Here is a 56,355-nt window from a genome sequence, read left to right as displayed (position 1 = left end):
TCGACGATCGCCGCTTCCTCGATTTCGATGGGCAGATCGCGCATGAAAGTGGTCAGAACCCAGACCGTGAAGGGCAGGGTGAAGATCATGTAGGAGAAGATCAGCGCGAACGGCGTGTTGAAGATGCCAATCCAGCGGATGAGCTCGAACAGGCCGGCCAGCACCGCGATCTGCGGGAACATCGAGACCGACAGGATCGTCAGCATCAGCAGCGCCCGGCCGCGGAAATGTACGCGGGCGAGAGCATAGGATGCGGTAACGGCGAGCAGCAGCGAGGCGGCGACGACGCAGACGGCGACCAGCAGCGAATTGCCGAGGCTGTGGATGAAACTGCCCGTGGTCAGCACGTTTGTGTAGTTCGCAAACGAGATCGAGGTCGGCCAGTATTCGATTGCGAACAGCGCCGTGCCGGATTTGAAGCTGGTCAGGATCGCGTAGTAGAAGGGGAAGACCGCGATGATGACGATGACGCCGACGAGGAGATAGAAGAGGGTGTTCTTGGTGGCTGTGAGAAGCATCAGCGTTCACTCCCGCCGAGGTTGACGCGGCCGAGCCACATGTAGAGCACGGTGACGGTGGCGATGAGCAGGAAGAGGACGGTCGAGGCGGTTGCGCCATAGGCGAACTTGTCGAAGTCGAAGAGGTTTTCTCTTGCCATGACCGACATGGTCTTGGTCTGCGCATTGTTCGGCGTCAGCACGTAGATCAGGTCGAAGATGCGCATGGCGTCGAGCATGCGGAAGATGACCGCCACCATGATCGCGGGACGGATCAGCGGCAGCGTCAGGCGCCAGAAGACCTTGATCGGGTTGATCCCGTCGATCTTGGCGGCCTCGTAGATATCGCCCGGCACCATTTGCAGGCCGGCAAGGATAAGGAGCGCCATGAAGGGCGTGGTCTTCCAGACGTCGACGATCAGGACGGCGATCATCGCGGTTTCAGGATTGGCGGTCCAGGCGATCTTCTGGCTGATCAGGCCGAGCGCCATGAAGAGGTCGTTCAGGATGCCGAACTGGTCGTTGAGCATCCAGGCCCACATCTTGGCCGAGACGATGGTCGGGATCGCCCAGGGGATGAGGATTGCGGCGCGCACGATGCCGCGGCCGACGAACTGAGCGTTCAGCACGAGCGCGACGATGAGGCCGAGGGCGGTTTCGATCAGCACGGAAAGCACGGTGAATTTCATCGTGTTCCACACCGCGTTCCACCAGGCGGGATCGGCGAGCAGGCCCTTGTAGACGGTGCGGCCGCTCTTCAGCGTGATCCAGGTGAGGTAATTGTCGAAGCCGACGAACTTGGCGTCGCCGAGACTGGTGAGCGAGGCGTTGGTGAAGCTGAAATAGATAGTGCGAAACAGCGGCCAGCCGGCGACGACGGCGAGGATGAACAGCGTCGGCGCCAGGAACATCCAGGCGGAGCGGACGCGGTCGGCCTTCAGGTCCGACGAGGTGGCCCTGGCGCGCGTCTGCGCTTTCAGGCTTTCAGAAACTGCAACTTCACTCATGAGATACCCGCTTCCTGAGACGATTGACGGTGGCGTCCTTCGGAGCGCCGGCAGCGGATAGCCCGCCGCCGGCGCATCGATGGATTACCAGTTGTCGCCCTTGAGCGACGTCAGGTCGGCTTCGAGAAGCTCGAGGTTTTCAGCGGCGGTGCCATTGCCCGACAGCGTGTTGTGGACGGCGGTCCAGAACTTGGCGGAGACCTCGTTGTACTTGACCTTGGCCGAGGCCGAGGGACGCGGAACGGCGCTTTCGAAGATCGGCTTCCAGGCCGGCATGAAGGGAGCCGCGGCAGCGATGTCCTTGTCGTCGTAAAGCGCGGACAGCGTCGGCAGGTTGGAGAGCTCTATGGCGCGCTGTTTCTGGCTTTCCTTTGAGGTCAGGAACTTCACGAGTTCGATCGCGACCTCGGGGTTCTGCGAATATTTGGAAACGGCGAGGTTCCAGCCGCCGAGCGCGGACGAGGGCTTGTCACCTTCGGTGGCTGCCGGGAGCGGTACAACGTCGAACTTGCCCTTGACGGCGCTGTCAGGGCCGTTGCCGAGCGCATAGGCGTAAGGCCAGTTGCGCATGAAGACGGCATTGCCGGTCTGCCAGACACCGCGCGATTCTTCTTCCTGGTAGGCGAGAACGCCGCCCGGAGAGATCGTGCCGACCCAGCCCTTGGCGCGTTCGATGGCGGCTGCGGCCTTCTCGTTGTTGATCGAGATGGTGCCGTCGGTCTCGATGATCTGGCCGCCGCCGGAGGATTTGATCCATTCCAGCGCGTTGCAGGTCAGGCCTTCATAGGCGTTGCCCTGGAAGACATAGCCCCAGAGGTCCTTCTGGCCGGCTTCGCGCTCCTTGTCCTGGATTTCCTTGGCGGTCGCCGCCATCTCGTCCCAGGTCTTCGGCGGCTGCTTGCCGTATTTGTCGAGCAGGTCCTTGCGGTAGAAGAGGGCGGGTGCGTCGGTGTAGAGCGGCATGGCGACGAGGCGGCCGTTGACGGTCTGCGACTGGATGATCGAGGGGAAGAAATCGCCCACGACGTCCTTGGCGGCATCCTTCAGATCGAGGAACTGGTCGGCCAGCTGGGGCGCCCAGATCACGTCGGTCTGGTAGACGTCGACGTCCTTGTTGCCGGCGGCAAGCCACAGGCGATACTGCGAGAACTGCTCGGTGGACGAGGACGGCATGGTGACGATGCTGACCTTGTTGCCGGTCGCCTTTTCGAAGGCGTCGAGCTGCTTGCGGAACAGGTCGAGGTTTTTACCGGTGGAGCTTGCAGAGATGCTGATGTTGGCGGCGTAGGCCGGCATGGCCACGCCGATGAGCGCGGCCGCGATGACGGCCGTCGTGAAACGAAACTTCATGATCTTCCTCCCAAAAAGAACCATTGCGTCCTCAAATTTGAAAACGATTTGGTTGGAAAAAATTGTCAGAAGCGCGATATCAAGTCAAGCGGGTAGTTTAGTGGTGGCTTTAAGTTGCCGAGAGTGACGATTTTCCCTGTGAAAACAATGGAATGTGACGTTGCGCGCATGTGGAGAACATCGGGCGCGACACATCGATTGTGATTGAACATTGAAATCGGTTTGGCTGATGTGCGGTTTTTGTGCCAAATATCGACGGATTGGCTTATAGGGTGTGTGAAGGGTCCAATAGCGGGCGATGAAAGACGTGTCGGTGCATGAAGCTTAGAGAGTTCGCAAAACAGCTCGGATTGTCGCCGACGACGGTCAGCCGCGCGCTGAGCGGCTATCCGGAAGTGAGCGAAGTGACCCGCGCGCGCGTGGCGGAGGAGGCCGTTCGGCTCGGCTATCGGCCGAACGTCAACGCCGTCAGATTGAAGACCGGGCGTGCCGGCGCGATCGGTGTGGTGATGGGGCGGGCAGGCGAGTTTCACTTCGCCGAGTTCATGGCGGGGATGGCCGAGAGGCTGCTGACCGAGGACACCGACATTCTCGTCATTCCGATGGCCGATCCCGATCATAACGACGAGATGCAGCTCTACCGGCGTCTGGTGGAAAGCCAACGGGTCGATGCGATCATCGTGCATTCGCCGCGCCCCAACGACGAGCGTATCGCGCTGCTCCACAAGCTCGGCATGCCGTTTCTGGTCCACGTCCGCTCGGATATCGACGTGCCGCATGCCTGGCTCGACATCGACAACGAGGGTGCGGTGCGTCGCGCCACCTCGCATCTCATCGATCTCGGCCATACCAGGATCGCCATGATTAACGGCCGCCCGGGGGCGACCTACGCGCTGCATCGTGACAAGGGCTACCGCGAGGCGCTGCAGAGCCGGGGCATCGAACTCGATCCCCAGTTGATCGCCAGCGGCAATTTCACCGACGAGCTCGGCTTCCGCTTCGCCCGCTCGCTGCTGGAACAGTCCAATCCGCCGACCGCGATCGTCGCCGGCTCGATGATGACGGCGCTTGGTGTCTATCGTGCGGTTCGCTCGCTCGGGTTGCAGGTTGGTCGCGAGGTTTCCGTCATCGCCCATGACGACGTGTTTCCCTATCTGACCGCAGACAACATGGCGCCTTCGCTATCGGCGACGCGCTCTTCGATGCGCGCGGCGGGCACGCGGTGCGCGGATCTGGTGCTGCAGCTGGTATCCGGCCGCTCGCCGCTGGAGATCCACGAGCTGTGGCCGGTCGAGCTCATCCTGCGCGAATCAACGGCGCCGGTGCAGCGCTGATCTGGTGTGTGACGCGGCTCGCCGAGCGCCCGTTTTCTGGTTGCAACCTGAAAGTGGTAAATTATCCCTCGTTTCCGGGTGGATCTGGAAATTTGATTTACGTCCCTCGATAAATTCAGCCGGCAATTGATTGAATTTTTACGATAGGGGGCTAATATTACCTATAGTTGCTTATGCAGTCGGCCGGCCCGCTGGTCGATGACGCAACTGTTCCCCTCTGGAGGTTTTGAAGACCTTCATGACTACGGCCACCGTCACGAGCGGTGGCTTTTTTTTGGCCGGGCGATGGCGCTGGCCGTTCGCGGAACTTTGTCCGATGGCCGCCGTTCTCTCCTCAGATGTGCAAAGGAGACAATTCATGCAGGTCATCGGCACGCAGGTCATTCCAGAGCAGGGCGGGAGACGAGGATTCACGGTCGAGTTCGTCGGCAGGGGCGGCGAGGTCGTGTCCGTGCTGTTGCGCAAGGACATGGATCGGACGCTGACGTCGAACAATGCGATCGATCGCGCCAAGGCCGTGATGGGCGAGTTGGCGTCGTTCGATGAGACCGCCGCGCTTTCGAGCGTGGAAACCGGCGCGGCGCAGCCGAGCGCCCGGGCAGCCGGCGATGTGGACGAGATGGAAGATCAGCTGGCGCAGGGGCTGGAAGACAGCTTTCCGGCAAGCGATCCTGTATCGGTCACTTCATCCGCCATTCCGACGGGCAAGGTGCGCAAGCACTAGACCGCTCTCTCCACGCCCGGGATCGCGCAGGCCTCACCACCGCCGAACATGCGCGAGCGGGTGAGGAAGCGCTTTTCCCGGCCGTTATCCAGCGAAAACATTCCGCCGCGACCGGCGACCACGTCGATGATCAGTTGGGTGTGCTTCCAGGCTTCGAACTGGCTGGCGCTGATGTAGACGGGTACGCCTGATATTTCGCCAAGCTTCACGTCATGGTCCCCGACGATGAAATCATCGGCCGGGTAGCACATGGGCGAAGAACCGTCGCAGCAGCCGCCGGACTGATGGAAGAGGATGTCGGGATAATCGCGCCTGATCTCGTCGATCAGGGCGACTGCGGCGTCTGTTGCGAGAACGCGGGGTTCTCCGTTGACTGTGGTGTCCATTGTTTCCTCCCAAATGGTCCCGCTCCCACATGATATCGTTCCCTCAAACGAAAATCCCCTCCCTTTTCAGGGAGGGGTTTGGGAGGGGTGTTGCGGATGCCCTCCCTGCTGTCGAAAAGGCTCAGAAGAAACCGAGCTTCTTTTCGCTGTAGCTGACCAGCATGTTCTTGGTCTGCTGATAGTGGTCGAGCATCATCTTGTGGGTCTCGCGGCCGATGCCGGATTGCTTGTAGCCGCCGAAGGCCGCGTGGGCCGGGTAGGCGTGGTAGCAATTGGTCCAGACGCGGCCGGCCTGGATTTCACGGCCGAAGCGATAGGCGCGGTTGCCGTTGCGGGTCCAGACGCCGGCGCCGAGACCATAGAGCGTGTCGTTGGCGATCGACAGCGCTTCGGCTTCGTCCTTGAAGGTGGTGACTGAGACGACCGGGCCGAAGATCTCTTCCTGGAACACGCGCATCTTGTTTTGGCCGGCAAAGATCGTCGGCTTGATGTAATAGCCGCTTGCCAGTTCGCCGCCGAGGTCGTTGCGCGAACCGCCGGTCAGCACTTTTGCGCCTTCCTGCTTGCCGATGTCGAGATAGGCGAGGATCTTCTCCATCTGCTCGTTGGAGGCCTGGGCGCCGATCATCGTAGCACTATCGAGCGGGTTGCCCTGGACGATGGCTTCCACGCGCTTGACGGCGCGTTCCATGAAGCGGTCGTAGATCTTTTCATGCACCAGTGCGCGGCTCGGGCATGTGCAGACTTCGCCCTGGTTCAGCGCGAACATCGCAAAGCCTTCCAGCGCCTTGTCGAAGAAGTCGTCATCCTCGTCGGCCACGTCGGCGAAGAAGATGTTGGGCGACTTGCCGCCGAGTTCGAGCGTGACGGGGATGAGGTTCTGGCTGGCATATTGCATGATCAGCCGGCCCGTCGTGGTTTCGCCGGTAAAGGCGATCTTGGCGATGCGCGGGCTGGATGCCAGCGGCTTGCCTGCTTCGAGGCCGAAACCGTTGACGATGTTGAGAACGCCTGGTGGTAGCAGGTCGCCGATGATCTCGGCCCAGACGAGCAGCGAGGCGGGGGTCTGTTCAGCCGGCTTGATGACGACGCAGTTGCCGGCGGCAAGAGCGGGCGCCAGCTTCCAGGCGGCCATCAGGATCGGGAAGTTCCAGGGAATGATCTGGCCGACGACGCCGAGCGGTTCATGGAAGTGATAGGCGACGGTGTCGTTGTCGATTTCGCCAATCGAGCCTTCCTGGGCGCGTACGCAGGAGGCGAAGTAACGAAAGTGGTCGATGGCGAGCGGAATGTCGGCGGCCATGGTTTCGCGGATCGGCTTGCCGTTGTCCCAGGTCTCGGCCTGCGCCAGAACTTCCAGCTTATCCTCCATCCGCTGGGCGATCTTCATCAGGATATTGGCGCGTTCGGTAACCGAGGTGCGGGCCCACTTGTCCTTGGCGGCATGGGCGGCATCGAGCGCTGCGTTGATGTCCTTTTCGCTGGAGCGGGGAATTTCGCAGAGCTTGCCGCCGGTGACGGGGGTGATGTTGTCGAAATACTTGCCTTCGATCGGCTCGCGCCATTCGCCGCCGATATAGTTCCCGTATTTCAGCTTGAACGGCGACTCGACGATTTTCTGATGCAGCATGTCATCCTCCCTTGAGATGAGCCAGGTTCGGACGTGAACCCGTGGGAGGAAATCTGCGCGTCTTTTGTGTCGAGATACAGCGGCACCGAGCGATACCGCAGCGCACAGTGTCGCATCGCTGCTACATCAGTGCCGGCTACAACAGGGTCAATGCAGATTGAGCTTCTTCATCTTGCGATGCAGCGTCGCGCGGCTCATGCCGAGCGCGATCGCGGCCTGTGAAACGTTGCCGCTGGAGCGGGTCAGCGCCCTCAGCAGTGCCGCGCGTTCGGCCTCGATCAGGTCCTCGTCGTCGGACATGCGGGTCTCGTGCAGGGCATCGGCGGCCGGGATCCCTGCGGCGATGCTGCGGTCGTCGAGCTTCAGCGCCAGGCGCGCGGCGCGGGTGGCGCCGAGCACGAGATCGTGGCGATCGACGGCAAGAAGGGCGGCCGCCGGGTTGGCGCCTGCGGGCACCATCACGAAGCGGGCGCCGGCATAGGCGCTGCGGAAGAGGTTGATCTCGATGCGCATCGCGGCATCGCGCACCATCTGGGCGAGAATACCCAGCGTCATCTCGTTGACGTCGTCGCGGCAGGTGGAGATGTCGAGCGCGGCCGCGAGTTGCCCGCGATGATCGCGGATCGGCGATGTCGTACAGCTAAGCTTGATGTTGGAGCAGAAGAAGTGCTGGTCGCGAAAGATCGAAACCGAGCGCTCGTCGGCCAACGCCGTGCCGATGCCGTTGGTGCCGATGCTGGCTTCGGTCCAGACCGAGCCGGTCCAGAGGCCGAGATCGTGAAACTCCTTGTCGTCACCGATCGCGCCGCGGCGTTCGAGCGCGATGCCGTCGCGGTCGGTCAAAAGCAGGCAGCAGCCGGCTTTTCCAGCGGTGGTGAAAAGGCGGTCGAGCTCGTCGGTGGCGTTGGCGATCAGCTGTTCGGATTGTTCGCGCGCCCGCTTGAATTCCTGGTCCATAAGGCGAAGCGGCGTGCGTCGCTCTTCCGGCGCCAGCTGGTGCATGGCGATGCAGCGGCGCCAGGAGGCGACCACCGAAGAACTTGCCGCGGCTGAATCGCGCTGCGTGCACGTATAGACATGCTCCGCATGGGCAGAGTGTTCGTGCATCGGGGTTCCTCCCATCAAAGAGCTGCAGCTCCTACCACCACAGATCATCGACAGGAGTGTGACGAAAACTAATGTTCTTGGCAACTCGCAGCAATGTGAGCGTTTGCTTGGACTTTACGGCGCTCATCGGACCTGTCTCAGATTTGCGACAGTTGGACATATCACGGATGCACGGAACTTTCCGGCTACTGCGTTGTTTCTGCTTCAATCGGCAAGGGAGGCAGGTTTCGATGACGCATGTTCGCAAGACCGAGCAGAAACGCAGCCATTTCGATGCGCGCGACAGGCTGATCATCGCGCTCTACGCCCAGCTGAAAGCCGAGCGCGAGACCCGCGAGACGCTGGAGTGGGTGATCCGCCATGGCGCGCTGTCGAGCGAGGTGCTCGAGGCGATCGCTGGCGATCCTGTGCCTGTCGTCACCAGCGACGATATTGCTTCGGTGGAGAAGATCGTGGCGCTTGATCAGCGCCGGCGGCGCAACAAGGGGCGGGAGGAATAGAAATGGCAGCGCGGGCTAGCTGGAAGGGGCATCTGAAGGTGGGCGATCTCGTCTGCGCGGTGGGGCTCTACACCGCGGTATCGGTTGCCGACCGTATCTCCTTCAACATCATCAATCGCAAGACCGGCCATCGCGTCGAGAGGCAGTTCATCGACAGTGAGACGGGAAAGCCGGTGGAGCGCGACGATCAGGTGAAGGGCTACCGGCTGGATAGCGGCGATTACGTCATGATTGAGGGCGAGGAGCTTGCGGCGTTCGCGCCCGAGAGCGACAAGCTTCTGACGGTGCAGGGCTTCGTTCCCTATGACGAGATCAACAAGCTCTATTTCGACCGGCCCTATTATCTGGCGCCGGTCAGCGAGGACGACGAAGAGGCGCTGGCGCTGATCGCGCGGGCGATGCGCGACCAGAAGGTGGCTGCACTCGGCGAAGCCGTTCTGTTCCGCAAGACGCGGACGGTGCTCATCAGGCCGCAGGACGATTGCATCGTCGCGACCACGCTGAACTATGATTACGAAGTGCGCAACGCCGAGACGGTGTTCAAGGATATTCCCGATATCAAGTTCGACAAGGAAATGATCGAGCTCGCCGGCCATATCATCGGCACCAAGAAGGGCAGCTTCAATCCCCGGGATTACGAGGATCGCTACGAGGCAGCACTTGCCGAACTCGTGCAGGCAAAGATCGAGGGCAGGGCGCTGCCCAAGCGCAAGGCCGAGCCGAAGGGCAAGGTGATCGACCTGATGGAAGCGCTGCGTGAAAGCGCGAAGATGAGCGGGAAAGCGGCGGGCAAGACCGCCGCCAAGAGTGCCGCGCGCGGTAACAGCGGATCGAAGAAGGCGAGCTGACGATGGCGCTCGAGACCTATCACGCCAAGCGCGATTTCAAGCGGACGCCGGAGCCGCGGGGCGGAAAGCGGGCCAGTGCTGCGCGCGACAGCAATGCGCTGAGCTTCGTGATCCAGAAACACGACGCGACGCGGCTGCATTACGACTTCCGGCTGGAAATGGGCGGGGTCCTGAAGAGCTGGGCGGTGACGCGCGGGCCGAGCCTCAACCCCGACGACAAACGGCTGGCCGTGCATGTGGAAGACCACCCGCTCGACTATGGCGACTTCGAGGGCATCATTCCGAAAGGCGAATATGGCGGCGGCACCGTCATCGTCTGGGATCGCGGGACATGGGCGCCGCATGGTGACATGCACAAGGCCTACAAGAAGGGCCATATGGAATTCGACCTCGATGGCGACAAGCTGAAGGGGCGCTGGCATCTGGTGCGGATGCACGGCAAGCCCGGCGAAACCAGGGAGAACTGGCTACTGATCAAGGCCGAGGACGAGGAGGCGCGCGCCAAGGGCGATATCCTGAAGCTGCGGCCTGAATCGGCAAAGACCGGCCGGAAGATCGAGGAGGTGGCCAAGAACCCGGATGCCGCGTGGCACTCGCGGCCGAAGGGTGCGGCTAGCGCGAATGGTGCCAAGGCGTCCGCTCCCCGACCGAAGGCCGCGAAGGCCAAGGCGGCTTCTCGTCAATGGCCGGATGGCGCGGTCAAGGCTGATTTGCCCGAATTCATAGAGCCGGCGCTTGCCAAGCTGAAGCCGAGACCGCCTGCGGGTGAGGATTGGGTCCACGAGATCAAGTTCGACGGCTACAGGCTGCAGATCAGGATCGACCACGGCAAGGTGACGATGCTGACCCGCACGGGCCTGGACTGGACGGAGCGGTTCGGCGGGACCCTTGCCAAGGCGTTTTCGGACCTGCCGGTGCAATCGGCCCTGATCGATGGCGAAGTGGTGGTCGAGCGCGACAATGGCGCTTCGGATTTTTCCGCGCTGCAGAGCGATCTCAGCGAGGGCCGCAAGGATCGCTTCGTGTTCTACGCCTTCGACCTGCTGCATCTCGATGGGCATGACATGCGCGAGGTGTCGCTGCTTTCGCGCAAGGCGTTGCTGGAAACGCTTCTTTCGCACGATTATCCGATGCTGCGCTACAGCAGTCATTTCACGGAAAAGGGGTCTCTGGTGCTCGACCACGCCTGCGGGCTCGGGCTGGAGGGCGTGATCTCCAAGCGCGGCGACAGCTCTTATAGCTCGGGGCGCACGGGCGAGTGGATCAAGTCCAAATGCTCGAAGCGGCAGGAGTTCGTGATCGGCGGCTTCGTGCCCTCGACAGCGACGAAGGATGCCATCGGTTCGCTGGCCATGGGCTACTACAAGGGCGGCAAGTTGCAGTATGTCGGGCGTGTCGGCACCGGATTTTCGGTCGCGACGGCCAAGATGCTGCACGATCGTCTCTCGGAGGACCGGCAGACGAAAACCGCCTTCGACGATGCGCTTTCGGCCGAGGCGCGGCGCGGGCTTGTCCACGTCAAGCCGAAGCTTGTGGCGGATGTGGAGTTTCAGGCATGGTCGGCCGACGGCAATCTGCGGCATGCCGCATTTCGCGGGCTGCGCGAGGACAAGGCGGCGGGGGATGTGATGCGCGAGACCGAGAAAAGCAAGGCCGAGCCGGCGCCGCAATCGAGCGTCGCGCTCACCCATCCCGATCGCATCTACTGGCCGGACGAGGGCGTCACCAAGCAGGGACTTGCGGACTATTACGCGCAGGTCTGGCGCTTCATGGAGCCCTTCGTGATCAACCGCCCGCTGGCGCTGCTGCGGTGCCCTGACGGTATTGCCGGGCACCAGCGCTTCTTCCAGAAGCATGCCTGGAAGGGGATGAACGCCCATATCGAGGAGATCGCGGACCCGAAAGACAGGGGTGGCGAAAAGCTGCTGCGCATCGGCGATTTCGACGGGCTGGTCGCTTTGGTGCAATCGGCCGTCCTGGAGATCCACCCCTGGGGGGCGACGACCGCGAGCTTCGAGAAGCCGGACATGATCACCATGGATCTCGATCCGGCCGACGATGTCGCCTGGCCCGAGGTGATCGAGGCGGCCGAAGAGCTTAAACAGCGGCTCGAGGCGGCGGGGCTGGCGGCCTTCGTCAAGACCTCCGGCGGCAAAGGTCTCCATGTGGTGACGCCGCTGAAACCGAAGGCGGGGTGGGTCCAGGTCAAGGCCTTCGCCAAAGAGCTGGCGGACGCAATGACGAAAGATCAGCCGGAAAAGTATCTGGCGACCGCCACCAAGGCGAAACGCAACGGCAAGATCTTCATCGATTACCTCCGCAACGGTCGCGGCAACACCGCCGTCGCCGCCTATTCGACCCGCGCGCGGCCGGGCGGCGCCGTATCGATGCCGCTCGATTGGAATGAGCTTACGGAGGAGATCGGCCCCGCCTATTTCACGGTCGCCAACACGCCGTCGCGGATGAATTCGCTGGCAAGCGATCCCTGGGCGGATTTCTTCAAGGCCGCCGCGCCGCTTGAAAAGCGCAAGTAAAGATTGCCAGAGGTTGGCCGAGAGCTAGTGCTTCGGCCGTCCGCCATCCTTGGCGATGCTCTTCTTCAGCGCGTCCATGATATTGACGACGTTACCGGTGGATTTGACCGGCGTGCGCTTTGATGCCTCCACGGGCTTCGGCAGGCTCTTCTGCTTGGCGCGGATCATCGCCCGGATACGCTTCTGCACGGGATCGGTGACCATCGAGGGTTTCCATTCCTCGGTGCGGTCCTTCACCAGCTTGCTCATCAGCGCCAGCACCTTCTGATCCGCTTTGGCGGCAAGATCGACCGTCCCGGCAGGCTCGCGGACCTCGTCGCCGAAATGCAGCGTCCAGAGCACGATGCCCTTGCCCTGCGGCTCAAGCAGCACGGCACGTTCGCGGCGGTAGAGCACGAGGCGCGCTATGCCGACGACATCGTTTGCCTTCATCGCCTCGCGGATGACGCAGAAGGCCTCGACGCCGACCTTGTCTTCCGGCGCCAGGAAATGCGGCTTGTCGTACCAGATCCAATCGATCGAGCCGCGCGGCACGAAGCTCGATATATCGATGGTGCGGGTGCTCTCCAGCCCGACCTCGCTGATCTCGTCATCCTCTAGAATAACATAGTCGTCTTCGCCGCGCGGATAGCCCTTGACCTGATCCTTGTCCGAGATCGGCTTGTGTGTGACGCTGTCGACGTAGCGGCTTTCGACGCGATTTTTGGTCTTGCGGTTCAACACATGAAACCGCAGCTGGTTACTGTCCGTGGTCGCTGGCGTCAGTGATACCGACGCGGTCACGAGCGACAGCTTGAGATAACCCTTCCAATAGGTCTGACGCGCCATCCGATGCCGGCGCCTTGGCGCCCCTCCAAGCCGCAATGCGGCGATGCCGCTTCAACGGTCGCTGAGATTAAATCCAGCGAAAGGTCGCGTTGCCGCGCTTATCTACCTTGCTGAGCTCGATGGAGACCCATCGTCCATTTGATGTGTCGGAGAGGCGGACGCTCGGCTTTCCGAAAATCATTCCGAGAAAGCGCGGACAGCCGCGAATTTTGCCGCCGCCGTCATCGGCTGTAAAGATGCACTGACGGGACATGGATGTCCCGGATACTGCTATTATTCCAGTCTTAGGCATGTGTGGTTCCCGTCACTATCATGCTATCACAGGGGATAGTTGCGCGGCTTTCCCTCCATGGCAAGCCTAAAGTTCACCGTTTCGTGATATTCAGAAGCTTCGTATGAAAGCAAACGTTAACCTTCATCTATGTTCAAGGACATAGCCGGCGGCCGCTAACAATACACCCGATTGGATGATGCGGTGCAGCATCAGTGGGAGAAAATGCTGCGCCTGCGGGTTGAGGTGATTTGCGCCAACAGCTATCTGGTGCCTGCATGTGCGGATGATCCGCAGACAAGAGGGCGCCGCTACATGATTCCTGAATTTCTCGTCACGCATTCCGGTGGCTTCCACGCCGACGAACTGCTCTCCACCGTCGTTCTGACCCGGCTTTTTCCCGAGGCGCGCATCGTGCGCAGCCGTGCGCCGGAATGGATCACGCCCGGTCCCAACAGGATTATCTATGATGTCGGCGGCGCCTATGATGCTGATGCTGGTATCTTCGACCATCACCAGCGCGGCGCGCCGCTGCGTGACGACGGCCAGCCCTATAGCTCGTTCGGCCTGATCTGGAAGCATTTCGGCCGCGACTATCTCGCCGCATCGGGTGTTCCGGAGGCTGACATCGAGGACATCCACGCCTCCTTCGACGGCAGCTTCGTCCTGCCGATCGATCTCACCGATAATGGTGCGCTGAGCCCCTCCGGACCGTTGGCCGGGCTGACGCTGCCGGCACTTCTGGAAACGCTGAAGCCCGTCTTCGACGAGACCGATCCCGGCGCCGACGACCGTGCATTTCATGCCGCACTCGCCATTGCCCGCAGCTTCGTCGAGGCGCGGATCGGCAAGAGTGCTGCGAAGCGCAGGGCCGAGGCGCTGGTGCACAAGGCGATCGTCGCTGCCGGCGAGAACCGCGTGCTGGAACTGCCGATGGGCATGCCCTTCCGCCCCGCCATCGTCAAGGCCGGCGCCGATCACCTGCTCTTCGTCGTCCACCCGCGCGACAAGGATTGGTGCGTGACCGGCATTCGCCGCGAGGAAGAAGGCTTTGCGCTGCGCGCCGACCTGCCGGCCGCCTGGGCTGGCCTCACCAACGGCGACCTCGAAGCCGCCTCCGGCGTTGAAGGCGCCAGCTTCTGCCACAACGGCCGCTTCATCGCCGCCGCCAAGAGCCGCGAAGCGGCGCTGAAGATGGCGGAGATTGCGGTGGCGGAGATGGTGAAGGAGGCGTAGGGGCGTTGTGAGCCAAGTGCTTTTCAATCGTCTCCCACCGTGCGCGGCACGACTGCGACAAGGCGCTATTGTTCTCCGCTAATTAGCTGATCTCGGTGTGCCGACCACACCTGATAGCGACGCCGGTCTGCAAATAGCTGTAGCGGATCGGCGACACTAGGCGTGCGCTATCTCCGGATCCAGGATTTTGAAATCAAGAACGCGCTTGCAAGAGCCGGAAGTGCGAGAGCAACATAGTACGTGACCGCGATCCGGCAGGTATCGGCGACAGGCACTGTCATCCCAGGTGCTCCCTCCAACTTGAAACTTGCGCTGGTGAAAAGAGCAGCGCACGCGGCATAGATTGCTGCCATGGCATTGGTGTAGAGGGTCGCGCTCTCCAATTCTTTGCCTTTCATGCTGTATCCAGCGCTAACCGCCCAAACAAGCGCTGAAAATATTGCCATATAGGCAGCGCCCTGAGTTGCGAAATGCGTCAATGGCACGTCTGCACCTGCGGGAGTAGAGTGCATCAAGGTTGGAAAAAAACCTATAAAAATGCCGATAACTCCAAGAACGTGTGTGATACAGGGCGGGCGGGTAGTCATCTCGTTACTCCTTAAACGTGAAACATGCGCCTGCGTAGCGGTAAGGTTCTAACCGCGAGTTATCACAGCGGTCGATCTATAGGAAAAATCATAACCACCATAACGAGTTCCTACGCTAACGAACGAGGCCGACGTGACGGCTGTCAATGCGGATGATCTGATCATTCGTATTCGTGGGACCAAGCTACGCTTTGGCGCTGCCATCCAGCGCATTGAGGGCAATCCCGGATATGTCAATCTCGAAGAGAAGCCATTGCAAACAATCGGCAACCTGTTCGGCACGGGGTTGTCACCTTTGTCTTAGGTACGGATTGTCACCTATGTGTCCGGGTCGGACAAAGACAGAGATGGTGGGCCCGGAGGGACTCGAACCCCCAACCAAGCGGTTATGAGCCGCCGGCTCTAACCATTGAGCTACAGGCCCTGGCGGCCTTTGCGGCGCCTTGCAGCGGCGCAATGGTTCGCCGGTGCTCGTTGCGTCTAACGCAATTTCAGAGCGGTCACAAGTCATTGCCGCAATAGCTTCACAATCAAACGGCAAGAGGGATCGGTAAGTCACAATCGGGGAGTGAAACAATGCCATTTCCAAATACCAAAAGCTTTGCAGCCGGTCTCTTTCTCAGCCTGCCGGTGGTCGCCGCAGCCTCCATGCCGGCATTCGCGGCCGATGCGCCGCGCCAGGCGGTCATCACCGTTATCGGCGAGGGGCGGGCGACGATGGCGCCTGATATGGCGGTCTTGACCTTCTCCGTCGTCAAGCAGGAGAAGACCGCGCGCGAGGCGCTCGACAATAACAACAAGGCGATGAGCGATGTGCTCGCTGCGCTGAAGAAGGCCGGTATCGCCGAGCGCGACCTGCAGACCTCGGGCTTTTCCGTGCAGCCGCAATATCGCTATCCGCAGGGGACCGACGGGCAGCAGCTTCCGCCCGAGCTCATCGGCTACCAGGTTTCCAACGCGCTGACGGTCCGGGTGCGCGATCTCTCGAAGCTCGGCGGGATCATCGATCAGTCGGTGACGCTCGGCGTCAATCAAGGTGGCGATATCCAGTTCACCAATGACAAGCCCGACAGTGCAGTCGAAGAGGCGCGCAAGAATGCGGTGGCCGATGCCATCTCGCGGGCCAAGACGCTCGCCTCCGCCGCCGGCGTCAAGCTCGGCAATGTCATCGAGATCAACGAAAACGGTCCGCGGCCGCAGCCGATGCCCGTCATGCGGGCGGCGATGATGAAGTCGGAGGCCGATTCAGCCGTGCCGATCCAGGGTGGCGAAAGCAGCTACAACATCCAGGTGAACGTTACATTCGCGATTGCCCAGTAGCGCGATCCGCCCCTTCGTTAATCTAAGTTACCAAAAGATTGCCGTTGATATTCGCTTGGATATCAACGGCTTATCTTTTTGTGGACACAGCTGTGGCGAGGCTGCGGCAGAAAAGCGCTTTATCACGCGTATATTACACTATAACATCGATCGTGTTATTCGGTCCGGCCGGGAACTTGAGTTCTGCTTTCGGCGTTAATGCGGACCGATGAGGAGGAATTGGCTTTATCCCTGCAAAGAGGAGACAGACATGTCGAATGCCTTGCCGCCACTTCACAATGGGCACGCCCCGTTCACCCTTCAAGAGCTCTTTCGCGACGCTCTTTATGCGTTTGAAGAGTGGGATGCGGAACTGACCGAACCGATCGTCACGTTCGAAGGCCGGGTGGTTCCGATCAGCAGCGTCTTCGAGGCCATGCGCCAATGCGACGACATCGTGCCGATGAATATCGTCGGCGCCGTTACCGAGCGACTGACGAAACCCTGGGAGGGCGAAGGCCCGCTGGACCAGATGACGTTTTCGACCGCCGCTCGCGTCATGGGCGTGCTGGTGCGCAAGCGCCTGCATGCGACCGGAACGCCCGATATCGTGGCCGTTGCCGTCGTTCCGAACGAACGCCGCTCGCGCGGTTGATCTTTCGATGCCGCGGTCGCTTCGGCGGCCGCGTCTCGCACTCGAGCCCTAGATTGGGGCTCCTTTCGGCGCTCGATTGATGCGCCACACGCGACCTAGAGGTCGAACGCTTCCTTCAGTCCCTGTCCCTTGCGCTCCCGCAGATCGAGGTCGGCTTCGATATGCGCGATGTGATGCACCATGAGATGACAGGCGCGGTCCAGATCCTTGGCTTCGATCGCCGAGACGATATCGCCATGCTCGTTGTGGCCGCAGCTCGATATGGTGGACTGGCCGTAGAGCGCGATGACAAGCGAGGAGCGGGCGACGAGTTCTTCCATGAAGCGCTGCATGATCGTATTGCCGGAGATGGCGGCAAGCGTCAGGTGAAAATCGCCGGATGCCTTGATCTCGGCGCGCCGCGCCGTCTGGCCGCGCTCGCTTATCAGGCGGCTTTCTTCCAGCAGCAGCTGTCTGAGGTGTTGGATCTCTGACGTCGTGATCCGTGCTGCCGCCTCGCGCAGGATGCCGGGCTCGATCAGCCGGCGGGCGGCGAAGATCTGTTTGGCCTCGTCAGGCGAGGGGTAGGCCACGAAGGCGCCGCGGTTCTTCTCGACGCTAACAAGCCCCTCATAGGAGAGCGCCTGCAGGGCTGCGCGCGCCAGCGTGCGGCTGACGTTGAAGAGGTTGCCGACATCGCTTTCCGACAGCTTGGTTCCCGGCGACAGGCGACGTTCGACGATCGCGTCGCGAATGGCATCGCGGATCTGCTGCGCGCCTGTTTCGGCGGGCTCGTCGGTCGTCAGAAGCGCGTTGGCTGCGGAGTTCATGAAGCGGGATGTCCTGTGATCGGCCGATGATAGCCATATTCAGCCGAAAAGTTAAACGGAATTTGCGATCAATGCAGCGGTAAAATTGTATACGATTATTTGCGCAAATTGCAGACGAAAGCCTATTTCATGTGCAGGCATATCTGAGGCTTGAATTTTAGGCATTTGGATATTTCCAAGAAAATTCAATATTCGTAATGACTTGATGCGTTGCAGCAGAAACTGGCACGGCGAATGCATCGTATTCCTCGAACAGGGGAAGACACGATGTCGAAAGCGGCAGAGATCGATATAGCATCCGTTTCGAAGGTGTACGGCGCCACCACCGCCGTGCACGCAATCAGCCTTAAGATACCGGCTGGTTCCTATTGCTGCTTCCTGGGGCCATCGGGCTGCGGCAAGACGTCGACGCTTCGGATGATTGCCGGGCACGAGAGCATTTCGTCGGGCGATATTCGCCTGGGCAATACTGTCGTCACCGATTTCCCGCCGGCCAAGCGCGGCACGGCGATGATGTTCCAGTCCTACGCGCTCTTCCCGCATCTCGACCTGATCGACAACGTCGCCTTCAGCCTGAAGATGAAGGGCGTGGAGAAGGAGGAGCGGCGGGCCAAGGCGCTGGAGATGCTGAAGCTGATGCAGATGGAGGCTTACGCCAACAGACGTCCGGCGCAGCTTTCCGGCGGCCAGCAGCAGCGCGTGGCGTTGGCGCGCGCGCTGATCACCGATCCCGAGGCGCTGCTCCTCGACGAGCCGCTGTCGGCGCTCGATCCGTTTCTGAAGATCCGCATGCGCGCGGAGCTCAAGAAGCTGCAGAAGACGCTCGGCATCACCTTCGTGCATGTCACGCACAGCCAGGAAGAGGCGATGGCGCTCGCCGATATCATCGTCATCATGAACGACGGCAAGATCGAGCAGGCCGCCACCCCGCGCAAGGTGTTCGAAGAGCCGGCGACCGCCTTCGTGGCGCGTTTCATGGGCGATCACAACGTTCTGGCCGGCCGCGTGACATCCGCCAAGGACGGCGTGATCACGCTCGACGTTCCGGAGGGGCAGAGCTTCACGGTGCGCGGCGCGGGCAGGGAGGTCGGCGAGGTCATCGATATCGGCATCCGCACGGACCGGGTGCGTCTGGCTGCCGCCACCGACAAGACGCTCGGCTTCAACGGCATCGTCTCCAACATCGAATATCGCGGCGCCTCGGTGAAGATCACCGTGGTCGGCGCGGGCAGCGATGACTTCACCGTCATTGCGTCCGACGGCGATTATTTCGCCAACCCCGCATCGGTCGGCGATGCGGTGTCCCTGAGTTGGGCCCTGGAGGACGCCGTTCTCCTTGGCCGCGTTTCGGCATGAATCTCAATTACCACAAAAACCAGAGGGAACTGACATGACTGATACAACGAAAACCACCAAGAAGGGTCTGCTCGACAAGGGTGTGTCGCGCCGCGGCCTGCTGAAGACCGGCGCCGCCGCCCTTGGTGCGGCCGCAGGCTCCGGGCTCATCACCGGTTTCCCGACCATTTGGGCGCAGTCCAACATCACGCTCCGCCAGTTCGGCACCGGCGTTTCCAACATCAACGCCATTGCCGAGCAGTGCAAGAAGGACCTCGGCATCACGCTCGAGATGACGGCGACCGATTCCGACGCCGCCGCCCAGCGCGCCGTCACGCAGCCCGATAGCTACGATATCGCTGACATCGAATACTGGATCCTGAAGAAGGTCTATCCGACCGGCGTCATCCAGCCGATGGATGTGAAGAAGCTGAAGTATTACGACAAGGTCGTTCCCCTCTTCAAGAACGGCAAGCTGAAGCCGGATAGCGTGATCGCGCAGGGCACGGCGCCGCACACGGTCGGCTATGTCGAGAGCGCCGATGCCAAGACCTTCGCCAAGGGCGAGACCGAACTCTTCACCATGATGCCGACGATCTACAATGCCGATACGCTCGGCATTCGCCCCGACCTCGTCGGCCGCGAAATCTCGACCTGGGCCGATATCATGGACCCGAAGTTCAAGGGCAAGACCTCGATCCTCAACATCCCGTCGATCGGCATCATGGATGCCGCGATGATCATGGAAGCGCTTGGCAACATCAAATACGCCGACAAGGGCAACATGACCAAGGAAGAGATCGACAAGACGATCGAATTCCTGATCAAGGCCAAGCAGGACGGCCAGTTCCGCGCCTTCTGGAAGTCGTTCGACGAGTCGGTCAACCTGATGGCATCGGGCGAAGTCGTGATCCAGTCCATGTGGTCGCCGGCCGTCGCCGCCGTCCGCTCCAAGGGCATCGCCTGCAAGTATCAGCCGCTCAAGGAAGGCTATCGCTCGTGGGGCGGCGGTCTCGGCCTTGCCTCGCACCTCAAGGGCGCAGAGCTCGACGCGGCCTATGAATACATCAACTGGTACACATCCGGCTGGGTCGGCGGCTACCTCAACCGCCAGGGCTACTACTCGGCCTGCATGGACACCGCCAAGGGCTTCATGACCGAGGACGAGTGGGGCTACTGGATCGAAGGCAAGGCCGCCAAGGGCGATATCCTTTCGCCCGAGGGCAAGGTCATGGAGAAGGCCGGTGCGGTTCGCGACGGCGGCTCGTTCGAAGAGCGCATGGGCCATGTCGCTTGCTGGAACTCCGTCATGGACGAGGACCGCTACATGGTTCGCCGCTGGAACGAGTTCATCGCGGCTTAAGGCGATCTGGGATTTCCCCTTCCAATCGCGGGAGGGGAGGTTCTGCCGTGGGTTACCCCCCTCTGTCCTGCCGGACATCTCCCCCACAAGGGGGGAGATCGATCCGTTGTTAGCCGCTCGCCAACCAATAAAGGTCGGACGAGCGGTTGCGCCCAGCCAATCTCCCCACCTGTGGGGGAGATGCCCGGCAGGGCAGAGGGGGGGCGCCACGCAACGCAATGCCAACTGGAAAAGGGATCAGCGATGGCGACGATCGCTTCAGCAGAGACAAACGAGACGACCGAGCGGGTGCGCAGCCCGGGCTTTCGACTGGCGCCATGGGCGGCCTCCTATCTCCAGGCGACGCCGCTCATCCTGATTCTCGGCTTCTTCTTCATCCTGCCTATCGCGATGATCGCGGTGGTCAGTTTCTGGGACTACGACTTTGCCGGTCTCTATCCCGATTTCCTGACGATGAACTACGCCGAGACGCTCGGCTCGTGGGTGACGTGGAAGACCTATCTCAACACGCTGAAATTCACCGTCATCGTCTGGGCGCTCACCGTCTTCATCGGTTTCTGGGTCGCCTATTTCCTCGCCTTTCACATCCGCCGCACGTCGACGCAGATGATCCTGTTTCTGGTCTGCACCGTGCCGTTCATGACATCGAACATCATCCGCATGATCTCCTGGATTCCGGTGCTCGGCCGTAACGGCCTGGTCAATTCGGCGCTGATTAAGATGGGGGTCATCCCGCAGCCGATCGAGTGGCTGCTCTATTCCGATTTCGCCGTGGTGCTTGCCATGGTGCATCTCTACACGCTGTTCATGGTGACGCCGATCTTCAACACGCTGATGCGCATCGACCGCTCGCTGTTCGAGGCCGCGCGCGATGCCGGCGCCAGCGGCTGGCAGATCCTCTGGAATGTCGTCATCCCGCTCGCCAAGCCCGGGATCGCCATCGGCTCGATCTTCGTCGTCACGCTTGTCATGGCCGATTTCTCGACGGTGCAGGTCATGTCCGGCGGGCAGAGCGCCTCGGTGGCGCTGATGATGAAGAACCAGATGTCGCTGCTGCAATATCCGGCCGCCGCCGCCAATGCCGTCGTGCTTCTGATCGTCGTGTTGATGATGGTCGCCGCCATCCTGCGCGTCGTCGATATCCGCAAGGAGCTTTGAGATGAGCCACGAAAAGCGCACGCTCGAATTCTACGTGCTCGCCGCCTTCTTCCTCCTGTTCGTGCTGTTCCTCTACGGCCCGCTGTCGGCGATCCTGATCCTCTCCTTCCAGGGGCCGGATGGCGGCCTGACATTCCCTCTCAACGGGGTCTCCATCCACTGGTTCTTCAACCTGTTCGAAAAGCAGGCGGTGGGTGACTTCGGGGCCTCGTTCCGCCGCTCCTTCTCGCTCGGCCTGATGGTCATGGTCGTCACCGTCGTGGTGTCGCTGCTGGCAGGCCTTGCCTTCCGCCGGCGCTTCCGTGGCGCGACCTTGCTGTTCTATGCGACGGTCGCCAGCCTCGTGGTGCCGTCGATCATCATTTCGCTCGGCATCGGCGTGGTGTTCCAGCAGGGCGGTCTGAGGCCCGCCTGGTATTCCTCGGCCTTCGGCGCGCATCTGACATGGACGTTGCCCTTCGGCGTGCTGATCATGTTCGCCGTCTTCAACCGCTTCTCGCCGGCTTACGAAGAGGCGGCGCGCGATCTCGGGGCGACGTCGTGGCAGACCTTCGTGCATGTCGTGCTGCCGATGATCGCGCCCAGCCTGATCGGCGTCGGCCTGTTCGGCTTCACGCTCTCCTATGACGAGTTCGCCCGCACGCTGATGACCTCTGGAAGCTACAACACGCTGCCGCTCGAAATCTACGGGATGACGACCAACGTGACGACGCCGGTGCTTTATGCGCTCGGCACGGTGACGACGCTGTTTTCCTTCACCATCATTCTCGTCGCGCTCGGCATCATGATGATGCTGCGCGGGCGCCAGGCAAAGACAAGCTGATCTCATGCGCATCCTGATCGTCAATCCGAACACGACATCAAGCATGACCGAGAAGGCGGCGACCGCCGCGCGGCTCGTTGCCGCCAGCGGCACCGAGATCATCGCCGCCACCTCGAGAATGGGGCCGGTGTCGATCGAAGGGCATTATGACGGGGCGCTCGCCATTCCCGGCCTGTTGACGGAGCTGAAGGAGCGGGCAGGGACCTATGACGCGGCCGTCATCGCCTGCTTCGACGATACGGGGCTTGAAGCGGCCCGCAGTTTCGCCGATGTGCCGGTGCTCGGGCTTTGCGAATCCGCAGTCGCCACCGCTGGGTTTCTGGCGCAACGCTTCACCGTGGTGACGACGCTGGAGCGCTCGCGGGTGCTGGTCGACAACCTCGTGCGCCGCTATGGCATGGGCGACCGGGCGAAGGTCCGCGCGTCTGACATTCCGGTGCTGGAGCTCGAGGACGAGGCGTCCGGCGCGATCGGCAAGCTGCGCGCCGAGATCGAGCGGGCGCTTGATGAGGATGGCGCGGAGGCGATCGTGCTCGGCTGCGCGGGGATGACCGATCTGGCGCGCGAGTTGCAGGAGATCTATGGCGTGCCCGTGGTCGATGGCGTTGCCGCTGCCGTCAAGCAGGCCGAGGCGCTGCTGTCGCTGGGCCTATCCACCAGCAAGCGCGGCTCCTATGCGGCGCCGCTTGCCAAGCCGTTTCTCGGCGAGATGAGCAGATTTGCACCCATGCAGGCGGCAGGCTGAGGTCTGTCCCTAGCCGTCGCCCTGCATAGCGTATCACCACGATTCCGCTTTACTTTTTCGCTCTCCTGACGATGCTCAGCAAAAAGCATTGAAGGAGAGGAACAGACATGACCACGCCCGACGACGACCTTGCGCGCATTGCCGAACAGGAGAAGGTGCTGAGCTTCGACAGTTTCGATCTGGCGACGGCATGGCAGCTGGGCAAGCTGCTGCAGGAGCTGGGTTCGGAGCGCGGCCTGGGTATCGCGATCGATATCAACCTTCACTCGATGCCGGTCTTCTACGTGGCTCTTCCCGGTGTCACGCCTGATAACGTCCAGTGGGTGCGCCGCAAGCGCAATCTGGTGCTGCGCTATTTCCGCAGCAGCTATGCCATCGGCCTCGACCTCAAGGCCAAGGGCAAGACGGTTGCGGACAATGGTCTTTCGGACGCCGATTATGCGCCCCACGGCGGCAGCTTCCCGATCAACGTCAAGGGCACAGGTTGCATCGGCTCGGTGACCGTCTCCGGCCTGCCGCAGCGCGACGACCACAATCTCGTCGTCGAGGCGCTGGCACTGATGCTGGCCAAGGATCTGGACGCGCTGCGTCTGGCGTAACGCCTCCCGTAAGCGATTGCCGGCCCGTCATGCCGATCGAGCCGGAACGGCCTACGCCTTCTCGGCCAGCCAGACGGTCGGGGCGCCGAGGATGCCGCCGGTGCGCATCGCCGAGCGCAGTTCCTCAAGCTGCATGAAGGCCTTTGCGGCCTCTGATGTCGCGAATTCGTGGGTGACGGTGATGTCGTTGGGGTTGTCGGCGGATTGGTAGACCGCCTCTGCTATCACGCCGTTTGCCGCCTGCACCGAACGGAAGCCGTCATACACCTTGCGCCAGGCCGCATAGTCCGAAACCTCATGCCGTACGAACACTGTCGTCATGTTCCGCTCCTGCGTTGCATTCACATGTTTCGTTGGGAAGCCCAGGCGTCAGCGTACCACCGATGCGGGGTTCGCGCGCGTGGAAATCGGCTCGCGGGCATTGCGCATCGCACGCCGCTGAAATTGCATGTATGGTGAAGACATCTCGATCAGGAAGCAGGATCGATGACGCGTCGTTTACGCATTCTCGCGGCGTTGCTCTCCCTGGCGCTGATCAGCGCCGGGCCGGCGGATGACGGGCGGTGGTATGCGGGGAGCTACTCGTTTTCCGACGAACTTGGCGGCTTTCGCATCCTCTCCATATCAGGCGTGGGAACGCGGGAGGATCCGATCGAGATCCGCGAGGCGTTCGACAGTCTCGCACCGGTGACGCTGGTGATCCGCTTCGCCAAACCCGCCGAGCTGAAAACAACCGTGCCCGGCTCGTTTCATCTGCGTGTGGTGGCGGTGAACCGGAGCGGGCTGGCGTGGATCGGCTTTGGCTTCGAGCTCCAGGAAATCCGCGGCAAGCCCAGCGATTTCTATGACGGGCTCTCCTTCGGGCAGGCCGATCCCAATCCGGCGCTGATCTCGTCCAGCCGTTTCATGCATTTCGAAAGCCGCTTCGAGAGCTTCGACCGGCTGAATTTCGATGAGGGGCATCTCGATCCCGGCGAGCAATCGAGCTTCGGCTTCTTCGTGTCCGACGTCACGCCGGTTCCGGAGTTCTATCTCGTCGAGGAGCCGCGTATTCCGTCGTCGTGAATGAAGACGGCGCCGTGGATGCGGCGCCGCCTTGTTCACTGTCAGATCTTGCCGCCGGCTTCGGGGATGACCTTGGTCAGGCTGCCGGTCGCCGGGTAGAGGGGGATGAGGCAGGCCTGCAGGGCGTGGTAGATGTCGCCCTTGCCGGGGAAGATGGTGTGGGCGGGGACCATGTCTTCCGTCAGTTCCTCGTGCCAGCCGCCGTTTTTGTGGTCGATGAAGCGACGCTCGATGACGTTCCAGATCTTGCGGTAGCTCTCTTCGTGGTAGCCGCTCGGCAGGTGTTCGTTGAGGTAGTGGGCGGCAGCCGCACCCTCGCAGGCGGGCCACCACATCTTCTGGCGCTTGTCCGGGCGGTCCTCCCAGTCGAGTGTGTAGAAGAAGCTGCCCTTTTCGTCGTCCCAGCCGAGCGCCATTGCCTGCGAGAATAGGCCCTTGGCGGCATCCGGCAGCCATTCCAGCTTCTTGCCGCCGAGCGCCCATAGCTGCAGCAGCAGGCGCGCCCATTCCAGCGAGTGGCCGGGCGTGGTGCCAGCCGGGCGGAACATCTCGTTCGGGTGATAGTAGTTCTTGTCGAGCTTCCAGTTCGTGTCGAAGTGCTCGGCGACGCGCCAGTCGACGGAGCCGGCCGCGCGGCGGATGACGAGGTCGGCGATGCTTTCGGCCTTGGTCAGATAGTCGCGGTTGCCTGTTGCCTCGAAGGCGGCCATCAGGGCTTCGGTCAGGTGCATGTTGGAGTTCTGGCCGCGATAGGTGCCGCCGTCGAGCGGCTGCCAGTCAGCGGTGAATTCCTCGGCGATGGCGCCATGCTTTTCTTCCCAGAACCGGGTGTTCAGGACATCAGTGATATCGGCCAACATGCCGTCGGCGAGTGGATGGCCGATGGTCTTGGCGGAGGAGGCGGCGAGCAGTACGAAGGCGTGGCCGTAGCCCTGCTTGTTGGTGTCGACGGGCCCGTCATTGTTCAGCGACCAGAAATAGCCGCCGTTCTTCTGGTCCCGATGGTGGTTCCAGATGTACTGCATGCCGTGGTCTACGACATCGGATGCGCCGGGGCGACCGAGCAGGGTGCCGATCGAGAAGCAATGGACGGCGCGGGCGGCGATGTGGATGCCGCGCACTTGGCCCTCGGCGTCGAGCGGCTTGCCGGTGTCGTCGAGATCGTAGAACCCACCCTTGGGATTGATGGAATCATGCTGGAAGAAATCGAAGAGGCCATTGGCCTGGGTAAGCAGCCAGTCGCGGTGGTAGGTGCGCGTCGTCCAGTTGCCGAGCGCGGTGTCGCCGATTGCAGGTGCCATGATACTCCTCCGATTTCATACACAATGCTTTGAAATTGCCTATATAGGGGGCGTTCGAGTCTGTCATCCGCCGTGCGCCGGCAATGGCGAAATTGTCGCTGATATATTGACATAAAGATATCTTTATGTGATTTGGGCGGCTTGTCTTTATAATGACGTCAAGGAGTCCGCCCGTGTTCAACAATCTGTTTGGCCCCGAAGGGGAAAAGCGCGACGGCAGTGAAGTGTTTGCAGCGCTCAGGAAAGCCGCCAGCGAACGCATTCTCGTCCTTGACGGCGCCATGGGCACGCAGATCCAGGGGCTGGGTTTCGACGAGGATCATTTCCGTGGTGATCGCTTCATCGGCTGCGCCTGCCATCAGAAGGGCAACAACGACCTTCTCATCCTCTCGCAGCCGGATGCGATCGAGGAGATCCATTACAAATACGCCAAGGCCGGCGCCGACATTCTTGAGACCAACACCTTCTCCTCCACCCGCATCGCGCAGGCCGACTACGCGATGGAAGGCGAGGTTTATGCGCTGAACAAGGAAGGCGCCGAAGTCGTTCGCCGCGCCTGCCTCCGCGCCGAGCGCGAGGATGGCCGCCGCCGCTTCGTGGCCGGCGCTATCGGCCCGACCAACCGTACGGCCTCGATCTCGCCTGACGTCAACAATCCGGGCTTCCGCGCCGTCACCTTCGACGATCTGCGCATGGCCTATGCCGAGCAGATCGACGGCCTGATCGATGGCGGCGCCGACATCATCCTGATCGAGACGATCTTCGACACGCTGAACGCAAAGGCTGCGATCTTCGCCTGCGAGGAGCGCTTCGAGGCCAAGGGCATTCGCCTGCCGGTGATGATCTCAGGTACGATCACCGACCTGTCCGGCCGCACGCTGTCGGGCCAGACGCCTTCGGCGTTCTGGAACTCGGTGCGCCACGCCAATCCGTTCACGATCGGCCTCAACTGCGCGCTCGGCGCCAACGCCATGCGTCCGCACCTGCAGGAACTGTCGGGCGTTGCCGATACCTTCATCTGCGCCTATCCGAATGCCGGCCTTCCCAACGAGTTCGGCCAGTATGACGAGACGCCCGAGCTGATGGCGGCGCAGATCGACGAGTTCGCCCGCGAGGGTCTCGTCAACATCGTCGGCGGCTGCTGCGGCTCGACGCCTGAACATATCAAGGCGATCGCCGAGGTTGTCGCCAAGTACAAGCCGCGCCCGATCCCCGAGCATCGCCCCTTCATGTCGCTGTCGGGCCTCGAGCCATTCGAACTCACCAAGGACATCCCCTTCGTCAACGTCGGCGAGCGCACCAACGTCACGGGTTCGGCACGCTTCCGCAAGCTGATCACCAATGCCGATTACACGGCAGCACTCGATGTCGCGCGCGACCAGGTGGAGAACGGCGCGCAGATCATCGACATCAACATGGACGAAGGCCTGATCGATTCCGAAAAGGCGATGGTCGAGTTCCTGAACCTGATCGCCGCCGAGCCGGATATCGCTCGCGTGCCCGTGATGATCGACAGTTCCAAGTTCTCGATCATCGAATCCGGCCTGAAGCGCGTTCAGGGTAAGCCGATCGTCAACTCGATCTCGCTGAAAGAAGGCGAGGAGAATTTCCTTGCGCAGGCGAGGTTGCTGCATGCCTATGGCGCTGCTGTCGTCGTCATGGCCTTCGATGAGACCGGGCAGGCGGATACCTATGACCGCAAGGTCGAGATTTGCACGCGCGCCTACAAGCTCCTGACCGAAAAGGCGGGTTTCCCGCCTGAAGACATCATCTTCGACCCGAACGTCTTTGCTGTCGCGACCGGTATCGAAGAGCACAACAATTACGGCGTCGACTTCATCGAGGCGACGCGGACGATCCGCAAGACGATGCCGCTGGTGCATATTTCGGGCGGTGTTTCGAACCTCTCCTTCTCGTTCCGCGGCAACGAGCCGGTGCGCGAGGCGATGCATGCCGTGTTCCTCTACCACGCCATCCAGGCGGGCATGGACATGGGCATCGTCAACGCCGGCCAGCTGGCGGTCTATGACCAGATCGACGCGGAGCTGCGCGAGGCCTGCGAGGACGTGGTGCTGAACCGCCGCAGCGACGCCACCGAGCGCCTGCTCGAAGTGGCCGAGAAGTTCCGTGGCGGGGCTGCGCGCGAGGGACGCGTGCAGGATCTCTCCTGGCGCGAATGGTCGGTCGAGAAGCGGCTTGAACACGCTTTGGTCAACGGCATTACCGAATATATCGATGCCGATACGGAAGAGGCGCGCCTTGCCGCGGCCCGTCCGCTCCACGTCATCGAAGGTCCGTTGATGGCCGGGATGAACGTCGTCGGTGATCTGTTCGGCTCGGGCAAGATGTTCCTGCCGCAGGTCGTCAAGTCGGCGCGCGTGATGAAGCAGGCCGTGGCCGTGCTCCTTCCCTACATGGAAGAGGAGAAGCGGCTGAACGGCGGCGACGACCGCAAGTCGGCCGGCAAGATCCTGATGGCGACCGTGAAGGGCGACGTCCACGATATCGGCAAGAACATCGTCGGCGTCGTGCTCGCCTGCAACAATTACGAGATCATCGACCTCGGCGTCATGGTGCCGGCGACGAAGATCCTGGAGACGGCGGTGGCCGAGAAGGTCGACGTCATCGGCCTGTCGGGCCTGATCACGCCGTCGCTCGACGAAATGGTGCATGTGGCGGCCGAAATGGAACGCCAGGGTCTGGACCTGCCGCTTCTGATCGGCGGCGCCACGACCAGCCGCGTTCATACGGCCGTGAAGATCCATCCCGGCTACAGCAAGGGCCAGACCGTCTACGTCACCGACGCCAGCCGCGCCGTCGGCGTTGTCTCGTCGCTGCTCTCGCCCGAGAACCGTGATGGCTACATCACCGATATCCGCGCCGAATACGCCAAGGTCGCCGCGGCCCACGCCCGCAGCGAGGCCGAGAAGGTGCGCCTGCCGCTGTCGCGTGCCCGCGAGAACGCGCAGAAGGTCGATTGGGCCGCTTACGCGCCCGCCAAGCCAAGCTTCCTCGGAACCAAAGTGTTCGAGGATTACGATCTGGCGACGCTCGCCGAATACATCGACTGGACGCCGTTCTTCCAGACCTGGGAGCTGAAGGGCCGATATCCCGCCATTCTCGAGGATGAGAAGCAGGGTGAGGCGGCGCGCGCGCTCTGGGCGGATGCGCAGGGGATGCTGAAGAAGATCATCGACGAGAAGTGGTTCCGCCCGCGCGCCGTCATCGGCTTCTGGCCGGCCGGCACCGTCGGCGACGATATCCGCCTGTTCAAGGATAACAGCCGCAAGGAAGATCTCGCGACCTTCTATACGCTGCGCCAGCAGCTCTCGAAGCGCGACGGCCGGCCGAATGTGGCGCTGTCGGACTTCGTGGCGCCTGTCGATAGCGGTGTGCAGGACTACGTCGGCGGCTTCGTCGTTACCGCCGGTATCGAGGAAGTGGCGATCGCGGAGCGCTTCGAACGCGCCAACGACGATTACTCGTCGATCCTCGTCAAGGCGCTGGCCGACCGTTTCGCGGAAGCCTTCGCCGAGCGGATGCACGAAGAGGTGCGCCGCGAATATTGGGGTTATGCCAAGGGCGAGGCGTTCAGCAAGGAGCAGCTGATCACCGAGGAATATGCCGGTATCCGCCCGGCGCCCGGCTACCCGGCGCAGCCCGATCACACCGAGAAGAAGACGCTGTTCGCGCTTCTCGATGCCGAGAACGCCGCCGGCGTGAAGCTCACCGAGAGCTACGCCATGTGGCCGGGTTCGTCCGTGTCGGGCATCTATATCGGCCACCCCGACGCCTACTACTTCGGCGTTGCCAAGGTGGAGCGGGATCAGGTCGAGGATTATGCCGGCCGCAAGGGCATGGAGATCTCCGAGGTCGAGCGCTGGCTCGGGCCGGTGCTCAACTACGTGCCTTCGAAGCCGCGCGAGGACGTGGAAGACGCGGCCTGATTGGGCGCGTCTTCAGGCACTGATTCAATTGCCGGAGAAAATGATTCAGGATCATCGGCCAAGGGCCTGATCCTGAATCGGAAATCGCTGTTTCGTCGGCCTGATGTCAGGCCGTGAGTTCGACCAGGATCGCGGTCGTGTCGTCGCTCTGCTTGAAGCGGGGATAGCGCAATCCCTCAGGATCGGTCTCGCGCTCGAAGCGGCGGAGTTCCTCGATCATCGGGGCGAGGCCCTTGTCGAGTGCCGCGCGCACCAGGCTTGCGGCGTCATAGGCTTCGTAGAGCACGACCAGATCGGCGAAGCCGTCGCTGCAGATGATGGCGTGGGCGCGGCCCTTGATCTTCAATTCTTCCGACACGAGATGATCGGCCGATTCAGGCACGAGGCCCAGGGTCCAGATGCCGCCTGCCGTGTTCTGGCTTTCGCGGTGGCGGCGCAGAGCCGCCAGCGTCTCCGCATTGCCGAGCGCGCCGCCATCCTTGGTGATGCCGCCGGTGCGGGCGATATGGCTTTGCGCATGGGCCTGCTCCCTGACATAGGCGTCGGGAAGGGCCATGTGGAAGCTCACCGATCCATCTTCCTGCAGGAGGAAGACACAGGAATCGCCGAGGCCGTAGAAGGTTAGGCGATTGCCGGTCGCATGGATCATCGAGAAGGCGGAGAGCGGCCATGCGTAGCGTGGGGCATCGGGGTTGTTGCCGAGGAATGTTGCCCTGGCATCCTGTGACGCGGCGCGCGCGACATCGGAGACCGGCGTCTCGCGCGTGATCTGCTGCCTGAATCCATCCGCGAAGCGTGCCGCGACCCAGGCGGCGTCGCTGCCTGAGGCGTCCATGTATTGACGGTCGCCAAGGCCGGTCGCGCCATCGATCACGAAGGCGCAGGCCTCGTTATATCCGAAGCGGTCGTCGTTTGGTTTGGCCGGGTTGCCCGGTACGGAGAGCGCGTCGAGGATCTTGATCTGAGGTGCCGGCATCGTTCTTCAGTTCCTCGTCATGGGAGCCAGTGGAAGGCCGAGCAGGTCGCCCTTCGCGAATTAGGTGAAGTCTCGGTCAGCCGAGAACCGGGCGCATGAAGCTGCGCTCATAGCTGATGATGCTGCGGTTGCGCTTGTCCAGATCGAATGCCGCTTGGCACTCGGGATCGACCGCCATACGGGTGCGGTAGTCTTCGTATGCGGCAAGACTCGGGAAGGAGAACAAGGCGACCGCGATGTTGTTGGCGCCTTCCGAGGGCAGGAAATAGCCGTGATGGTTGCCGCCCATACGGTTGACGATGGGGATCCAGAGCCTGGCGTATTCCTCGAATTCGGCGAGCTTGTAGGGATCGATGACATAACGCAGATGGCAGGTAATCATTGAAATATCTCTCATTGATCGAGCCGGCTGAAATGCCTGCCGGCCCGCTGATGGCTTATTGTGCTGTTGTCAGGCGCCGGCTGCAAGCCGCTGGTTGAGTTCCTCGATGCCCACATCGGCTTCCACCGTGTCGCCCTTGACGAGCAGGTAGACGCCGAGCGCGAAGGCGAGGGCTGCGATGAACAGCAGGTAATAGGCATGCGCCATCGAGTTCAGCGGGAGAGCCGAGGCCACCGCCAGCGGCGTCAGTCCGCCGAAGATGGCGTAGGAGACGTTGTAGGAGAAGGAGAGGCCGGTGAAGCGGACGCGGGCCGGGAAGGCGCGGACCATCACGTAGGGCACTGCGCCGACGAGGCCGACGGAGAGGCCCATGATCGCATAGAGCACGAAAAGCACCGTCAGCGATGTCGCGGCGTAGGTGTAGAAGGCGAAGGTGGCCGCGCCGAAGAAGATGCTGGCGACGATGAAGAAGCGGCCGGAGCCGACGCGATCGACGATCGCGCCCGCGGCCGCCGTGCCGAAGATCAGGAACAGCGTGCCGAAGCTGGTCGCTGCCAGCGATTGCTGCGCGGTGTAGCCGTAGAGCTTCTGCAGGAAGGTCGCGGTCATCAGCGTGGTGACGACAATGCCGGCCGAAAGGATCCAGGTGAGCAGCATCGAGATGATGACGCCCCGCGGATAGTCGCGCAGCACGGCCTTCAGCGGCAACTCGCGCATCAGCGAGCGGCTCTGCTTCATTTCGGCGAAGATCGGCGTCTCCTGCAGCCAGCGGCGGAGATAGACGGCGACAAGACCGAAGATGCCGCCGAGGAAGAAGGGGATGCGCCAGGCGTAGGCCGCGACATCCTCGGGCGTGAAGGCCGAGTTGATGATGGTGGCGATGAAGGAGCCGAGCAGGATGCCGAGCGTCAGGCCCGAGCAGAGGAAGCCGCAGGCAAAGCCGACGCGGCGGAAGGGAACGTGTTCGGCGACGAAGGTCCAGGCGCCGGGCACCTCGCCACCGATGGCCGCACCCTGCAGGACGCGCATCAGGATCAGGAGGATGGGGGCTGCGATGCCGATCGTGGCATAGGTCGGCATGGCGGCCATGCCGAGCGTCGACAGCGCCATCAGCATGATCGAGAACGCAAAGACGCGCTTGCGGCCGAACATGTCGCCGAAATGAGCGAGCACGATGCCGCCGATCGGGCGCACCAGATAGCCGGCGGCGAAGATGCCGAAGGTCTGGATCGTCACCAGCCAGTCGGGCATGTCGGGCGGGAAGAACAGGTGGCCGATCACACCAGCGAAGAAGACGAAGATGATGAAATCATAGAACTCCAGCGCGCCGCCGAGGGCGGAGAGGCCGAGCGTCTTGAAATCCTGGGCGGTGAGGCGGCGAGGGGCGGCTGCGGGCGTCGTGGTGGGGGACATGATGCGGGCTTCTTGCGGTATGACTTCGGTTGTGCCGTCGTCGCGCAATGGGGTGGGGATTTCAAGCGTTTTCTGGTGTTCTGGGTTGGTTGCCACACTCTCCAACCTCATTCCTGTGCTTGTCACAGGAATCCAGCCAACCCAAGTCCTTGGGTTGGAAGAGTCTTTTCGCGCCGCAGACGCGACGCGGCTGGATCCCGGCACAAGGCCGGGATGAGGGAGAACGAGGGGTGGCGACGCCAGTTTGCCCCTCAATTACCGGGAAATATCAATCCCGGATAACCAGCAGATCCGCCGCCATGAAGCGCAGGGTCACCGTTTCGCCGGTAGCCGGCGGCTTGACGCCGGGGCTGTTGAACATGTCGAAGGAGATGACGTTGCCGCCGACGTTCATGCGGGTGCGGATGACGGAGCCGAGGAAGTGGGCGGAGACGACTTCGCCGGTGAGCTTGGTGTCGCTCGGTGTGCTTTCGGCGAGCGAGCCCGCTTCCGGGCGCAGCGCCAGCGAGACGGTATCGCCGGCCTTGTAGGTGGAGATGTTTTCGCGGAGCGTCACGCCCTGGTCGCCGATCTGGATGCGGTTGACCGAGGGGTCGACGACCTTGGCCTCGATGATGTTCAACGTGCCGACGAAGGATGCGACGAAGCGCGTGGCCGGCGTGTTGTAGATCTCGAAGGGGGTGCCGATCTGGTCGGCGCGGCCGCCGTTCATGACGACGATGCGGTCGGAGATCGACAGCGCCTCTTCCTGGTCGTGGGTCACGAAGATCGTGGTGATCCCCAGCGACTGCTGGATTTGGCGGATTTCCTCGCGCAGCGAGACGCGGATCTTGGCGTCGAGGGCCGACAGCGGCTCGTCGAGCAGCAGCACCTGCGGCTTGGCGGCAAGGGCGCGGGCGAGCGCCACGCGCTGTTGCTGGCCGCCCGACATCTGGTAGGGATAGCGGTCGGCAAGATGGCCGAGGTGAATCAGCGCCAGCATTTCCTTGACGCGGGCGTCGATCTCGGCCTTCTGCTTGCCAGCGATCTTCAGGCCGAAGGCGACGTTGTCATGCACCGTCATGTTCGGGAAGAGCGCGTAGGCCTGGAAGACCATGCCGATGTTGCGCTGGTTCGGCTTCAGCGGCGCGATGTCCTTGCCGGCGATGCTGAGATTGCCGCCGGTCGGGTTTTCGAAGCCGGCGATCATGCGCAGGACCGTGGTCTTGCCGCAGCCCGACGGGCCGAGGAAGGAGACGAATTCTCCCTTCTCGATGTTCATGTTGAAGTTCTTGACGACCTGAACCTGGCCGAAGGATTTCTGAATGTTGGTCAGCGAGAGAAATGACATGTCGAAATACCTTAAGCCTTGGCCGGGCGGGATCTGCCGATGCGCGAGACGAGATTGAGCAGGCCCATGCTGAGCCAGGTGATGGAGAATGCGATCACGGCGAGCGCCGAGGGCTCGTAGGCCCTGTTGGCGCCGACCAGCTGCAGGTAGGGGCCGAAGGCCGGACGGCTCAGAAGTGCCGCAAAGGTGAACTCGCCCATGACGATCGCCAGCGTGATGAAGGCGCCGGAGAGGATGCCGCTCATCACGTTCGGGAAGATGCACTTGAACATGATCGTCCACCAGCTGGCGCCGAGGCTCTGGGCGGCTTCAGTTAGCGTTCTGACGTCGATGGCGCGCATGGCGGTGTCGACGGAGCGGTACATGTAGGGCAGCGACAGCGTGATGTAGGAGAAGACGAGCAGGATGTTGGTGCCCGTCGTGGATGCAGTCATCGGCAGGATGGACGAGGAATTGTACATCCTCAAATAACCGAAGACGATAACGATGGCCGGGATGACCAGCGGCAGCAGCGTGATGAACTCCACCACCTGGCGCATCTGCGGCATGCGCAGGCGCACCCAATAGGCCGTCGGCACGATCAGCAGCATGCCGAAGACGATGGTCAAAAGCGCCATCATCATCGAATAGCCGAAGGTTGCGCGGAAGCGCTCATCGGAGAAGACCGAGAGGTAAGCGTCGAAACTGTAGGCGTCGCGGCGCATGCGCAGCGAGAACTCGATGGTTCCGAGCAGAGGCACGATGAAATAGGTCGCGCCGATGGCGATGGCGATCCAGGCGCCGAGTTTTTGAGCCTTCATTTCTGCCACCGTTCAGCGCGCATGCGCAGCATGAGATAGAGGATGTTGGACACGCCGGTGATGACGATCATGCCGAGCGCGATCGCATAGCCGAGGTTCGCATTGTGAAGGACGTCGCCGCGGATCTGCGCATAGAGCAGGATCGGGACGATGTTGAGCGAGGAACCGGTCAGCGCATAGGCCGTCGCGATTGCGCCGAAGGCGTTTGCGAAAAGCAGCAGCGTGGTGCCGAGAAGGCTCGGCCAGAGGATCGGCAGGGCGACCTTGGTCCAATATTGCAGATTGCTGGCGCCGAGGATTTCAGCCGCTTCGCGCCATTCCTTCTTCATGCCGTCGAGTGCCGGCGTCAGGATCAGCACCATCAGCGGGATCTGGAAGTACATGTAGGTGATGGTGAGGCCGAAGAAGGAGAGCAGGTTGAAGCCGGTGCCGTAGAGGTTGAAGCCGAACCAGTCCCGCAGGAAAACCGTCACGAGGCCGGTGCGGCCAAGGGTTGCCAGGAACGAGAAGGCGAGCGGGATGCCCGCGAAATTCGAGGCGACGCCGGAGAAGGTCAACAGCGTCGAGCGCACGGATGTCGGCAGGCCGCCGAGCACGACGGCCCAGGCGAGGAAAAAGCCGATCAGCGCGCCGCCGAGTGCCGAGGCGACCGAAACGCGAATACTGATCCAATAGGCGCTGAGGATCGACGGGGTGAAAAGATCCCCGATGTTCTTCAGCGTGAAATTACCCTCGGGCGTCAAAAAGGCGCCGATCACAAGGTAGAGCGTGGGAATAATGAGAAAAAGCAGGGCGAAAATAATGAAGGGAGTAATACCCAGCCAGTCGATCACGCGGTCCTTGGTGATCAGCGGGGCCGTGCTCACCACGGGCGTCGTCGAAACAGTGCTCATTGAAAAAGCTCTTCTTGCGGCGTCGGAGGGGCAAAAGCCTCCCCGCGATAAGACGGGGAGGCCGGTTTCATGCTGTATTACTGGACGTTGGCGCCGACGACGCTATCCCACTTGCTGGTGATAGCGGTCTTGCCGGCTTCCTGCTCTTCGAGCGTCGGGAAAACGGCCTTTTCATAGGCAGCAGCCGGCGGCAGCTTGTCGAGAAGGTCCTGCGGGATCTTCTTGTTCTTGGCCAGATCGTTGAAGCGGATCGGGTGGCAATAGCCCTTCAGCCAGCCGAGCTGACCTTCGTCCGAATAGAGGTATTCCATCCAGAGCTTGGCAGCGTTCGGGTGCGGAGCGAAAGCGGAGATCGCCTGGACGTAAACGCCGGCGTTGACGCCCGAAGCCGGAACGACGACTTCAACCGGCGGGTTGCCCTTGAGCGTATCGCGCCAGGACAGGCCGTTGTAGTCCCATGCGATGACGATCGGGGTCGAGCCCTGTGCCAGCGAAGCGGACTTGCCGATGACAGGAACGAGGTTGCCTGCCTTGTTGAGTTCGCCGAAGAAGGCGAGACCGGCTTCACCAGCCTTGGTCGCGTCCTTTTCACCAGCAGCGATGCCGGCAGCGTAAACAGCCTGGACGGCCTGGTTGGAAGCGCGCGGGTCACCGGCGAGAGCGATCGAGTTGGCGTAGTCCGACTTCTTCAGGTCGGCCCAGTCCTTCGGCACTTCCTTGACGATGTCGGTGTTCACGACGAAGGAGAGAACGCCGTAGTAATCGCCGTACCAGAAGCCGTCGGCATCCTTGGCGCTGTCAGGGATCGAATCCCAGGTCGAAACCTTGTAAGGCTGGATCAGGCCGTCAGCCTTTGCGGTCGGGCCGAAGGAGAGGCCGACGTCGATGACGTCAGGAGCCTGCGGGCCGGTGTTGCCCTTGTTGGCCTTGATGGCTTCGATTTCGTCGCCCGAACCAGCGTCCGGGTTCAGTTCGTTCACTTCCAGACCATACTTCGCCTTGAAGCCGGCAATGAGGTCGCCGTAGCCGCACCAGTCGTGCGGGAGAGCGATCGTGGTCAGCGTGCCTTCCTTCTTGGCGGCAGCGATGAGTTCAGCGCTTGGCTCTGCGGCAGCAATTGCGGTTGAAGCCACAACAATTGCTGTAGAGAGCGAGAGCAGTCGAGAAAGATTAGAGATCACTGTTGTTCTCCTTCGGGTTTCAGTGTCCGACGATGCTGTTACTGACGTTACGTGAAGCTTGTGTGACAGTTGGATGACGCTATTTTTTCTTTGTATCGCGGGCGTTTGGCGAGGATGTTTCGATTGCGACACGTCCTTGTTTTCTGCCCGTTACATCTTCGCTGTCGTAATTGTCCCTCCTAACCAAGTTTGCGGAAGAGCCGCGTCTGTTCGAAAAGGCCTTCCAGCGTTTTCATGCGCTCCTTCGTTTCGTCCCATGTCGAGTTCTGAACCGCCTCGATCAGCGCCTCGACAATGAAAAGGGTGACGACGGAGCTGTCCCATGCCGACGGCGCCTCGATCTGCACGCGAAACGTATGGCGTGCCAGCTTGGTCGCGGGAGAGGCCCACTGGTCGGTGAAGATGATGATCTCGGCGCCGCTGTTCTTGGCGGCGGTGGCGAGGCTGACGAGCTCCTGCTCGTAGCGCCTGATGTCGAAGATGATCAGCAGGTCGCCGGGGTTCATGTTCAGGACATATTGCGGCCAGCTGCTCGAATTGGCCGACAGAAGCGCCGTATTCGGGCGAATGACCTGCATATGCGTGAAGAAATATTCGGCCAGCGCGCCGGTAATGCGGCCGCCGACGAAATAAAGGTTGCGCTTGCGGTCCGACAGAAGGGTCGCGACGCTGTCGAACGTCGCGGTATCGAGACCGGTCAGTGTCTGGCGCAGATTGTCGATGATGGCATCGGCGAAGCGGTTGAGAATGTGGGTTCCGGGCGCGTTCGAGGCCCATCGGTCGTGCTTGGCGATCGGATTGGAGATCGTCGCCTCGACCTCCTGATGCAGATGCGCCTGGAAATCGGGATAGCCCTTGTAGCCGAGCTTTTGGACCATGCGCACGACCGTCGGGGTCGATACGCCGGCGTTTTCGGCAATCGTCGTGATGCTCCCCAGTCCTGAGACCGGGTAGTTGTCCAACAGACTTTCAGCCAGCTGCTTTTCGGCGCGCGTGAGCACGCCAAAATGCGAGTGGATTACGTCTGAAACTGTCTTCGACGCAACGGTCACGCGATCTTGCTCCCCGGGATTGGTCTTGTGCCACTTTCCCACTCAAAGTTAACAACGCTGTCACAATCCATGTCAACTACTGTCATGAAAAGATTTTTTCAGTGTGTGCTTGACACTTTTGGAAAGCTGAAGAATTCTTTTCTTATAAGTATTTTATTAACAGTTGTGGTGGAGCGACTGTGGTGCTTGCTCGGTTGGAAGTGCTCGGCAAAGGGGAAGGGGAGTGCGTCGCGGTCGAAAGGCCAGACGGCACCAGCCCGGTGCTTATCATCTGTGAACATGCATCGCGGGTTCTACCTGCCAGCTTCGGGACGCTTGGTCTTTCCGAGGAGGCGCTCAACAGTCACATTGCCTGGGATCCCGGCGCTCTTGCGGTCGCCAGGGGTATGTCCGAGGCGCTCGATGCCACGCTGGTTCACCAGCGTTTTTCACGCCTGATCTACGACTGCAACAGGCCGCCGGAATCGGCCGGCGCCATGCCTGAGAAAAGCGAGGTCTACGACATCCCGGGAAATGCAGGCCTAAGTGCCGAGGAAAAGACCGCGCGCACCGAGGCCCTGTACATCCCGTTTCATGACGCCATTCGCGCACTCATTCGTGAACGCAAGGCGCGGGGACAGGAGACCGTTATCGTCACCGTCCACAGCTTTACGCCTGTCTTTCACGGAAAGACGCGCGCGGTCGAGGTTGGCGTGCTGCATGACGACGACAGCCGGCTGGCGGATGCGATGCTTGCCGCTGCGGGTGAGACGACGCACTATAGAGTTGAGCGCAACGAGCCTTACGGCCCCTTGGACGGCGTGACGCATACGCTGATCCTGCACGGGCTGTCGAACGGATTGCGCAATGTAATGATCGAGGTCCGCAACGACCTCATCGCAGACCCGGCTGGCCAAGGGGTCATGGCCAGCTATCTGACAAGGCTGCTCCAGCAGAGCCTGGACGCCTGACGACGAAAGATAAGACCCCAGGGAGCAGTCTAACTGCGATCCGCCCGCAGGCGAATACGTCGCGGGCACTTTGGCACTGGATAATCAGCCGCAATTCCGCGGTTGATGGCTAAACAGGGGGACGTCATGTCCGATTATTCGGAACTCGACAAGAAGCAGGATGTGCACATCCTGCATTCCATGGGTTATGCCCAGGAACTCGAACGGCGCATGAGCTCGTTTTCGAATTTTGCCGTTTCATTCTCGATCATCTGCATTCTTTCCGGTGGTATCAATTCGCTGGCACAGGCAACGGCCGGCGCGGGCGGTGCCGCGATCGGCATTGGCTGGCCGATCGGCTGCTTCGTTTCGCTGGTATTCGCCGTTGCCATGGCGCAGATCAGCTCGGCCTATCCGACGGCCGGCGGTCTCTATCACTGGGGTTCGATCCTCGGTAACCGTTTCACCGGCTGGCTGACAGCATGGTTCAACCTGCTCGGCCTCGTCACGGTTCTCGGCGCCATCAACGTCGGCACCTACTATTTCTTCATGGGCTCGTTCGGCACGACCTATTTCGGCCTGACCGATACGACCACAGTCCGCATCCTGTTCCTTGTGATCATCACTGGTGCTCAAGCGCTCGTGAACCACATGGGTATCGGCCTGACCGCGAAGCTCACGGACTTCTCGGGCTACCTGATCTTCGCATCGGCGATCGCGCTGTCGGCCGTGTGCCTGTACTTCGCGCCGTCCTACGAGATCGGCCGCCTGTTCACCTTCGCCAACTATTCCGGCGAAGCGGGCGGCAATGTCTGGCCGGCAACGTCGGGCACCTGGGTGTTCCTGCTCGGTCTGCTTTTGCCGATCTACACGATCACCGGCTATGACGCTTCCGCGCATACGTCGGAAGAAACGGTCAAGGCCGCCCATTCCGTTCCGCGCGGCATGGTCTCTTCCGTGCTGTGGTCGGCGCTGTTCGGCTACATCATGCTTTGCTCGTTCGTGCTGTTGCTGCCGAACATGGATGACGCCGCAAAGCAGGGCTGGAACGTGTTCTTCTGGGCGATGGACACGCAGGTCAACGCGACCGTCAAGGATATCCTCTACTTCGCTATCCTCGTGTGCCAGTGGCTGTGCGGCCTTGCAACCGTCACCTCCGTATCGCGCATGATCTTCGCCTTCTCGCGCGATGGCGGCCTGCCGGCTTCCAAGGCGCTCGCAAAGGTCAGCCCGAAGTACCGCACGCCGGTATCGGCCATCTGGACCGGATCGATCCTCTCGGTTCTCTTCGTCTGGGGCTCGTCGCTCGTTTCGATCGGTGACACGCCGGTCTACACGATCGTGGTCTCGTGCACGGTCATCTTCCTGTTCTTCTCCTTCGCGATCCCGATCACGCTCGGCCTCTTCGCCTGGGGTACGTCGAAGTGGGGCAAGATGGGTCCGTGGAACATCGGCGAGGGCATGTACAAGCTGTTCTCGGTGCTCACCATCCTGGCGATGATCCTGATCTTCGTTCTCGGCGTGCAGCCGCCGAACGGCCCGGCGCTCTATGTGACCGTCGGCTTCCTGGTGCTGACCGCGATCGTGTGGTTCGGCTTCGAGAGCCGCCGCTTCAAGGGCCCGCCGATCGGCGAGGAAGTGGCGCGTCGCCAGGCCGAGATCGCGGCTGCCGAAAAGGCTGTCGGCGAAGGCTGATATACTCTTCCAAGAAAGCGGGGCCGCGTCCGGCGGCCCTGCATTGCGGTTGACCGACATTAGACTGCGCAGCCCGGCGCGGCATTGCCGCACGGAGCATGCCGTTTCGTTGGCCCGATTTCAGTTTAAATTTATGGGGAGGTCCATATGAGCATCTATACTCTCGACGATCTGAAGCAGGACGTTGCCGACGGACGCATCGATACCGTGCTGGCATGCCAGGTCGACATGCAGGGGCGGCTTATGGGCAAACGTTTCCAGGCCGAATACTTCGTCGAAAGCGCCTGGAAGGAAACACACAGCTGCAACTATCTGGTGGCCACCGACATGGAGATGGAGACCGTCTCCGGCTACAAGGCGACCAGCTGGGAAAAGGGCTACGGCGACTACACGATGAAGCCGGATCTCTCGACGCTCAGACGCGTTCCCTGGCTTGAGGGGACAGCGCTTGTGCTCTGCGACCTGCTCGACCACCACACCCACGAGGAAGTGCCGCATTCGCCGCGCGCGATCCTGAAGAAGCAGGTGAAGCGGCTGGAAGACATGGGCATGAAGGCCTTCATGGCCTCGGAGCTCGAGTTCTTCCTGTTCGACCAGACCTATGAATCCGCGCAGGCATCCGGCTATCGCAATCTCAAGCTCGCCAGCGCCTACAACGAGGACTACCACATCTTCCAGACCACCAAGGAGGAAGAGGTGATGCGGGCGATCCGCACCGGGCTGCAGGGTGCCGGCATTCCCGTCGAGAACTCCAAGGGCGAGGCTTCGGCGGGTCAAGAGGAGATCAACGTGCGCTATGCCGATGCGCTCGCCATGGCCGACCGTCACTCGATCATCAAGAACGGCTGCAAGGAAATCGCCTGGGCCAAGGGCAAGGCGATCACCTTCCTCGCCAAGTGGCACTACAATGCCGCCGGCAGCTCCTCGCACATTCATCAATCGCTGTGGAGCGCCGATGGCAAGACGCCGCTGTTTGCCGACGACAAGGGCAAGTACGGCATGTCCAGCCTGATGGAAAACTACATCGCCGGCCTCCTCGCGCATGCCAGCGAGATCACCTATTTCCTGGCACCCTACATCAATTCCTACAAGCGCTTCATGGCGGGCACATTCGCGCCGACCAAGGCGATCTGGAGCAAGGATAACCGCACGGCCGGCTATCGGCTTTGCGGTGACGGCACTAAGGCGATCCGCATCGAATGCCGCGTCGGCGGCTCCGACCTCAACCCCTACCTCGCATTCGCCGCACTGCTGGCGGCAGGGATCGACGGGATCGAGAACAAGATGGAGCTGGAGGCGCCCTTCGTCGGCGACGCCTATGGCGCGCGCAAGGTGCGCGAGATCCCGCGTACGCTGAGGGCGGCGACCACGGCCATGACAAAGTCCAAGATGCTGCGCAATGCTTTCGGTGACGACGTCATCGATCACTATACGCGTGCGGCGGAGTGGGAGCAGGAGGAGTATGACCGCAGGATCACGGACTGGGAGGTGGCGCGCGGTTTCGAGCGAGCATGAGATAATCGCAACACTCGCTCTGATTGTTGCGTTGGTCGCATTGTGCTAATGTGCTCCGGCGTTTCCAGAGGAGATCGACATGGGTGTGATCGACAGCGCATGGTTCTACGAAAAGCTCTCACAGCGCGACGCATCGCTTCGCGACATGGCCCGGTTCATGGGGCTTGATCCGAGCGCCGTGTCACGCATGCTGAGCGGCGAGCGGAAGATGAGCGCCGACGAGCAGGACCAGATCGCGGATTATCTTGGCCTTCCGCTGGAGGAGGTAGCAGCGCATCGCCGTGGCGATGCCAGCGGCTTCGCCGAGAAGAAGCAGGCGGGCTATGAGAGCGGCGGCACCGCACCGGTCTTGCCGGAGGAGCCGCCCGTCAAGATGTTTACGGAGGACGATGTCATCTACAAGGATGGCAAGCGCTGGATGGAGCTGGAGGATGGGACGCTGATCGAGGTGCATCCGGCCTGGGGATGCATGAAGGGGACGCTGACCATCATGCCGGGGGTTGATCTGACCGCGCCTGCCGATCCGGATTGGGGTAAAGTCTACGACGATGACTGACCGCTTCCTCCTCGATACCTGCACGGTGCTCTGGCTTGTCGAGGGAGCGCCACTCAGCAGAGATGCGAACGTTGCGCTTAGTAGTGGACGTGAAAAGCGTGGCCTGTTTGTTTCGTCGATGTCGGCGTGGGAGATTGGAATATTGATCAGCAAGGGGCGGTTGCCGACGACGAAGGATGCGATGTCCTGGTTCGAGGATGCTATCGACATGATCGGTGCGCAGACCGCCGACGTTTCTCTTCAAGCGCTTGTCGCGTCGTCTTTTCTACCGCAGCCCGTTCACAACGATCCCGCAGACCGCATCCTGATTGCCACGGCGCGGGAGAACGACCTGACGATCATCACGCGCGATCGCGCGATCCTTTCCTATGGCGTTGCGGGGCATGTCCGCACGCTGGCCTGTTAATGACTGGAGTTTGGAAATGACTGTAATTCAATGCATATCGCCGATCGACGGATCGGTTTACGCCGAGCGTCCGGCGCTGTCGCTGGAGGCGGCTAAAGAGGTGGTGGCGCGGGCGCGCAAGGCGCAGAAGGCCTGGGCGAAGCGGCCGCTGGAAGAGCGCGTCCAGCTGGTGTTGAAGGGTGCTGCGCGGCTGAACGAGATGTCCGACGTCGTCGTCCCCGAGCTCGCCTGGCAGATGGGCCGGCCGATCCGCTATGGTGGCGAATACAAGGGCTTCAACGAGCGCTCCAACTACGTGGCCTCTATCGCGGCCGATGCGCTGGCGCCGCTGGTCGTGGAAGAGAGCGACAAGTTCGAGCGCCGCATCGAGCGCGAGGCGCATGGCGTCGTCTTCGTCGTTGCGCCATGGAATTATCCCTACATGACGGCGATCAATACGATCGCGCCGGCGCTGATGGCGGGCAATACGGTTGTGCTGAAGCATGCGTCGCAGACGCTCCTCGTCGGCGAGCGGCTGGTGCAGGCCTTCGTCGAGGCCGGCGTTCCCGAGGATGTGTTCCAGAACGTGGTTCTCGACCATGAGACGACATCGGCGCTGATCGCCGCCGGCAGCTTCAACTTCGTGAACTTCACCGGTTCGGTCGAGGGCGGGCGCTCGATGGAGCGGGCGGCAGCAGGCACGTTTACCGGTCTCGGCCTCGAACTCGGCGGCAAGGATCCGGGCTACGTCATGGAAGACGCCGATCTCGATGCGGCGGTCGATACGCTGATGGATGGCGCGACGTATAATTCCGGGCAGTGCTGCTGCGGGATCGAGCGCATCTATGTGCATGAATCGCTCTATGACAGCTTCGTCGAGAAGTCGGTCGCCTGGGTGTCGAACTACAAGCTCGGCAACCCGCTCGATCCGGAAACGTCGCTCGGCCCGATGGCCAACAAGCGTTTCGCCAAGGTGGTGCGCGAGCAGATCGCCGAGGCGGTGTCGAAGGGCGCGAAAGCTCTGGTAGATCCCAAGCTCTTCCCAGCCGATGATGGCGGCGCCTATCTTGCGCCGCAGATCCTCGTCAATGTCGATCACTCGATGGCCTTCATGCGCGAGGAGACCTTCGGTCCCGCCGTCGGCATCATGAAGGTGAAGAGCGACGATGAGGCGCTGGCTTTGATGAACGACAGCCAGTACGGCCTTACGGCGTCGCTCTGGACCAAGGATGCCGAGCGGGCAGGGCGGCTTGGCCGCGAAATCGAAACGGGCACCGTGTTCATGAACCGCGCCGACTATCTCGATCCGGCACTGTGCTGGACCGGCGTCAAGGAAACCGGCCGCGGCGGCTCGCTGTCGATCATCGGCTTCCAGAACCTGACGCGTCCGAAATCCTATCATCTGAAGAAAGTGACAGCATGAGCGCGCATATCACAGCCAACTGGAGCTACCCGACGTCATTCAAGCTCGGCCGCGGCCGGATCAAGGAACTGGCGGACGCCGCCAAGAGCCTCGGCATGAAGAAGCCGTTGCTGATCACCGATCGCGGCCTGGCGTCGATGGCGATCACATCAAACGCGCTCGACATTCTCGAAGCGGCTGGCCTCGGTCGCGCGATCTTCGCCGATGTCGATCCGAACCCGAACGAGAAGAACCTTGCGGCCGGCGTCAAGGCGTTCAAGGATGGCGGTCATGACGGCGTCATCGCTTTCGGCGGCGGCTCGGGCCTCGATCTCGGCAAGTGCGTGGCCTTCATGGCCGGCCAGACGCGGCCGGTCTGGGACTTCGAGGATATCGGCGACTGGTGGACGCGCGCTTCGGTCGAGGGCATCGCGCCGATCGTGGCCGTGCCGACGACCGCGGGCACCGGCTCGGAGGTTGGCCGCGCCAGCGTCATCACCAATTCCGAAACGCATGTGAAGAAGATCATCTTCCATCCGAAGTTCCTGCCTGGCGTCGTCATCGCCGATCCGGAGCTGACCGTCGGCATGCCGAAGATCATCACGGCAGGAACCGGCATGGATGCCTTCGCGCATTGCCTTGAAGCCTATTCCTCGCCCTTCTACCACCCGATGTCTGCCGGCATCGCGCTTGAGGGCATGCGGCTGGTCAAGGAGTTCCTGCCGCGCGCATACAAGGAAGGCACTGACCTCGAAGCCCGCGCCAACATGATGTCGGCCGCTGCCATGGGCGCTGTCGCGTTCCAGAAGGGCCTCGGCGCCATCCATGCGCTGTCGCATCCGATCGGCGCCGTCTACAACACCCACCACGGCATGACCAATGCCGTCGTGATGCCTGCGGTGCTGCGCTTCAACCGCGCCGTCATCGAAGACAAGATCGCGCGCGCTGCCGCCTATCTCGGCATCTCGGGCGGCTTCGACGGGTTCTATGACTACGTGCTGAAGCTGCGCTCGGAACTCGGCGTACCCGAGAGCCTTTCGGCGATGGGCATCAAGCCGGATCGAATCGATGAACTCTCGGCCATGGCGATCGAAGACCCGAGTGCTGGCGGAAACCCTGTCGCGATGACGCTCGAGAACACCAAGGCGCTGTTCAAGGACTGCTTCTGATACAAAATGCGGACCTGAGATTTGGCCCGGAAAGCACTGCGCTTTCCGGGTCTTTTTCGTTGTGGCGCAGGGCGTTCAGGCGAAGTGGCGAAGGCTGCTGCAAGAAATGCGGACCGGGATTTCGGATGCCTTGTTTAGATATTGTTAACCATGTTTGGAAAGGATGCAGTAACCGCACGATGCATCCCGATGTGCGCAACAGAGCGATCCCGGCTCGCGACATTTCCCCTTGAGGAACGAACATGGCAGTCATCACATTTGCAAACACCAAGGGCGGAGCCGGGAAGACCACCGCTGTTCTGTTGCTGGCCACCGAGCTTGCCCGCAAGGGCTACCGGGTGACCATCCTCGATGCCGATCCGCAACACTGGATTTCGCGCTGGCACGAAATCTCCGGCCATCTTCCCAACGTCTCGGTGATCGATTTCGTAACCTCGGCATCGCTGCCGCAGCATATCTCTGAGAACAAGCACAACACCGATTACTTCATCATCGACCTGCCGGGCGCCCGCAACCCGATGCTGGCCACGGCGATCGGTCTCTCGGACCATGTCCTGATCCCGATCCAGGGCTGCGCCATGGATGCGCGCGGTGGCGCACAGGTGCTGGAACTGCTGCAGTATCTCGACGAGAAGGCGGGTATCCGCATCGGTCACTCCGTCGTGCTGACGCGCGTCAACTCGATGGTGACGACACGGGCGCTCTCGATCGTCAAGACGCTGCTCAACCAGCGGCAGGTGCCGGTGCTCGACACCGCGATCATCGAGCGCTCGGCTTTCCGCGATATCTTCGATTGTGGTGGCACGCTGCATACGCTCGATCCGGCCCGGGCCAGCAACCTCGACAAGGCGCGCGAGAATGCGCTCTGTTTCGCCGAGGAGATCATGCGCAAGCTGCCGGTGAGACTGCCGGCCGCGGCGCGCATGACCGGCCCGCTGATCCGTTCGGCCGCCTGATCACTCATTCTGTGATTGAAAATGCGCCCCGGTCCGCTGGGGCGCATTTTCATTGATGCAAGGTCGGTCTCCTCGTTTCGACGCGACCATGATCTCTGCATCACTGCCTGCTTTTCCCTCGGGTGGGTATCACCCGAAAAGGGTAATTTTCGTTGTTTCCAGAAGCTTTACACTGGTATCCTCGCCTGCGATGCGGGCGCTTGCCGGGGGAACAATGATCGTTGCTGAAGATACCTATGACAGTCTGGTCGACACCATCTACGGTGTAATTTTCGGCGAGGCCACCTGGGACATGTTTCTTGGCCGGTGGAACGAGATCGTTCCCGGCGGAAAGACCACGCTGTTCTACCACGACCCGACGCGGGCGGAGGGCGCGTCTCATATCGACAAGGGCTTCAGCGACGAATGGGTCGAAAGTTATTCCGATCATTTCGCGAGCATAAATCCCTGGGCGCCGGCCATGAGCGTGATGCCGATGTGGCGCGGCTTCCTGTCCGAGGAGTTGCTGCCGCGCGAAGCGTTCGTGAAGACAGAGTTCTACAACGACTTCTGGAAGCAATGCGGCGAGACCGCCATCGGCATGGCGCTGGTCAAGCGAGACGGTCGGATGTTCAACATCTCCAGTTCGATCGCCAACGGCGGGCCCGAAGACAACAGGGTTTACGCCGATACGTTCACCCGGCTTGCGCCGCATCTGCACCGGGCGGTGCGCTATTTCGAGGCTGGAAAGGGCGAGAAGAGCGCCGATGAGCTCGGTGGCCGCTTGTTCGACGCGATCGGCGTCGGTGTCCTGCTGGTTGGAGACGGCGGCAAGCTGCTGTCGGCCAGCGCGGTCGGTGAGCAGGCACTGACCGAGGGGCGGTCCGTGCGGCTCGATCTGCAGGGAAAGGTCTGGCTTGCCGATGCCGACGCCAATGCGTGCCTCGGTCGATTGCTGTCGCAATGGCGTGACGGCGAGCGGCAGCAGGTGCTTGATGTGAACGGCGTCAAGCTTACCCTCGTCCGTCTGCAGAAGAGTGCCCGCATTCAATTCTTCGATGCGCCGAGCATCGCGATCATCATCGAGCCATCGGCCAAGCCCGTGGCGATGGATGTGCCGGGGCTTGGCGGCAAGTTCGGGCTGACGAGGGCGGAGATCAAGATCATGCAGGGGCTGCTGCACGGATCATCGATCACCGATATCGCCATCGAGAGCAATCGGTCGCGCGAGACCATCCGCAGCCAGCTGAAGTCGGTGTTTGCGAAGACAGGCGTCAATTCGCAGTCTGAATTGTTACGGCTCGTCTATTTCAGCGAGCAGGCGCGCCGCAACAACTAACGCTTTGTCAGTCGACGAACTCGACGGTGACGCCGGGCTTGACCATCTTGGCGAGCTCGGTGGCGTCCCAGTTGGTCAGGCGGATACAGCCGTGGCTCTGGGTGCGGCCGATCTTCGAGGGTTCGGGCGTGCCGTGAATGCCGTAGGTCGGCTTCGACAGGGCCATCCACACGGTGCCGACAGGGCCGTTCGGGCCCGGCGGGATGTTGAGGATCTTGTCGTTGGCGCCCTGCTGGAAGTTGATCTTCGGATTGTAGGTATAGCCGGGATTGAAGGCGACGCGCTCGACCGTGACTGTGCCCGATGGCGAGGGCGTGTCGGTGGAGCCGATCGAGGCCGGGTAGGCGGAGATAAGGTTGCCGGAGGCGTCATAGGCGAAGACCTGCTTCTTGCCCTTGTCGGCGATGATGCGCGCGACGCTACCGGTCTTCACTTCGCCGGGGGTGACCACCTTGATGATGGTGCCGGGGACGGTGAAGTCGGCGCCTGCGTTAAGCTCCTTCAGGAAGCCTTCGTCCATGTGGAAGCGTTCAGCCAGCGCCTCGGTTACCGAGGTGAAGGCAAGCGAGGTCATCTGCGACTTGTGCGCATAATCCTCAGGGATCTCGGCAACGTATGGGCCGGCCGCGTCTGCGGGCGTGATGGTGTAGCTCACGACAGGCAGGCCGCCGGACATGCGCAGCTGCTCGAGGATCGCGTCGGTATTGTTCGGATCTAGCGTCTCGCCGGTCATCTGCTCGTAGGCATAGACCGCCTTGGTGACGTTGGCGCCCATGTGGCCGTCGATGGCGCCAGGCGAAACGCCAGCACGGTCGAGGAAGACCTGCAGGGCGACGATCTCGGATTTCGATTTGTTCTTCAGCGTGATGACGGGATCGGCCGGACGGGTCGGCTGCGTGACCTGAGGCTGCTGCTGGTCCGGATCGATCGAGGCGTAGTCGCCATCGTTCTGCGGGTAGGGCTGATCCAGCTGCTGGCGATCGATCGATGCCTCGCGCGGGATCGCACCCGTGACCGCGCCGCGCTCGGAATAGCGCGTGTCGCCGTACTGGTCTTCGCTGTAATAAGGGTCGTTGTTGTAGACCTCTCGGCCGTAGACCCGGCGCGAGGGCGGCGGCGGATAGTAGCCGCGTGAGCGCGCTTCGGTGGCGATGATGTTGCCGTAGCCGTCGACCAGCACGCGGTTGCCGCTGCGATCGCGCGTGTAGCCGCTGCCTTCAGGCATGTAATCGAGGATCTCGCCGTTCGGCGTGACGAAGACGACGCTGCCCTGGCGGCGATATTGTTGCGCGGACGCATCCTGAACCGCTGCCGACATGGCCAGCACGATAACGGTCCCAGATAATGCCGATTTCAGAAAGCGATTCACGTCTTCGTATCCTTCAGTGACTTGGCGACACACACCCGCGAATTTTGACGCTAGTGTGGAATTTATGAAATCGTGCTGAACAAAAAATGAAAAAACCAATAAATTTCCCTTTACTCATAAACATTTGAGAGGGCCAGCTGGTTCCAATCAAAATCTCGTTGGCGGTGGCGACAGCTTGGATTGACGAAACAGTGGGTGCCGCCTAACCCTACGGAAGTTCATTTTGAGGGGGAGACGGGATCATGATGGAATTTGCCGCCGCGACGGGGCCGAAGCTGATGCTGGACGAGACGTCGCTGATGGATATCGGCGGCTGCGTGGTCGAGGGCATCGATATCGCGCCGAAGGAAGCCGTTCCCGATGACGGAGATGCGCGCATCTCGCATTCGGTGCAGGGGTTCCTGTTTACCTGCGGGCCTGACCACATTCGCCATCGCGAACCCATCCCCGGCCGGTCCGACAACAAGGTCTTTCCGCTGCACGGCTCGGCCGCCGGCCATGCCGCCAAGGTGCTCTGGACAAAGTTCGAAAACGGCAATGCGGAATGCCGCGCCGATATCGATATCGTCACCATCGAGGGGTTGCCCGCCCGGATCGAGCGTCATTGGTTCATCGACGGCAAGACCGGCGAGGCGCATCTGAAGGACAAGGTGATCAACACCAGCAACCAGACCGTGCCGACGTTTCTGATGTATCATATGAACATCGGCGGCAAATGGTTCGACGAGGGCACGCGGCTCGAAGGCGCAATGCTTGAGAATGGCGGTTTCCCCTGGCGTTTCGGCAAGGATGGCGGCGATATCTTCTGCGTGGAAGCGCCGGCGACGCGCGATGGTCTCGCGGAAGTGCGGCTTGGGCCGATGGCCGCAGTCGGCGGCAAGACGCTGCGGGTGCGGGTGAAGGCCGATACGCTGCCGCATCTGCAGGTCTGGCGCAACCAGACGGCGCCGGCCGATGTGCTCGGCATCGAGCCGGTCTCGCATCGCTGGGTGCCGCGCGCGGAGCTTCAGGAAGCCGGCGAATTCAACATGCTCAAGCCCGGCGAAAGCCGCGAGTACGGGCTCAGCTTTGCTTTCGTTTGACAGGCAATTCAACAGGCCGATTCAACCGTGTTGTGCGGTTGACGGCATTGATCGGGCGGCGTAGTCATTCAGCCCATAATTTCAGGAGTACTTGCGATGGATATCCGCCAGATCGACGACGAATATTCGGTTTCCGGCCAGATCACGGTCGATGAGCTCGACGAGATCAAGGCCATGGGCTTCAAGTCCATCGTCTGCCATCGTCCGGACCAGGAAAGCATGGACCAGACGCCGTTCGCCGATATCGCGGCGCGGGCCAAGGAGCTCGGTCTCGAGATCGCCCACGTTCCCGTCGGCCCGATGGGCGTGACGGAAGAGGCGGTCGCCGGCATGGTTGACGCGCTCGACGAATTCCCGCGCCCGATGCTCGGCTACTGCCGCTCGGGCGCCCGCTCGACGGCGATCTATCAGAAAACCCATCACATTCGCACCTGATTAGGGGCGGGATGTCAGTCCGGCGCCGCGCTCTCATGCGGCGCCTCTTTCATTTCATGACAAGGAGAATACCATGAGCATCAAGCGTATCGACGCCGGCGCCCGCATGAGCGGCGCGGTCATCCACGGCAACACCGTTTACCTCGCCGGCCAGGTTGGCGAAGGCGCAACCGTGACCGACCAGTGCAAGGACGCGCTTGCCGAAGTCGATCGCCTGCTGGCCGCTGCCGGCTCCGACAAGTCGAAGATCCTGCAGACGCTGATCTACCTCTCCGACATCTCGGACTTCGCTGAAATGAACGCTGCCTGGGAAGCCTGGGTCGACCCGGCCAACACGCCGGCTCGCGCCACCAGCGAAGCCAAGCTGGCCGCTCCGAAGTACAAGGTCGAGTTCATCGTTACGGCTGCGATCTAAGATCGTTTCCATTGCGACTTGAGAGCCGGTGAGCAGAAAGACTGCTCACCGGCTTTTTGTTTGGGCGATTTCCGAGAGCGTGCGCGTCGGGGTGATCGCCTCGGGGTCGAGCTTGATATCGATGATAGCGGGCAGGCCGCTTTCGCGGGCGCGCTCGAAGGCGGGGGCGAAGTCCTCGGTCTTTTCTACCGTCTCGCCATGGCCGCCATAGGCGCGGGCAAGGGCCGCGAAATCGGGATTGGTGAGGCCGGTGCCGCTGACGCGGCCGGGATATTCGCGCTCCTGATGCATGCGGATCGTGCCGTACATGCCGTTGTTGATCAGAAGCGTGATGAAGGGCAGCTTGTAGCGGATGGCCGTGGCGAATTCCTGGCCGTGCATGAGAAAGCAGCCGTCGCCTGCAAAGCAGATCACTTCGCGATCCGGAAACAGCGCCTTGGCGGCCACCGCTGAGGGGACGCTGTAGCCCATGGAGCCAGATGTCGGGGCTGCCTGCGTGTTGAACTGCCGGAAGCGGTGGTAGCGGTGCTGCCATGTCGCATAATTGCCGGCGCCGTTGGTGAAGATGGCGTCCGGCCGCGTGTTCTCCTCGATCCACGCCATGATCGGGCCCATGTGGACGTCGCCGGGTCCTGTTTGCGGCGGTGTCGACCATGCGAGATAGGCTTGATGCATGCGCTCGGTGCGGTCCGCCCACCGCGCTTGTGTGGGCGCCTCGAGGTCGGCAAGGGCTGCGACGAAATCCTGCGGGCTTGCCGCTATGGCGAGATCCGGGCGATAGACACGGCCGAGTTCGGACGGGTCGGGATGGATGTGGACGAGTTGCTGCTGCGGGTAGGGAATATCGATCAGCGTATAGCCCGAGGACGGCATTTCGGACATGCGGCCGCCGAGCAGGATCAGCAGATCGCTCTCCTTGATCTCCCGCGCCAGCTCTGGATTGATGCCGACGCCGATATCGCCGGCATAGCCAGGATGCAGATGATCGAACAGCATCTGGCGGCGGAAGGAGCAGCCGACCGGCAGGTTGAAGCGCTCGGCAAAAATCTTGAAATCGGCCACCGCGTCGGCATCCCAGCGCGAGCCACCGAGGATCACCATCGGGCGCTCGGCCTTCAGCAGGCGCAGATAGAGGTCGTCGACCTGGCTGCGGCCGGGATGGGCTTCGACGCGGGAATAGCGCCTGGCGCGGGGCGCCTCGACCATATCGCGCAGCATGTCTTCGGGTAGTGACAGGACGACAGGCCCGGGGCGGCCGGAGGTGGCGAGCGCGAAGGCGCGGGTGACGAATTCGGGGATGCGGGCCGCGTCGTCGATCTCGCCCACCCACTTGGCGTATTCGGTGAGCGCCCGGCGGAACTCGACCTCCTGGAAGGCTTCGCGTTCGCGGGCATCGCGCTGGACCTGGCCGATGAAGAGGATCATCGGAATCGAATCCTGTTTGGCGATATGCAGGCCGGCAGTCGCGTTGGTGGCGCCGGGGCCGCGGGTGACCATGCAGATGCCGGGCTCTCCGGTGAGACGGCCCCATGTATCGGCCATCATCGCGGCGCCGCCCTCCTGGCGGCAGACGATGACCTCTATGTCGCTGTCGTAAAGCGCGTCGAGGACGGCGAGGAAACTCTCGCCGGGAACGCAGGAGAGGCGTTTCACCCCATTTGCCTTCAATGCCTCGACGATCAGTTCTCCGCCTGTTCGTTTCATTTGTTCCCCTCCCATTGGATGAGTTCCGCGAGCACCTCCTCCTGGTGCTCTCCCAGTCTCGGACTGGGCCTTTCATAGCTGAGCGGCGTCCGCGACAGGACGACGGGCGTCCTGACACCGGGAATGACGGTGCCGGCGCTATCCTCGAGATCGATGCGCAGGCCGCGCGCGACGATCTGCGGATCGTTGAACATGTCCTCGATGGTGTTGATCGCGCCTGACGGCACGGCGTTCGCCTCGCAGGCCGCAAGAAGATCGGCCTTCGCCCACTTCAGCGTTTCGGTCGAGACCAAGCGTCTCACCTCGTCGCGATTGGCAACGCGGGCCTTGTTGGTGGCGAAGCGTTCGTCGTCGGCGACCCCTTCGAGGCCGAGGATGGCGCATAGGCGGCGGAACTGGCCGTCATTGCCGATGGCGAGGATGAGGTAGCCATCTGATGTGGGGACGACCTCGTAGGGCGAGATGTTGGGGTGGGCGTTGCCGAGGCGTGTCGGCGGGCGGCCGGATATGAGGTAGTTCATGTTCTGGTTGGCGAGCACCGCCGACTGCACATCGAGCAGCGCCATGTCGACCAGCTGGCCTTCGCCCGTCTTCAGCGCGTGGATGAGGGCTGCCTCGATCGCCGAGACCGCGTAGATGCCGGTGAAGATATCGGCGATGGCAACGCCCGCCTTCATCGGCTGTCCGTCGGGCTCGCCCGTGATCGACATGAAGCCGGACATGCCCTGGACGATATAATCGTAGCCGGCGAGACCGGCATAGGGGCCCGTCTGGCCGAAGCCAGTGATCGAGCAATAGACGAGCTTTGGATTGATCTGGCGCAGGCTCTCGTAATCCAGCCCGTATTTGACGAGGCCGCCGAGCTTGAAATTCTCGATGACGACATCGGCGGTGGCGACCAGCCGACGGACCAGCGCCTGGCCTTCCTCGCTGCGCAGATCGGCCGTTATGGAGCGCTTGCCGCGATTGGCGGCGTGGTAATAGGCGGCAGAGAGGTTTTCGCCATCGGCACCCTCGACGAAGGGGGGACCCCAGTGCCTCGTATCGTCGCCGCCATCGGGGTTTTCGACCTTGATCACGTCGGCGCCAAGATCGGCCAGCATCTGGCCCGCCCAGGGGCCGGCGAGGACGCGCGCGAGCTCGATGACACGAATGCCTGTGAGCGGCGCTCTGTTAGGCTCAGTCTGCGTCATGTTCCTCCCACGATCAGATCAGGGTGCCCGCGTCTCCTCAGATGTATCGGATACGGGCTTGGATGCAAAGCGCCGCTCGCGCCAGATGATGTAGAAGCCGGAGCCCATGATAATGAAGATGCCGAGCCATTTCAGCGCATCCGGGAAATCGCCGAACACCAGCCAGGCGAAGGCGGTGGCGGAGACGATCTCGAAATACTGCAGCGGGGCGAGCGTCGAGGCGGGCGCCGAGCGATAGGCGTAAACGCCGAAGATGCCGGCGATCGCCGCGGAGACGCCGACGCCGAGAAGATAGAGCCAGGCGCGGGCGTCGGGCATGACGGGATCGAGCACGTCGGAGCCGCTGCCCTGGCCGAGATAGAGCAGGATGGCGCAGATCAGTAGGCCCCAGAGGCCCATGTGGAACTGCATGGCCCACGGGTCCTCACGCTGCGCCAGCGCCCGGTTCATCATGGCGGAGATGGCGATGCAGATCGCGCTGACGACGGGCAGCAGCGCGACGTATCCGACCTCCTGGAAGCTCGGCTGGATGATGAGGATTGCCCCGAAGAAGCCGACGCCGCAGGCGGTATAGCGGCGCCAGCCGATCTTTTCCTTGAGGAAGATGCTGCTCAGGATCGTCAGAATGATCGGCTCGACGAAGAAAATGGCGATGGCATCGGCAACCGCCATGTATTTCAGCGTGGTGACGAAGGAGATCATCGAGACGGTGATGATGGCGCCGCGGATGGCGTGGAAGAAGCTCTGTTTCCAGGTGATCTCGGTGAGGTTGTGACGCCAGAGCACGATGGGCAGCATGCAGAGCGCCTGCACGCCGAAGCGCGCCGCGGTGATCTGGGCGGATGGAACCGTGCTGATGGCAAGCTTGGAGAAGATGTCGATGATGGGCGACAGCAGCACCGAGACGAACATCAGGATCAGCCCCATCATCACTTCCGATGGGGTGTTGCTGGTGCCGGGTGCCGCGTTGCTGCTCATGACGGTATTCTCTGGTTTTGGTGTAGGGAGCGGGATCAGCCGCCCACGGAACGCGCGGTTGCCTGATCGCACCAATCGGCGAATGCCGATATGGCCGCGTCGGCGCCGATCTCGTTCAAGGTCTCGTGGCGCATGTCCTGATATATCTCAGTGCTAATACGGGAGAAGCCATGGGTTTTCAAATGGTTTGACAGCCAGAGAATGGCTTTTCCATTCTCCGTCGCCGGGTCCTGGCCGCCACCCACCAGGTGGATCGGCGTCTCGGTCGGCAGGCGGGCGAGATGTTCTTTCTGCGGCGCCCGGAAGGTGAGCTCGAAGAGGTCGAGCCAGAGCGAGACGGAGGCGCCGAAGCCGCAGAGCGGATCGGCCACATACTTGTCGACCTCTTCGGGATCGTGCGACAGCCAGTCGAAATCGGTGCGGCGGTTGGCGACCGATTTCGCCCAGGTGCCGAAGGTGAGCTTCGGCAGCAGGTCGCTCGGGACGTCGGAGCCTTTCAGCGCGCGCTCGATCAGGAGGATCGCCTGCGCGGCGCGGCCGGCCAAGCCCGGATTGAAGTTCGAGTTCCAGACGGCGACGGCGTCGAATTTTCGCGGGTAGGTGACGGCCGCGTTGAGCGCGATCAGCCCGCCCATGGAGTGGCCGAAGAGGATGATCGGCAGGCCCGGATGCTCGGTCGCCGCTTCGTCGCGCATCGCCTCGATATCGTCGACAACGTAGCTCGCGCCATTACGCCTTGCGAAGCGGCCGATCGGCGCGTCCGGCGCGGTGGTCTCGCCGTGGCCGCGATGGTCGTGGGCGTAGACGTGATAGCCGCGCGAAGCCATCGCTTGCGCAAAGCGCTGGTAGCGTTTCGAGTGCTCGGCTAGTCCATGGCTGATCAAGAGAATGCCGCGCTCAGTGCCTTCGGGCTGCTGATAGTGATAGGCCAGTGAAGCGCCCGCATGGTCGAGGCGCCGGGTTTCTGCAAACATGATTTCCTCCGTGGCGGGAGAAGACCAGAACAGCGGTCAAATGCAACAGGCGGGATAGGTTGTGCCGGAGATTTTCGTATCTGCCGTTTTGCCGCTTGCCTGCCGATGCATCGCGTGCTTTCATGTTCATGAATTGTTCTTTGTGGGGATGAGTATGGGCAATCTCGTTTTTCGCGTCATCGCATTGTTCCTGTTGTCGATCATGGCCGTCCCGGCTTTTGCGCAGGAGGGCGGCGGGCGCACGCGCTTCATTCTCGCTGCCAGCTGGCAGCCGGCCTTCTGCCAGACCAACCAGCGCAAGGCCGAATGCGCCAG

Annotated in this window: 54 protein-coding genes and 1 tRNA gene (2 of these 55 running past the window's edge); 30 read left to right on the top strand and 25 right to left on the bottom strand. The window is 61.8% G+C overall.

Going from position 1 to position 56,355, the window contains the following annotated elements:
• The 3 genes from QTL96_RS04610 to QTL96_RS04600 all read right to left on the bottom strand — a co-directional run.
• Window positions 1-518, bottom strand: the 5' portion of a protein-coding gene (locus tag QTL96_RS04610; protein ID WP_289726850.1) for a carbohydrate ABC transporter permease. The gene continues 313 nt to the left of window position 1, outside the view; the window shows 518 of its 831 coding nt (coding positions 1-518); its start codon is at window positions 516-518; the stop codon falls past the left edge of the window.
• Window positions 518-1,504, bottom strand: coding sequence for a sugar ABC transporter permease (locus QTL96_RS04605; RefSeq protein WP_289726849.1), 987 nt, complete (start codon window positions 1,502-1,504; stop codon window positions 518-520). Before QTL96_RS04605 ends, QTL96_RS04610 begins: the two co-directional genes overlap by 1 nt.
• 84 nt (window positions 1,505-1,588) lie before the next feature.
• A complete protein-coding gene (locus tag QTL96_RS04600; protein ID WP_289726848.1) occupies window positions 1,589-2,854 on the bottom strand; it encodes an ABC transporter substrate-binding protein in 1,266 nt (421 codons plus the stop codon).
• Window positions 2,855-3,171: 317 nt separating this feature from the next.
• On the opposite strand from QTL96_RS04600, the gene QTL96_RS04595 reads away from it, so the two are divergent.
• Window positions 3,172-4,188, top strand: a complete 1,017-nt coding sequence (locus QTL96_RS04595) for a substrate-binding domain-containing protein (RefSeq protein WP_289726847.1) — start codon at window positions 3,172-3,174, stop codon at window positions 4,186-4,188.
• A gap of 358 nt (window positions 4,189-4,546) precedes the next feature.
• Window positions 4,547-4,912: a hypothetical protein gene (locus tag QTL96_RS04590; protein ID WP_289726846.1), complete on the top strand. Its 366-nt coding sequence runs from the start codon at window positions 4,547-4,549 to the stop codon at window positions 4,910-4,912.
• On the opposite strand, the gene QTL96_RS04585 is transcribed toward QTL96_RS04590, so the two are convergent.
• The 3 genes from QTL96_RS04585 to QTL96_RS04575 all read right to left on the bottom strand — a co-directional run bounded on the left by QTL96_RS04585 (window position 4,909) and on the right by QTL96_RS04575 (window position 8,035).
• Window positions 4,909-5,298, bottom strand: coding sequence for a DUF779 domain-containing protein (locus tag QTL96_RS04585; protein ID WP_047505918.1), 390 nt, complete (start codon window positions 5,296-5,298; stop codon window positions 4,909-4,911). The genes QTL96_RS04590 and QTL96_RS04585 overlap by 4 nt on opposite strands.
• A 121-nt stretch (window positions 5,299-5,419) precedes the next feature.
• Window positions 5,420-6,928 (bottom strand): aldehyde dehydrogenase, encoded by a 1,509-nt coding sequence (gene adh, locus QTL96_RS04580; RefSeq protein WP_289726845.1) that lies wholly within the window; start codon window positions 6,926-6,928, stop codon window positions 5,420-5,422.
• 147 nt (window positions 6,929-7,075) lie between these two features.
• Window positions 7,076-8,035, bottom strand: coding sequence for a helix-turn-helix domain-containing protein (locus tag QTL96_RS04575; protein ID WP_047505916.1), 960 nt, complete (start codon window positions 8,033-8,035; stop codon window positions 7,076-7,078).
• 230 nt (window positions 8,036-8,265) lie between these two features.
• Here QTL96_RS04575 and QTL96_RS04570 point away from each other — a divergent pair, with 230 nt between their 5' ends.
• Genes QTL96_RS04570 through ligD form a run of 3 tightly spaced genes read left to right on the top strand, consistent with a single transcriptional unit; the run spans window position 8,266 to window position 11,917 of the window.
• Window positions 8,266-8,535, top strand: coding sequence for a hypothetical protein (locus tag QTL96_RS04570; RefSeq protein ID WP_113010407.1), 270 nt, complete (start codon window positions 8,266-8,268; stop codon window positions 8,533-8,535).
• Between the two features lie 2 nt (window positions 8,536-8,537).
• Window positions 8,538-9,383, top strand: a complete 846-nt coding sequence (locus QTL96_RS04565) for a Ku protein (RefSeq protein WP_289726844.1) — start codon at window positions 8,538-8,540, stop codon at window positions 9,381-9,383.
• Window positions 9,384-9,385: 2 nt separating this feature from the next.
• Entirely contained in the window at window positions 9,386-11,917 is a 2,532-nt protein-coding gene (gene ligD / locus QTL96_RS04560) for a DNA ligase D (RefSeq protein WP_289726843.1), read from the top strand.
• A 24-nt stretch (window positions 11,918-11,941) separates the two neighbouring features.
• Here ligD and QTL96_RS04555 read toward each other — a convergent pair whose 3' ends face one another.
• Window positions 11,942-12,745, bottom strand: a complete 804-nt coding sequence (locus QTL96_RS04555; RefSeq protein ID WP_289726842.1) for a Ku protein — start codon at window positions 12,743-12,745, stop codon at window positions 11,942-11,944.
• 586 nt (window positions 12,746-13,331) lie between these two features.
• Here QTL96_RS04555 and QTL96_RS04550 point away from each other — a divergent pair.
• Window positions 13,332-14,252 carry an MYG1 family protein gene (locus QTL96_RS04550; protein ID WP_289726841.1) on the top strand — a complete coding sequence of 307 codons (921 nt, stop codon included), beginning with the start codon at window positions 13,332-13,334 and terminating at the stop codon, window positions 14,250-14,252.
• 167 nt (window positions 14,253-14,419) lie between these two features.
• Here the strand turns inward: QTL96_RS04550 and QTL96_RS04545 are convergent, their stop codons facing one another.
• Window positions 14,420-14,839 (bottom strand): hypothetical protein, encoded by a 420-nt coding sequence (locus tag QTL96_RS04545; RefSeq protein ID WP_289726840.1) that lies wholly within the window; start codon window positions 14,837-14,839, stop codon window positions 14,420-14,422.
• 133 nt (window positions 14,840-14,972) lie between these two features.
• Here QTL96_RS04545 and QTL96_RS04540 point away from each other — a divergent pair, with 133 nt between their 5' ends.
• Window positions 14,973-15,143 (top strand): hypothetical protein, encoded by a 171-nt coding sequence (locus QTL96_RS04540; RefSeq protein WP_289726839.1) that lies wholly within the window; start codon window positions 14,973-14,975, stop codon window positions 15,141-15,143.
• A 44-nt stretch (window positions 15,144-15,187) separates the two neighbouring features.
• Here QTL96_RS04540 and QTL96_RS04535 read toward each other — a convergent pair.
• Window positions 15,188-15,263: transfer RNA gene (locus QTL96_RS04535), tRNA-Ile, on the bottom strand.
• Window positions 15,264-15,415: 152 nt separating this feature from the next.
• On the opposite strand from QTL96_RS04535, the gene QTL96_RS04530 reads away from it, so the two are divergent.
• Entirely contained in the window at window positions 15,416-16,159 is a 744-nt protein-coding gene (locus QTL96_RS04530) for an SIMPL domain-containing protein (protein WP_289726838.1), read from the top strand.
• Between the two features lie 250 nt (window positions 16,160-16,409).
• Complete coding sequence (locus tag QTL96_RS04525; RefSeq protein ID WP_289726837.1) at window positions 16,410-16,793, top strand: hypothetical protein; 384 nt, start codon at window positions 16,410-16,412, stop codon at window positions 16,791-16,793.
• A 95-nt stretch (window positions 16,794-16,888) separates the two neighbouring features.
• Here QTL96_RS04525 and QTL96_RS04520 read toward each other — a convergent pair whose 3' ends face one another.
• Window positions 16,889-17,602, bottom strand: a complete 714-nt coding sequence (locus QTL96_RS04520) for a GntR family transcriptional regulator (RefSeq protein WP_289726836.1) — start codon at window positions 17,600-17,602, stop codon at window positions 16,889-16,891.
• Between the two features lie 267 nt (window positions 17,603-17,869).
• Here QTL96_RS04520 and QTL96_RS04515 point away from each other — a divergent pair, with 267 nt between their 5' ends.
• The 6 genes from QTL96_RS04515 (at window position 17,870) to QTL96_RS04490 (ending at window position 23,625) form a co-directional block, all read left to right on the top strand.
• On the top strand, window positions 17,870-18,958 hold the full coding sequence (locus tag QTL96_RS04515; protein ID WP_289726835.1) for an ABC transporter ATP-binding protein: 1,089 nt from the start codon (window positions 17,870-17,872) through the stop codon (window positions 18,956-18,958).
• Window positions 18,959-18,992: 34 nt separating this feature from the next.
• Window positions 18,993-20,300, top strand: coding sequence for a PotD/PotF family extracellular solute-binding protein (locus QTL96_RS04510; protein WP_113237165.1), 1,308 nt, complete (start codon window positions 18,993-18,995; stop codon window positions 20,298-20,300).
• A 243-nt stretch (window positions 20,301-20,543) separates the two neighbouring features.
• Complete coding sequence (locus QTL96_RS04505) at window positions 20,544-21,458, top strand: ABC transporter permease (RefSeq protein WP_289726834.1); 915 nt, start codon at window positions 20,544-20,546, stop codon at window positions 21,456-21,458.
• A gap of 1 nt (window position 21,459) precedes the next feature.
• Window positions 21,460-22,281: an ABC transporter permease gene (locus QTL96_RS04500; RefSeq protein ID WP_289726833.1), complete on the top strand. Its 822-nt coding sequence runs from the start codon at window positions 21,460-21,462 to the stop codon at window positions 22,279-22,281.
• 4 nt (window positions 22,282-22,285) lie between these two features.
• Window positions 22,286-23,026 carry an aspartate/glutamate racemase family protein gene (locus tag QTL96_RS04495; RefSeq protein WP_289726832.1) on the top strand — a complete coding sequence of 247 codons (741 nt, stop codon included), beginning with the start codon at window positions 22,286-22,288 and terminating at the stop codon, window positions 23,024-23,026.
• Between the two features lie 107 nt (window positions 23,027-23,133).
• The gene (locus tag QTL96_RS04490) at window positions 23,134-23,625 is read left to right on the top strand and encodes a heme-degrading domain-containing protein (RefSeq protein WP_289726831.1); all 492 of its coding nucleotides are present in this window, start codon (window positions 23,134-23,136) and stop codon (window positions 23,623-23,625) included.
• A gap of 51 nt (window positions 23,626-23,676) precedes the next feature.
• On the opposite strand, the gene QTL96_RS04485 is transcribed toward QTL96_RS04490, so the two are convergent.
• Entirely contained in the window at window positions 23,677-23,946 is a 270-nt protein-coding gene (locus QTL96_RS04485) for an antibiotic biosynthesis monooxygenase (protein ID WP_113010469.1), read from the bottom strand.
• Between the two features lie 165 nt (window positions 23,947-24,111).
• Between QTL96_RS04485 and QTL96_RS04480 the strand changes: the two genes are divergently transcribed.
• Complete coding sequence (locus tag QTL96_RS04480; protein WP_289726830.1) at window positions 24,112-24,690, top strand: hypothetical protein; 579 nt, start codon at window positions 24,112-24,114, stop codon at window positions 24,688-24,690.
• A gap of 41 nt (window positions 24,691-24,731) precedes the next feature.
• Here the strand turns inward: QTL96_RS04480 and QTL96_RS04475 are convergent, their stop codons facing one another.
• The gene (locus tag QTL96_RS04475) at window positions 24,732-25,991 is read right to left on the bottom strand and encodes an AGE family epimerase/isomerase (protein WP_289726829.1); all 1,260 of its coding nucleotides are present in this window, start codon (window positions 25,989-25,991) and stop codon (window positions 24,732-24,734) included.
• Between the two features lie 173 nt (window positions 25,992-26,164).
• Here QTL96_RS04475 and metH point away from each other — a divergent pair, with 173 nt between their 5' ends.
• Window positions 26,165-29,938, top strand: coding sequence for a methionine synthase (gene metH / locus QTL96_RS04470; RefSeq protein ID WP_289726828.1), 3,774 nt, complete (start codon window positions 26,165-26,167; stop codon window positions 29,936-29,938).
• A 106-nt stretch (window positions 29,939-30,044) separates the two neighbouring features.
• Here metH and QTL96_RS04465 read toward each other — a convergent pair whose 3' ends face one another.
• From QTL96_RS04465 to QTL96_RS04430, 8 genes are all read right to left on the bottom strand, one after another.
• Window positions 30,045-30,914, bottom strand: coding sequence for a hypothetical protein (locus tag QTL96_RS04465; RefSeq protein ID WP_289726827.1), 870 nt, complete (start codon window positions 30,912-30,914; stop codon window positions 30,045-30,047).
• A 76-nt stretch (window positions 30,915-30,990) separates the two neighbouring features.
• Window positions 30,991-31,296, bottom strand: coding sequence for an NIPSNAP family protein (locus tag QTL96_RS04460; RefSeq protein ID WP_018897517.1), 306 nt, complete (start codon window positions 31,294-31,296; stop codon window positions 30,991-30,993).
• A gap of 69 nt (window positions 31,297-31,365) precedes the next feature.
• Window positions 31,366-32,709, bottom strand: a complete 1,344-nt coding sequence (locus QTL96_RS04455; RefSeq protein ID WP_289727171.1) for an MFS transporter — start codon at window positions 32,707-32,709, stop codon at window positions 31,366-31,368.
• 268 nt (window positions 32,710-32,977) lie between these two features.
• Window positions 32,978-34,039, bottom strand: coding sequence for an ABC transporter ATP-binding protein (locus QTL96_RS04450; RefSeq protein WP_289726826.1), 1,062 nt, complete (start codon window positions 34,037-34,039; stop codon window positions 32,978-32,980).
• Between the two features lie 11 nt (window positions 34,040-34,050).
• Window positions 34,051-34,839, bottom strand: coding sequence for an ABC transporter permease (locus QTL96_RS04445; RefSeq protein WP_113010383.1), 789 nt, complete (start codon window positions 34,837-34,839; stop codon window positions 34,051-34,053).
• Window positions 34,836-35,732: an ABC transporter permease subunit gene (locus QTL96_RS04440; protein WP_113010382.1), complete on the bottom strand. Its 897-nt coding sequence runs from the start codon at window positions 35,730-35,732 to the stop codon at window positions 34,836-34,838. Before QTL96_RS04440 ends, QTL96_RS04445 begins: the two co-directional genes overlap by 4 nt.
• A 77-nt stretch (window positions 35,733-35,809) precedes the next feature.
• Window positions 35,810-36,913: an ABC transporter substrate-binding protein gene (locus QTL96_RS04435; protein ID WP_112944331.1), complete on the bottom strand. Its 1,104-nt coding sequence runs from the start codon at window positions 36,911-36,913 to the stop codon at window positions 35,810-35,812.
• Window positions 36,914-37,092: 179 nt separating this feature from the next.
• Window positions 37,093-37,965 carry a MurR/RpiR family transcriptional regulator gene (locus QTL96_RS04430; protein WP_018897523.1) on the bottom strand — a complete coding sequence of 291 codons (873 nt, stop codon included), beginning with the start codon at window positions 37,963-37,965 and terminating at the stop codon, window positions 37,093-37,095.
• A gap of 179 nt (window positions 37,966-38,144) precedes the next feature.
• Between QTL96_RS04430 and QTL96_RS04425 the strand changes: the two genes are divergently transcribed.
• The 9 genes from QTL96_RS04425 to QTL96_RS04385 all read left to right on the top strand — a co-directional run bounded on the left by QTL96_RS04425 (window position 38,145) and on the right by QTL96_RS04385 (window position 47,890).
• Window positions 38,145-38,915, top strand: a complete 771-nt coding sequence (locus QTL96_RS04425) for an N-formylglutamate amidohydrolase (RefSeq protein WP_289726825.1) — start codon at window positions 38,145-38,147, stop codon at window positions 38,913-38,915.
• A gap of 126 nt (window positions 38,916-39,041) precedes the next feature.
• On the top strand, window positions 39,042-40,589 hold the full coding sequence (locus tag QTL96_RS04420; protein ID WP_289726824.1) for an amino acid permease: 1,548 nt from the start codon (window positions 39,042-39,044) through the stop codon (window positions 40,587-40,589).
• Between the two features lie 147 nt (window positions 40,590-40,736).
• Entirely contained in the window at window positions 40,737-42,104 is a 1,368-nt protein-coding gene (locus tag QTL96_RS04415; protein ID WP_289726823.1) for a glutamine synthetase family protein, read from the top strand.
• Window positions 42,105-42,183: 79 nt separating this feature from the next.
• Window positions 42,184-42,660 (top strand): helix-turn-helix transcriptional regulator, encoded by a 477-nt coding sequence (locus tag QTL96_RS04410; protein ID WP_289726822.1) that lies wholly within the window; start codon window positions 42,184-42,186, stop codon window positions 42,658-42,660.
• Window positions 42,653-43,066: a type II toxin-antitoxin system VapC family toxin gene (locus tag QTL96_RS04405; RefSeq protein WP_289726821.1), complete on the top strand. Its 414-nt coding sequence runs from the start codon at window positions 42,653-42,655 to the stop codon at window positions 43,064-43,066. The genes QTL96_RS04410 and QTL96_RS04405 overlap by 8 nt, the downstream gene beginning before the upstream one ends.
• A 16-nt stretch (window positions 43,067-43,082) precedes the next feature.
• Window positions 43,083-44,468 (top strand): aldehyde dehydrogenase family protein, encoded by a 1,386-nt coding sequence (locus QTL96_RS04400; RefSeq protein ID WP_289726820.1) that lies wholly within the window; start codon window positions 43,083-43,085, stop codon window positions 44,466-44,468.
• Complete coding sequence (locus QTL96_RS04395; RefSeq protein WP_112980895.1) at window positions 44,465-45,616, top strand: iron-containing alcohol dehydrogenase; 1,152 nt, start codon at window positions 44,465-44,467, stop codon at window positions 45,614-45,616. The genes QTL96_RS04400 and QTL96_RS04395 overlap by 4 nt, the downstream gene beginning before the upstream one ends.
• Before the next feature lie 242 nt (window positions 45,617-45,858).
• Window positions 45,859-46,572, top strand: a complete 714-nt coding sequence (locus QTL96_RS04390) for a ParA family protein (RefSeq protein WP_289726819.1) — start codon at window positions 45,859-45,861, stop codon at window positions 46,570-46,572.
• A gap of 214 nt (window positions 46,573-46,786) precedes the next feature.
• Complete coding sequence (locus QTL96_RS04385) at window positions 46,787-47,890, top strand: helix-turn-helix transcriptional regulator (protein ID WP_289726818.1); 1,104 nt, start codon at window positions 46,787-46,789, stop codon at window positions 47,888-47,890.
• A 7-nt stretch (window positions 47,891-47,897) separates the two neighbouring features.
• Here the strand turns inward: QTL96_RS04385 and QTL96_RS04380 are convergent, their stop codons facing one another.
• Window positions 47,898-49,259, bottom strand: a complete 1,362-nt coding sequence (locus QTL96_RS04380) for a L,D-transpeptidase (protein ID WP_289726817.1) — start codon at window positions 49,257-49,259, stop codon at window positions 47,898-47,900.
• 242 nt (window positions 49,260-49,501) lie between these two features.
• On the opposite strand from QTL96_RS04380, the gene QTL96_RS04375 reads away from it, so the two are divergent.
• From QTL96_RS04375 to QTL96_RS04365, 3 genes are all read left to right on the top strand, one after another.
• Entirely contained in the window at window positions 49,502-50,341 is an 840-nt protein-coding gene (locus QTL96_RS04375; RefSeq protein ID WP_289726816.1) for a DUF4432 family protein, read from the top strand.
• Window positions 50,342-50,437: 96 nt separating this feature from the next.
• Window positions 50,438-50,776 carry a TIGR01244 family sulfur transferase gene (locus tag QTL96_RS04370; protein WP_018897535.1) on the top strand — a complete coding sequence of 113 codons (339 nt, stop codon included), beginning with the start codon at window positions 50,438-50,440 and terminating at the stop codon, window positions 50,774-50,776.
• Window positions 50,777-50,849: 73 nt separating this feature from the next.
• On the top strand, window positions 50,850-51,191 hold the full coding sequence (locus QTL96_RS04365; protein WP_047505852.1) for a RidA family protein: 342 nt from the start codon (window positions 50,850-50,852) through the stop codon (window positions 51,189-51,191).
• A 45-nt stretch (window positions 51,192-51,236) separates the two neighbouring features.
• Here QTL96_RS04365 and QTL96_RS04360 read toward each other — a convergent pair whose 3' ends face one another.
• Genes QTL96_RS04360 through QTL96_RS04345 form a run of 4 tightly spaced genes read right to left on the bottom strand, consistent with a single transcriptional unit; the run spans window position 51,237 to window position 56,040 of the window.
• The gene (locus QTL96_RS04360; protein ID WP_289726815.1) at window positions 51,237-52,895 is read right to left on the bottom strand and encodes a thiamine pyrophosphate-binding protein; all 1,659 of its coding nucleotides are present in this window, start codon (window positions 52,893-52,895) and stop codon (window positions 51,237-51,239) included.
• Window positions 52,892-54,088, bottom strand: a complete 1,197-nt coding sequence (locus QTL96_RS04355) for a CaiB/BaiF CoA-transferase family protein (RefSeq protein WP_289726814.1) — start codon at window positions 54,086-54,088, stop codon at window positions 52,892-52,894. The genes QTL96_RS04360 and QTL96_RS04355 overlap by 4 nt, the downstream gene beginning before the upstream one ends.
• 18 nt (window positions 54,089-54,106) lie before the next feature.
• Window positions 54,107-55,066, bottom strand: a complete 960-nt coding sequence (locus tag QTL96_RS04350; protein ID WP_289726813.1) for a DMT family transporter — start codon at window positions 55,064-55,066, stop codon at window positions 54,107-54,109.
• A gap of 35 nt (window positions 55,067-55,101) precedes the next feature.
• Window positions 55,102-56,040 carry an alpha/beta hydrolase gene (locus tag QTL96_RS04345; protein WP_289726812.1) on the bottom strand — a complete coding sequence of 313 codons (939 nt, stop codon included), beginning with the start codon at window positions 56,038-56,040 and terminating at the stop codon, window positions 55,102-55,104.
• Between the two features lie 154 nt (window positions 56,041-56,194).
• On the opposite strand from QTL96_RS04345, the gene QTL96_RS04340 reads away from it, so the two are divergent.
• Window positions 56,195-56,355 carry the 5' end (the start) of a ribonuclease gene (locus tag QTL96_RS04340; protein ID WP_289726811.1) on the top strand. Its footprint extends 574 nt past the window's final position, so 161 of the gene's 735 nt are visible here — the first part of the coding sequence; the start codon lies at window positions 56,195-56,197; the stop codon falls past the right edge of the window.

It is taken from the genome of Rhizobium sp. S163, assembly GCF_030380805.1.
In the GTDB taxonomy this organism is placed as follows: Bacteria; Pseudomonadota; Alphaproteobacteria; order Rhizobiales; family Rhizobiaceae; genus Rhizobium.
This window is presented reverse-complemented; position numbering and strand designations above follow the sequence as displayed.

Excerpts from the sequence above, each read along its gene's own strand:
- QTL96_RS04375 (WP_289726816.1), top strand. The coding sequence starts at position 49,502 with ATGATGGAATTTGCCGCCGCGACGGGGCCGAAGCTGATGCTGGACGAG.
- QTL96_RS04475 (WP_289726829.1), bottom strand. The coding sequence starts at position 25,991 with ATGGCACCTGCAATCGGCGACACCGCGCTCGGCAACTGGACGACGCGC.
- QTL96_RS04530 (WP_289726838.1), top strand. The coding sequence starts at position 15,416 with ATGCCATTTCCAAATACCAAAAGCTTTGCAGCCGGTCTCTTTCTCAGC.
- QTL96_RS04605 (WP_289726849.1), bottom strand. The coding sequence starts at position 1,504 with ATGAGTGAAGTTGCAGTTTCTGAAAGCCTGAAAGCGCAGACGCGCGCC.
- QTL96_RS04515 (WP_289726835.1), top strand. The coding sequence starts at position 17,870 with ATGTCGAAAGCGGCAGAGATCGATATAGCATCCGTTTCGAAGGTGTAC.
- QTL96_RS04420 (WP_289726824.1), top strand. The coding sequence starts at position 39,042 with ATGTCCGATTATTCGGAACTCGACAAGAAGCAGGATGTGCACATCCTG.
- QTL96_RS04575 (WP_047505916.1), bottom strand. The coding sequence starts at position 8,035 with ATGCACGAACACTCTGCCCATGCGGAGCATGTCTATACGTGCACGCAG.
- QTL96_RS04450 (WP_289726826.1), bottom strand. The coding sequence starts at position 34,039 with ATGTCATTTCTCTCGCTGACCAACATTCAGAAATCCTTCGGCCAGGTT.
- QTL96_RS04370 (WP_018897535.1), top strand. The coding sequence starts at position 50,438 with ATGGATATCCGCCAGATCGACGACGAATATTCGGTTTCCGGCCAGATC.
- QTL96_RS04550 (WP_289726841.1), top strand. The coding sequence starts at position 13,332 with ATGATTCCTGAATTTCTCGTCACGCATTCCGGTGGCTTCCACGCCGAC.
- QTL96_RS04445 (WP_113010383.1), bottom strand. The coding sequence starts at position 34,839 with ATGAAGGCTCAAAAACTCGGCGCCTGGATCGCCATCGCCATCGGCGCG.
- QTL96_RS04505 (WP_289726834.1), top strand. The coding sequence starts at position 20,544 with ATGGCGACGATCGCTTCAGCAGAGACAAACGAGACGACCGAGCGGGTG.
- QTL96_RS04455 (WP_289727171.1), bottom strand. The coding sequence starts at position 32,709 with ATGTCCCCCACCACGACGCCCGCAGCCGCCCCTCGCCGCCTCACCGCC.
- QTL96_RS04415 (WP_289726823.1), top strand. The coding sequence starts at position 40,737 with ATGAGCATCTATACTCTCGACGATCTGAAGCAGGACGTTGCCGACGGA.
- QTL96_RS04395 (WP_112980895.1), top strand. The coding sequence starts at position 44,465 with ATGAGCGCGCATATCACAGCCAACTGGAGCTACCCGACGTCATTCAAG.
- QTL96_RS04365 (WP_047505852.1), top strand. The coding sequence starts at position 50,850 with ATGAGCATCAAGCGTATCGACGCCGGCGCCCGCATGAGCGGCGCGGTC.
- QTL96_RS04355 (WP_289726814.1), bottom strand. The coding sequence starts at position 54,088 with ATGACGCAGACTGAGCCTAACAGAGCGCCGCTCACAGGCATTCGTGTC.
- ligD (WP_289726843.1), top strand. The coding sequence starts at position 9,386 with ATGGCGCTCGAGACCTATCACGCCAAGCGCGATTTCAAGCGGACGCCG.
- QTL96_RS04525 (WP_289726837.1), top strand. The coding sequence starts at position 16,410 with ATGTCGAATGCCTTGCCGCCACTTCACAATGGGCACGCCCCGTTCACC.
- QTL96_RS04545 (WP_289726840.1), bottom strand. The coding sequence starts at position 14,839 with ATGACTACCCGCCCGCCCTGTATCACACACGTTCTTGGAGTTATCGGC.
- QTL96_RS04590 (WP_289726846.1), top strand. The coding sequence starts at position 4,547 with ATGCAGGTCATCGGCACGCAGGTCATTCCAGAGCAGGGCGGGAGACGA.
- QTL96_RS04440 (WP_113010382.1), bottom strand. The coding sequence starts at position 35,732 with ATGAGCACTGTTTCGACGACGCCCGTGGTGAGCACGGCCCCGCTGATC.
- QTL96_RS04465 (WP_289726827.1), bottom strand. The coding sequence starts at position 30,914 with ATGCCGGCACCTCAGATCAAGATCCTCGACGCGCTCTCCGTACCGGGC.
- QTL96_RS04555 (WP_289726842.1), bottom strand. The coding sequence starts at position 12,745 with ATGGCGCGTCAGACCTATTGGAAGGGTTATCTCAAGCTGTCGCTCGTG.
- QTL96_RS04490 (WP_289726831.1), top strand. The coding sequence starts at position 23,134 with ATGACCACGCCCGACGACGACCTTGCGCGCATTGCCGAACAGGAGAAG.
- QTL96_RS04570 (WP_113010407.1), top strand. The coding sequence starts at position 8,266 with ATGACGCATGTTCGCAAGACCGAGCAGAAACGCAGCCATTTCGATGCG.
- QTL96_RS04510 (WP_113237165.1), top strand. The coding sequence starts at position 18,993 with ATGACTGATACAACGAAAACCACCAAGAAGGGTCTGCTCGACAAGGGT.
- QTL96_RS04405 (WP_289726821.1), top strand. The coding sequence starts at position 42,653 with ATGACTGACCGCTTCCTCCTCGATACCTGCACGGTGCTCTGGCTTGTC.
- QTL96_RS04520 (WP_289726836.1), bottom strand. The coding sequence starts at position 17,602 with ATGAACTCCGCAGCCAACGCGCTTCTGACGACCGACGAGCCCGCCGAA.
- QTL96_RS04345 (WP_289726812.1), bottom strand. The coding sequence starts at position 56,040 with ATGTTTGCAGAAACCCGGCGCCTCGACCATGCGGGCGCTTCACTGGCC.
- QTL96_RS04385 (WP_289726818.1), top strand. The coding sequence starts at position 46,787 with ATGATCGTTGCTGAAGATACCTATGACAGTCTGGTCGACACCATCTAC.
- QTL96_RS04585 (WP_047505918.1), bottom strand. The coding sequence starts at position 5,298 with ATGGACACCACAGTCAACGGAGAACCCCGCGTTCTCGCAACAGACGCC.
- QTL96_RS04350 (WP_289726813.1), bottom strand. The coding sequence starts at position 55,066 with ATGAGCAGCAACGCGGCACCCGGCACCAGCAACACCCCATCGGAAGTG.
- QTL96_RS04500 (WP_289726833.1), top strand. The coding sequence starts at position 21,460 with ATGAGCCACGAAAAGCGCACGCTCGAATTCTACGTGCTCGCCGCCTTC.
- adh (WP_289726845.1), bottom strand. The coding sequence starts at position 6,928 with ATGCTGCATCAGAAAATCGTCGAGTCGCCGTTCAAGCTGAAATACGGG.
- QTL96_RS04410 (WP_289726822.1), top strand. The coding sequence starts at position 42,184 with ATGGGTGTGATCGACAGCGCATGGTTCTACGAAAAGCTCTCACAGCGC.
- QTL96_RS04360 (WP_289726815.1), bottom strand. The coding sequence starts at position 52,895 with ATGAAACGAACAGGCGGAGAACTGATCGTCGAGGCATTGAAGGCAAAT.
- QTL96_RS04495 (WP_289726832.1), top strand. The coding sequence starts at position 22,286 with ATGCGCATCCTGATCGTCAATCCGAACACGACATCAAGCATGACCGAG.
- QTL96_RS04595 (WP_289726847.1), top strand. The coding sequence starts at position 3,172 with ATGAAGCTTAGAGAGTTCGCAAAACAGCTCGGATTGTCGCCGACGACG.
- QTL96_RS04460 (WP_018897517.1), bottom strand. The coding sequence starts at position 31,296 with ATGATTACCTGCCATCTGCGTTATGTCATCGATCCCTACAAGCTCGCC.
- QTL96_RS04565 (WP_289726844.1), top strand. The coding sequence starts at position 8,538 with ATGGCAGCGCGGGCTAGCTGGAAGGGGCATCTGAAGGTGGGCGATCTC.
- QTL96_RS04600 (WP_289726848.1), bottom strand. The coding sequence starts at position 2,854 with ATGAAGTTTCGTTTCACGACGGCCGTCATCGCGGCCGCGCTCATCGGC.
- QTL96_RS04400 (WP_289726820.1), top strand. The coding sequence starts at position 43,083 with ATGACTGTAATTCAATGCATATCGCCGATCGACGGATCGGTTTACGCC.
- QTL96_RS04390 (WP_289726819.1), top strand. The coding sequence starts at position 45,859 with ATGGCAGTCATCACATTTGCAAACACCAAGGGCGGAGCCGGGAAGACC.
- QTL96_RS04485 (WP_113010469.1), bottom strand. The coding sequence starts at position 23,946 with ATGACGACAGTGTTCGTACGGCATGAGGTTTCGGACTATGCGGCCTGG.
- QTL96_RS04480 (WP_289726830.1), top strand. The coding sequence starts at position 24,112 with ATGACGCGTCGTTTACGCATTCTCGCGGCGTTGCTCTCCCTGGCGCTG.